General features: G+C 38.3%; 58 protein-coding genes and 1 tRNA gene (2 of these 59 only partly in view). 26 read left to right on the top strand and 33 right to left on the bottom strand.

The window, feature by feature from the left end; translation table 11 throughout:
• The 4 genes from argC to tnpA form a co-directional block, all read left to right on the top strand.
• A protein-coding gene (gene argC / locus ACYVJ6_RS07880) for an N-acetyl-gamma-glutamyl-phosphate reductase (protein WP_460693506.1) crosses the window boundary here: on the top strand, positions 1-249 show its end. 750 nt of this gene lie to the left of the window's left edge; 249 of the gene's 999 nt are visible here — the last part of the coding sequence; its start codon lies beyond the left edge, outside the window; its stop codon occupies positions 247-249.
• 55 nt (positions 250-304) lie between these two features.
• Entirely contained in the window at positions 305-1,447 is a 1,143-nt protein-coding gene (locus ACYVJ6_RS07875) for an aspartate aminotransferase family protein (RefSeq protein ID WP_460693505.1), read from the top strand.
• An 8-nt stretch (positions 1,448-1,455) separates the two neighbouring features.
• A complete protein-coding gene (locus ACYVJ6_RS07870; RefSeq protein ID WP_460693504.1) occupies positions 1,456-2,403 on the top strand; it encodes a Rossmann-fold NAD(P)-binding domain-containing protein in 948 nt (315 codons plus the stop codon).
• 247 nt (positions 2,404-2,650) lie between these two features.
• A complete protein-coding gene (tnpA, locus tag ACYVJ6_RS07865) occupies positions 2,651-3,112 on the top strand; it encodes an IS200/IS605 family transposase (RefSeq protein ID WP_460693503.1) in 462 nt (153 codons plus the stop codon).
• A gap of 7 nt (positions 3,113-3,119) precedes the next feature.
• Here tnpA and ACYVJ6_RS07860 read toward each other — a convergent pair whose 3' ends face one another.
• Positions 3,120-4,415 carry an NAD(P)/FAD-dependent oxidoreductase gene (locus ACYVJ6_RS07860; RefSeq protein ID WP_460693502.1) on the bottom strand — a complete coding sequence of 432 codons (1,296 nt, stop codon included), beginning with the start codon at positions 4,413-4,415 and terminating at the stop codon, positions 3,120-3,122.
• Positions 4,416-4,592: 177 nt separating this feature from the next.
• Between ACYVJ6_RS07860 and argB the strand changes: the two genes are divergently transcribed.
• On the top strand, positions 4,593-5,390 hold the full coding sequence (gene argB, locus ACYVJ6_RS07855; RefSeq protein WP_460694619.1) for an acetylglutamate kinase: 798 nt from the start codon (positions 4,593-4,595) through the stop codon (positions 5,388-5,390).
• Positions 5,387-6,196, top strand: a complete 810-nt coding sequence (proC, locus tag ACYVJ6_RS07850; protein WP_460693501.1) for a pyrroline-5-carboxylate reductase — start codon at positions 5,387-5,389, stop codon at positions 6,194-6,196. The genes argB and proC overlap by 4 nt, the downstream gene beginning before the upstream one ends.
• A gap of 57 nt (positions 6,197-6,253) precedes the next feature.
• Here the strand turns inward: proC and gpmA are convergent, their stop codons facing one another.
• A complete protein-coding gene (gene gpmA, locus ACYVJ6_RS07845; protein ID WP_460693500.1) occupies positions 6,254-6,943 on the bottom strand; it encodes a 2,3-diphosphoglycerate-dependent phosphoglycerate mutase in 690 nt (229 codons plus the stop codon).
• Positions 6,944-7,006: 63 nt separating this feature from the next.
• Between gpmA and ACYVJ6_RS07840 the strand changes: the two genes are divergently transcribed.
• Positions 7,007-7,387 (top strand): SRPBCC domain-containing protein, encoded by a 381-nt coding sequence (locus ACYVJ6_RS07840; protein ID WP_460693499.1) that lies wholly within the window; start codon positions 7,007-7,009, stop codon positions 7,385-7,387.
• A gap of 71 nt (positions 7,388-7,458) precedes the next feature.
• Here the strand turns inward: ACYVJ6_RS07840 and ACYVJ6_RS07835 are convergent, their stop codons facing one another.
• From ACYVJ6_RS07835 to ACYVJ6_RS07825, 3 genes are all read right to left on the bottom strand, one after another.
• Positions 7,459-8,862 carry an OmpA family protein gene (locus ACYVJ6_RS07835; protein WP_460693498.1) on the bottom strand — a complete coding sequence of 468 codons (1,404 nt, stop codon included), beginning with the start codon at positions 8,860-8,862 and terminating at the stop codon, positions 7,459-7,461.
• 320 nt (positions 8,863-9,182) lie between these two features.
• Entirely contained in the window at positions 9,183-10,499 is a 1,317-nt protein-coding gene (locus ACYVJ6_RS07830; RefSeq protein WP_460693497.1) for an OmpA family protein, read from the bottom strand.
• A 73-nt stretch (positions 10,500-10,572) separates the two neighbouring features.
• Positions 10,573-10,995 carry an OsmC family protein gene (locus tag ACYVJ6_RS07825; RefSeq protein WP_460693496.1) on the bottom strand — a complete coding sequence of 141 codons (423 nt, stop codon included), beginning with the start codon at positions 10,993-10,995 and terminating at the stop codon, positions 10,573-10,575.
• A 108-nt stretch (positions 10,996-11,103) separates the two neighbouring features.
• On the opposite strand from ACYVJ6_RS07825, the gene ACYVJ6_RS07820 reads away from it, so the two are divergent.
• Both ACYVJ6_RS07820 and ACYVJ6_RS07815 read left to right on the top strand, forming a co-directional pair.
• The gene (locus ACYVJ6_RS07820; RefSeq protein ID WP_460693495.1) at positions 11,104-11,592 is read left to right on the top strand and encodes a hypothetical protein; all 489 of its coding nucleotides are present in this window, start codon (positions 11,104-11,106) and stop codon (positions 11,590-11,592) included.
• A 52-nt stretch (positions 11,593-11,644) separates the two neighbouring features.
• A complete protein-coding gene (locus ACYVJ6_RS07815) occupies positions 11,645-12,883 on the top strand; it encodes a nucleoside recognition domain-containing protein (protein ID WP_460693494.1) in 1,239 nt (412 codons plus the stop codon).
• Positions 12,884-13,124: 241 nt separating this feature from the next.
• Here the strand turns inward: ACYVJ6_RS07815 and ACYVJ6_RS07810 are convergent, their stop codons facing one another.
• The 4 genes from ACYVJ6_RS07810 to ACYVJ6_RS07795 form a co-directional block, all read right to left on the bottom strand.
• Positions 13,125-16,529 carry an efflux RND transporter permease subunit gene (locus tag ACYVJ6_RS07810; protein ID WP_460693493.1) on the bottom strand — a complete coding sequence of 1,135 codons (3,405 nt, stop codon included), beginning with the start codon at positions 16,527-16,529 and terminating at the stop codon, positions 13,125-13,127.
• A 32-nt stretch (positions 16,530-16,561) separates the two neighbouring features.
• Positions 16,562-17,656 carry an efflux RND transporter periplasmic adaptor subunit gene (locus ACYVJ6_RS07805; RefSeq protein WP_460693492.1) on the bottom strand — a complete coding sequence of 365 codons (1,095 nt, stop codon included), beginning with the start codon at positions 17,654-17,656 and terminating at the stop codon, positions 16,562-16,564.
• Positions 17,657-17,680: 24 nt separating this feature from the next.
• Positions 17,681-19,027, bottom strand: a complete 1,347-nt coding sequence (locus tag ACYVJ6_RS07800; protein WP_460693491.1) for a TolC family protein — start codon at positions 19,025-19,027, stop codon at positions 17,681-17,683.
• A 101-nt stretch (positions 19,028-19,128) separates the two neighbouring features.
• Positions 19,129-19,740, bottom strand: coding sequence for a TetR/AcrR family transcriptional regulator (locus ACYVJ6_RS07795; protein ID WP_460693490.1), 612 nt, complete (start codon positions 19,738-19,740; stop codon positions 19,129-19,131).
• 138 nt (positions 19,741-19,878) lie between these two features.
• On the opposite strand from ACYVJ6_RS07795, the gene purB reads away from it, so the two are divergent.
• The gene (gene purB, locus ACYVJ6_RS07790; protein ID WP_460693489.1) at positions 19,879-21,222 is read left to right on the top strand and encodes an adenylosuccinate lyase; all 1,344 of its coding nucleotides are present in this window, start codon (positions 19,879-19,881) and stop codon (positions 21,220-21,222) included.
• Positions 21,223-21,323: 101 nt separating this feature from the next.
• Complete coding sequence (locus tag ACYVJ6_RS07785) at positions 21,324-21,875, top strand: NifU family protein (RefSeq protein WP_460693488.1); 552 nt, start codon at positions 21,324-21,326, stop codon at positions 21,873-21,875.
• Positions 21,876-21,935: 60 nt separating this feature from the next.
• Here ACYVJ6_RS07785 and ACYVJ6_RS07780 read toward each other — a convergent pair whose 3' ends face one another.
• From ACYVJ6_RS07780 to ppk1, 7 genes are all read right to left on the bottom strand, one after another.
• Positions 21,936-22,733 (bottom strand): inositol monophosphatase family protein, encoded by a 798-nt coding sequence (locus ACYVJ6_RS07780; protein WP_460693487.1) that lies wholly within the window; start codon positions 22,731-22,733, stop codon positions 21,936-21,938.
• 8 nt (positions 22,734-22,741) lie between these two features.
• Positions 22,742-23,227, bottom strand: coding sequence for a GtrA family protein (locus tag ACYVJ6_RS07775; RefSeq protein ID WP_460693486.1), 486 nt, complete (start codon positions 23,225-23,227; stop codon positions 22,742-22,744).
• Positions 23,220-24,389: a prolipoprotein diacylglyceryl transferase gene (locus tag ACYVJ6_RS07770; protein WP_460693485.1), complete on the bottom strand. Its 1,170-nt coding sequence runs from the start codon at positions 24,387-24,389 to the stop codon at positions 23,220-23,222. The genes ACYVJ6_RS07775 and ACYVJ6_RS07770 overlap by 8 nt, the downstream gene beginning before the upstream one ends.
• 30 nt (positions 24,390-24,419) lie before the next feature.
• Entirely contained in the window at positions 24,420-25,739 is a 1,320-nt protein-coding gene (gene mtaB, locus ACYVJ6_RS07765) for a tRNA (N(6)-L-threonylcarbamoyladenosine(37)-C(2))-methylthiotransferase MtaB (protein WP_460693484.1), read from the bottom strand.
• Positions 25,740-25,823: 84 nt separating this feature from the next.
• Positions 25,824-26,387: a UbiX family flavin prenyltransferase gene (locus tag ACYVJ6_RS07760; protein WP_460693483.1), complete on the bottom strand. Its 564-nt coding sequence runs from the start codon at positions 26,385-26,387 to the stop codon at positions 25,824-25,826.
• A gap of 294 nt (positions 26,388-26,681) precedes the next feature.
• Entirely contained in the window at positions 26,682-27,566 is an 885-nt protein-coding gene (locus ACYVJ6_RS07755) for a Ppx/GppA phosphatase family protein (RefSeq protein ID WP_460693482.1), read from the bottom strand.
• Position 27,567: 1 nt separating this feature from the next.
• Complete coding sequence (gene ppk1, locus ACYVJ6_RS07750) at positions 27,568-29,616, bottom strand: polyphosphate kinase 1 (protein ID WP_460693481.1); 2,049 nt, start codon at positions 29,614-29,616, stop codon at positions 27,568-27,570.
• A 409-nt stretch (positions 29,617-30,025) separates the two neighbouring features.
• On the opposite strand from ppk1, the gene ACYVJ6_RS07745 reads away from it, so the two are divergent.
• Complete coding sequence (locus tag ACYVJ6_RS07745; protein WP_460693480.1) at positions 30,026-30,520, top strand: YajQ family cyclic di-GMP-binding protein; 495 nt, start codon at positions 30,026-30,028, stop codon at positions 30,518-30,520.
• 294 nt (positions 30,521-30,814) lie between these two features.
• Here the strand turns inward: ACYVJ6_RS07745 and ACYVJ6_RS07740 are convergent, their stop codons facing one another.
• Positions 30,815-31,252, bottom strand: coding sequence for an Hsp20/alpha crystallin family protein (locus tag ACYVJ6_RS07740; protein ID WP_460693479.1), 438 nt, complete (start codon positions 31,250-31,252; stop codon positions 30,815-30,817).
• A gap of 132 nt (positions 31,253-31,384) precedes the next feature.
• Here ACYVJ6_RS07740 and ACYVJ6_RS07735 point away from each other — a divergent pair, with 132 nt between their 5' ends.
• Positions 31,385-31,840, top strand: coding sequence for an acyl-CoA thioesterase (locus tag ACYVJ6_RS07735; protein WP_460693478.1), 456 nt, complete (start codon positions 31,385-31,387; stop codon positions 31,838-31,840).
• A 127-nt stretch (positions 31,841-31,967) separates the two neighbouring features.
• On the opposite strand, the gene ACYVJ6_RS07730 is transcribed toward ACYVJ6_RS07735, so the two are convergent.
• The 5 genes from ACYVJ6_RS07730 to kdsA form a co-directional block, all read right to left on the bottom strand.
• Positions 31,968-32,660 (bottom strand): SIMPL domain-containing protein, encoded by a 693-nt coding sequence (locus ACYVJ6_RS07730; protein WP_460693477.1) that lies wholly within the window; start codon positions 32,658-32,660, stop codon positions 31,968-31,970.
• 73 nt (positions 32,661-32,733) lie between these two features.
• Positions 32,734-33,423 (bottom strand): class I SAM-dependent methyltransferase, encoded by a 690-nt coding sequence (locus ACYVJ6_RS07725; RefSeq protein WP_460693476.1) that lies wholly within the window; start codon positions 33,421-33,423, stop codon positions 32,734-32,736.
• Position 33,424: 1 nt separating this feature from the next.
• Entirely contained in the window at positions 33,425-33,940 is a 516-nt protein-coding gene (locus tag ACYVJ6_RS07720) for an SHOCT domain-containing protein (RefSeq protein ID WP_460693475.1), read from the bottom strand.
• Between the two features lie 27 nt (positions 33,941-33,967).
• Entirely contained in the window at positions 33,968-34,903 is a 936-nt protein-coding gene (locus ACYVJ6_RS07715) for a KpsF/GutQ family sugar-phosphate isomerase (protein ID WP_460693474.1), read from the bottom strand.
• Between the two features lie 109 nt (positions 34,904-35,012).
• Positions 35,013-35,786 carry a 3-deoxy-8-phosphooctulonate synthase gene (gene kdsA, locus ACYVJ6_RS07710; RefSeq protein ID WP_460693473.1) on the bottom strand — a complete coding sequence of 258 codons (774 nt, stop codon included), beginning with the start codon at positions 35,784-35,786 and terminating at the stop codon, positions 35,013-35,015.
• Positions 35,787-35,852: 66 nt separating this feature from the next.
• Here kdsA and hscB point away from each other — a divergent pair, with 66 nt between their 5' ends.
• Both hscB and ACYVJ6_RS07700 read left to right on the top strand, forming a co-directional pair.
• Positions 35,853-36,380 carry a Fe-S protein assembly co-chaperone HscB gene (gene hscB / locus ACYVJ6_RS07705; protein WP_460693472.1) on the top strand — a complete coding sequence of 176 codons (528 nt, stop codon included), beginning with the start codon at positions 35,853-35,855 and terminating at the stop codon, positions 36,378-36,380.
• Positions 36,381-36,412: 32 nt separating this feature from the next.
• Positions 36,413-36,492, top strand: a tRNA-Leu gene (locus tag ACYVJ6_RS07700).
• A gap of 434 nt (positions 36,493-36,926) precedes the next feature.
• Here the strand turns inward: ACYVJ6_RS07700 and ACYVJ6_RS07695 are convergent.
• On the bottom strand, positions 36,927-37,289 hold the full coding sequence (locus ACYVJ6_RS07695) for a VOC family protein (protein ID WP_460693471.1): 363 nt from the start codon (positions 37,287-37,289) through the stop codon (positions 36,927-36,929).
• A 107-nt stretch (positions 37,290-37,396) separates the two neighbouring features.
• On the opposite strand from ACYVJ6_RS07695, the gene ACYVJ6_RS07690 reads away from it, so the two are divergent.
• Entirely contained in the window at positions 37,397-38,944 is a 1,548-nt protein-coding gene (locus ACYVJ6_RS07690) for a carboxylesterase/lipase family protein (RefSeq protein WP_460693470.1), read from the top strand.
• Between the two features lie 84 nt (positions 38,945-39,028).
• Here the strand turns inward: ACYVJ6_RS07690 and ACYVJ6_RS07685 are convergent, their stop codons facing one another.
• Positions 39,029-39,670: a class I SAM-dependent methyltransferase gene (locus ACYVJ6_RS07685; RefSeq protein WP_460693469.1), complete on the bottom strand. Its 642-nt coding sequence runs from the start codon at positions 39,668-39,670 to the stop codon at positions 39,029-39,031.
• Between the two features lie 153 nt (positions 39,671-39,823).
• Between ACYVJ6_RS07685 and ACYVJ6_RS07680 the strand changes: the two genes are divergently transcribed.
• Together ACYVJ6_RS07680 and ACYVJ6_RS07675 are read left to right on the top strand one after the other, a co-directional pair.
• Entirely contained in the window at positions 39,824-40,807 is a 984-nt protein-coding gene (locus tag ACYVJ6_RS07680) for a hypothetical protein (protein WP_460693468.1), read from the top strand.
• Between the two features lie 73 nt (positions 40,808-40,880).
• Entirely contained in the window at positions 40,881-41,798 is a 918-nt protein-coding gene (locus ACYVJ6_RS07675; protein WP_460693467.1) for an EamA family transporter, read from the top strand.
• 48 nt (positions 41,799-41,846) lie between these two features.
• Here the strand turns inward: ACYVJ6_RS07675 and ACYVJ6_RS07670 are convergent, their stop codons facing one another.
• Positions 41,847-42,674 (bottom strand): SMP-30/gluconolactonase/LRE family protein, encoded by an 828-nt coding sequence (locus ACYVJ6_RS07670; RefSeq protein WP_460693466.1) that lies wholly within the window; start codon positions 42,672-42,674, stop codon positions 41,847-41,849.
• Between the two features lie 353 nt (positions 42,675-43,027).
• Here ACYVJ6_RS07670 and ACYVJ6_RS07665 point away from each other — a divergent pair, with 353 nt between their 5' ends.
• From ACYVJ6_RS07665 to ACYVJ6_RS07655, 3 genes are all read left to right on the top strand, one after another.
• Complete coding sequence (locus ACYVJ6_RS07665; protein WP_460693465.1) at positions 43,028-43,300, top strand: hypothetical protein; 273 nt, start codon at positions 43,028-43,030, stop codon at positions 43,298-43,300.
• Between the two features lie 71 nt (positions 43,301-43,371).
• On the top strand, positions 43,372-44,070 hold the full coding sequence (locus ACYVJ6_RS07660; RefSeq protein ID WP_460693464.1) for a DUF2490 domain-containing protein: 699 nt from the start codon (positions 43,372-43,374) through the stop codon (positions 44,068-44,070).
• A 266-nt stretch (positions 44,071-44,336) separates the two neighbouring features.
• Positions 44,337-45,089, top strand: a complete 753-nt coding sequence (locus ACYVJ6_RS07655; protein ID WP_460693463.1) for a PAS domain S-box protein — start codon at positions 44,337-44,339, stop codon at positions 45,087-45,089.
• Here ACYVJ6_RS07655 and ACYVJ6_RS07650 read toward each other — a convergent pair whose 3' ends face one another.
• Positions 45,090-46,061: a GlxA family transcriptional regulator gene (locus tag ACYVJ6_RS07650; RefSeq protein WP_460693462.1), complete on the bottom strand. Its 972-nt coding sequence runs from the start codon at positions 46,059-46,061 to the stop codon at positions 45,090-45,092.
• A 126-nt stretch (positions 46,062-46,187) separates the two neighbouring features.
• Here ACYVJ6_RS07650 and ACYVJ6_RS07645 point away from each other — a divergent pair, with 126 nt between their 5' ends.
• Together ACYVJ6_RS07645 and ACYVJ6_RS07640 are read left to right on the top strand one after the other, a co-directional pair.
• Positions 46,188-46,700 (top strand): DinB family protein, encoded by a 513-nt coding sequence (locus ACYVJ6_RS07645; protein WP_460693461.1) that lies wholly within the window; start codon positions 46,188-46,190, stop codon positions 46,698-46,700.
• Between the two features lie 2 nt (positions 46,701-46,702).
• Positions 46,703-47,122 (top strand): VOC family protein, encoded by a 420-nt coding sequence (locus ACYVJ6_RS07640; RefSeq protein WP_460693460.1) that lies wholly within the window; start codon positions 46,703-46,705, stop codon positions 47,120-47,122.
• 48 nt (positions 47,123-47,170) lie between these two features.
• Here the strand turns inward: ACYVJ6_RS07640 and ACYVJ6_RS07635 are convergent, their stop codons facing one another.
• The 7 genes from ACYVJ6_RS07635 to ACYVJ6_RS07605 all read right to left on the bottom strand — a co-directional run bounded on the left by ACYVJ6_RS07635 (position 47,171) and on the right by ACYVJ6_RS07605 (position 53,886).
• Positions 47,171-48,025 (bottom strand): alpha/beta hydrolase, encoded by an 855-nt coding sequence (locus ACYVJ6_RS07635; RefSeq protein WP_460693459.1) that lies wholly within the window; start codon positions 48,023-48,025, stop codon positions 47,171-47,173.
• Between the two features lie 38 nt (positions 48,026-48,063).
• Complete coding sequence (locus ACYVJ6_RS07630; protein WP_460693458.1) at positions 48,064-49,248, bottom strand: endo-1,4-beta-xylanase; 1,185 nt, start codon at positions 49,246-49,248, stop codon at positions 48,064-48,066.
• A gap of 69 nt (positions 49,249-49,317) precedes the next feature.
• Complete coding sequence (locus ACYVJ6_RS07625; RefSeq protein ID WP_460693457.1) at positions 49,318-50,535, bottom strand: endo-1,4-beta-xylanase; 1,218 nt, start codon at positions 50,533-50,535, stop codon at positions 49,318-49,320.
• Positions 50,536-50,637: 102 nt separating this feature from the next.
• Entirely contained in the window at positions 50,638-51,243 is a 606-nt protein-coding gene (locus ACYVJ6_RS07620; RefSeq protein WP_460693456.1) for a TMEM175 family protein, read from the bottom strand.
• A gap of 2 nt (positions 51,244-51,245) precedes the next feature.
• A complete protein-coding gene (locus tag ACYVJ6_RS07615) occupies positions 51,246-52,040 on the bottom strand; it encodes an NIPSNAP family protein (protein WP_460693455.1) in 795 nt (264 codons plus the stop codon).
• Between the two features lie 20 nt (positions 52,041-52,060).
• Positions 52,061-52,915, bottom strand: a complete 855-nt coding sequence (locus ACYVJ6_RS07610) for an ABC transporter permease (protein ID WP_460693454.1) — start codon at positions 52,913-52,915, stop codon at positions 52,061-52,063.
• Positions 52,915-53,886 (bottom strand): ABC transporter substrate-binding protein, encoded by a 972-nt coding sequence (locus ACYVJ6_RS07605; protein WP_460693453.1) that lies wholly within the window; start codon positions 53,884-53,886, stop codon positions 52,915-52,917. Before ACYVJ6_RS07605 ends, ACYVJ6_RS07610 begins: the two co-directional genes overlap by 1 nt.
• 38 nt (positions 53,887-53,924) lie before the next feature.
• On the opposite strand from ACYVJ6_RS07605, the gene ACYVJ6_RS07600 reads away from it, so the two are divergent.
• The 3 genes in view from ACYVJ6_RS07600 to ACYVJ6_RS07590 are tightly spaced (at most 40 nt apart) and all read left to right on the top strand, a layout consistent with a single transcriptional unit that may run on beyond the window.
• Positions 53,925-55,079 (top strand): methionine aminotransferase, encoded by a 1,155-nt coding sequence (locus ACYVJ6_RS07600; RefSeq protein WP_460693452.1) that lies wholly within the window; start codon positions 53,925-53,927, stop codon positions 55,077-55,079.
• A 40-nt stretch (positions 55,080-55,119) separates the two neighbouring features.
• The gene (locus ACYVJ6_RS07595) at positions 55,120-55,899 is read left to right on the top strand and encodes an amidohydrolase (protein WP_460693451.1); all 780 of its coding nucleotides are present in this window, start codon (positions 55,120-55,122) and stop codon (positions 55,897-55,899) included.
• Positions 55,900-55,932: 33 nt separating this feature from the next.
• Positions 55,933-57,543: the 5' portion of a GH92 family glycosyl hydrolase gene (locus ACYVJ6_RS07590; protein WP_460693450.1), read on the top strand. Its footprint extends 945 nt past the window's final position; 1,611 of the gene's 2,556 nt are visible here — the first part of the coding sequence; it begins with the start codon at positions 55,933-55,935; the stop codon falls past the right edge of the window.

The raw sequence follows: 57,543 nt of genomic DNA, 5'->3' as shown, positions 1-57,543 counted from the left end.
AAGCTATATCAGGATTATTATGCAGGTCATCCGTTTACCCATGTGACAGATCGTAATATCGATTTAAAACAAGTGGTAAATACCAATAAAGTATTTTTACAAGTTAAAAAATATGATAATAAATTATTTATTATCAGTATATTAGATAATTTACTTAAAGGCGCGTCTGGCCAGGCGGTTCAAAATATGAACTTGCTATTTGGCCTTGATGAACGCGCAGGATTACGATTGAAGGCGACCGGATTTTAATCCGACAGCCACCACCAACGTAACCCAATTATTTAAGTATTTAAAATTTAACACAATGAAATTATTTGATGTATACCCAATTAACCCCATTAATATTGTAAGTGGTAAAGGCAGCTTGGTTTATGATGACAAAGGAATCGAATATTTGGACCTCTACGGCGGTCATGCAGTAATATCTATAGGCCATACCCACCCCCATTATGTAAAAAGATTAGAAGATCAGTTACATAAACTGGGCTTTTATTCTAACTCTATTGAGATACCCTTACAAGTTGAATTGGCCGCAAAACTGGGTAAAGTGAGCGGTAAAGAAGATTATCAACTATTCCTGGTTAACTCAGGTGCGGAAGCGGTGGAGAATGCTTTAAAACTCGCTTCATTTTATAATGGCAAAAAGAAAGCTATTGCATTTACAGGTGCTTTTCATGGCCGTACATCTTTAGCGGTTTCGGTTACGGATAATCCTAAAATAGTTGCTCCTATTAATGAGACTGACGATATTATCAGAGTTACCTGGAAGGATGAAGCTGCTTTAGAACACGCTTTTGCTAACAATGAAGTTTCAGCCGTAATTATTGAGGGTATACAAGGCGTTGGCGGTATACAGGTTGCACCAGAAAGTTTCCTACAAAAAATAAGGTCGCTTTGCGATAAATATAACGCGGTATATATAGCCGATGGTGTACAATGCGGTTACGGTCGTACCGGAAAATTCTACGCGCATGATTTTGCGGGTGTTGATGCTGATATATATACCATGGCTAAGGGCATGGGTAACGGCTTCCCTATTGGCGCTATTAGTATCTCGCCTAAAATACAACCTGCTTATGGAATGTTAGGCACTACTTTCGGTGGTAACCATTTAGCTTGCGCCGCGGCTTTAGCGGTGTTAGAGGTTATTGAGCAAGATAACCTGATGCAAAATGCTGCTGAGGTTGGCCAATATTTAATTGACGAATTAAATAAATTTAAAGAGGTTACCGAAGTACGCGGCCGTGGTTTAATGATCGGTATTGATCTGCCTGCCGAGTTTGCGCATGCAAAAAAAGACCTGCTGTTTAAACACCATATATTTACCGGCGAGGCTAAACCAAACGTCATCAGGTTATTGCCTGCATTAAATTTAACCAAGGCGCATGCCGACCAATTTTTAGAAGCATTTACCCAAGTATTAAAGCCGGCTGCGGTTTTATCATAACTACTACTATGAAAAAATTTACTTCTGTAAACGACGTAACCGATCTGAAAGCTATTGTTGCCGAGGCATTGGAGTTAAAGAAAAATCCGTATGCTCATCAGCATTTGGGTAAAAACAAAACTTTAGGGCTTGTTTTCTTAAACCCAAGTTTACGTACCCGTATGAGTACCCAAAAGGCAGCCCTTAACCTGGGCATGAATGCCATGGTGTTGAATATCGATAAAGAAGGATGGGCTTTAGAGCTTCGTGACGGCGTTATCATGAATGGCACCACTGTAGAGCACATCCGCGAAGCTGCGGCTGTTATGGGCGAGTATTTGGATATTATTGGGGTTCGCTCCTTCCCGGGATTGAAGGACCGGGAGGAAGATTATACCGAAGTAATATTTAACAAGTTTGTGGAGTATTGTGGCATACCAATAGTTAGTTTAGAATCAGCTACCCGTCATCCGCTGCAAAGTTTGGCAGACTTAATTACTATTGAAGAGTTAAAAACCAAGCCGCGCCCTAAAGTAGTTTTAACCTGGGCGCCGCATATTAAGCCGTTACCACAAGCCGTACCCAACTCGTTTAGCGAGTGGATGTGTAAGGCTGATGTTGATTTTACCATCACGCACCCAAAAGGATACGAGTTAAGTACTGACTTTACACAAGGCGCAACAATTACCCATAACCAGGATGAGGCTTTGGCTGACGCGGATTTTATCTACGTAAAAAATTGGTCGGCTTATGAGCCTTACGGACAGATTTTTGAAGGTAATGAGGATTGGATGCTAACCAAAGAGAAGTTAAAGATCACCAACGATGTTAAGGTAATGCATTGCTTGCCTGTGCGGCGCAATTTGGAGCTTTCTGCCGAAGTTTTAGATGGGCCGAGTTCTGTTGTGGTTCATGAAGCTGGTAATCGCGTATGGGCCGCGCAAGTGGTTTTAAAACGGATGTTGGAGAATCTATAACTACTGTATATATAGGTTTTGCTCCTATGGAGCAAAAGAATATACATGTTTTTTTGTTACCGACATTGGGCTCCGAATGGAGCCTTTTATTTTGAAACCCATCTGGGAAAGTATCAAATATTGTTACGCCAGTGAAATTCTTAATTATCTTTAATCACAAACAAGTTGCCCCATCGGGGTAAAATGTCGGTAGCAAAAAAATGTAATTATATTTATATGCGCCGTAGGTGCATAAGATCAATAGCGAATGCCTAACACCTATACCCAAATTCATATTCAATGCGTGTTTGCTGTAAAATTCCGGCAATCAACAATACAAGAATCTTGGAAAGAAAGATTACACCAATACATAACAGGTATTCTTCAAAATCAAGGTCATAAAATGATTGCCATTAATAGTGTGCCCGATCATGTACATATTTTCTTCGGATTCCGACCTAACCAATCATTGTCAGACTTAATGCGAATACTAAAAAGCGACTCATCTGAATGGATTAATAAACAACAATTTTTGCCCTCATTATTTAGATGGCAGGAAGGCTATGGTGCCTTCTCCTATTCGCGGTCGCAAATAAGTAATGTTGTCAACTATATTGAAAATCAGGAAGACCATCATCGAAAGAAAACTTTTTTGGAAGAATACAAACAGTTTTTAGAACAGTTTGAAATAGAGTTTGATGAACGGTATATATTTAAAGAATTAGAATAGTCTTTGATTACTTTTCCGGTTCAACCGTTCTGGTTTTGCGGTTAAAGCTTCGGATGATCAAACGGTTATCGCTATTTTTCGTAAAGTAATTGATGGCCCATGTCAAAAACACCGATGCTTTATTGGCAAAGCCGGCTAACGACATAATGTGTACCAATCCCCATAGTAACCAGGCAAAAAATCCCTGGAAGTGCAGTTTGCCAATATCAGCCACCGCTTTATTACGGCCTATGGTAGCCATTGTTCCCTTATCATGATATTTAAACGGCTCGGTAGGCTCATTATTTATCAGGTGTATTAAGTTTTTGGCCAGATGTTTACCTTGCTGCATAGCTGCGGGTGCCACACCGGGGTGTCCGTTAGGATATTCTTCGCTGATCACAGCGGCAACATCGCCTATAGCAAATACATTTTGATAACCTTTTACCCGGTTTATTTCATCAGTTTGTATGCGTGAGCCACGTACAAAAGTAGCATTAGTCATTCCTTCAGGATATTCGCCTATTACCCCTGCCGCCCAAAATACGTTTCGGGTTTTAATGGTCATGCCATCATCAATCTTTAAGGTTAAGCCATCATAGCTTTCAACGTGTACACTATTGTAGATCATTACATCGCTGCCCGATAAAAACTGCTTTGCCTTAATTGATGCACCGGATGACATAGCGGCTAATAACCTGTCCTTGCCTTCAACCAGGTAAACTTTCATATCATATTTGCTTAACCCATGATAATCCTTATCTAAAATCAAATGTCGCATTTCGGCTAAAGCGCCGGATAATTCAACACCTGTGGGTCCGCCGCCTACTACCACAAAGGTCATTAGGGCATTCTTTTCGTCTTTATCAGAGGTAACCAGCGCCTTTTCTAAATGTTGCAGTATAAGCCCCCGCAGGTTTAACGCTTCGGGCATATTTTTCATGGGCATTACATTGTCTTCCAGTTCTTTATTCCCAAAAAAGTTGGTATCTGACCCGGTAGCTACCACCAGGTAATCATAATGTATTTCGCCAATATCGGTAGTAACTGTATTTTTTTCAGCATTTATAGTTTCTACATAAGCCAGGTTGAATTTAATGTTATTTTGATACGTAAATATGCGGCGTATTGGAAACACAATCGAATCAGCAGCTATCGCTCCTATAGCTACCTGGTACAACAGCGGCTGAAAAGTATGATAGTTATGCTTATCCAGCATTAATATATCAACAGGAGCATTTTTTAATTTTTTTGCTAATTGTAGGCCGGCAAAACCGCCGCCAATAATTACTACGCGGGGCCTGCTACTTTTTTGTTGATCCATGGATATATAATAAACTTGATAGCTGTAAATTAATCATTAGTACAGATAGTAACAGTTTTATTTATAACTGATTTACTGTAAAAGTGTTTTATGCCATCATTTTTTGGATTACATAGTTTAAACCATAATTCATCAGGATTTACTTATTTTAGCATCCAAATTATTTTATACTACAGCATGACACCCCTCCATATTATAAAAATAGGCGGCAACGTAATTGATAACTCCGAGCACCTGCATCATTTTTTAAAGGATTTTACGGCATTAGATGGGTATAAAATACTGGTACATGGTGGTGGTAAAGTAGCAACCCAGCTATCAGAGACCTTAGGCATTGAACCTAAATTGGTTGACGGGCGAAGGATAACAGATATTGAAACTTTAAAGGTGGTTACCATGGTTTATGGTGGTTTGATCAATAAAAATATCGTGGCCCAGCTTCAACGATATGGCACAAATGCGATTGGTTTAACCGGTGCGGACGGTAATTTCATACGCGCCAAAAAACGCCCGGTAAAAACTATTGATTACGGCTTTGTAGGTGATATAGATGAAAAATCTATCAACCCCAAAAATCTGGACAATTTACTTAAAGCGGGCTTCACTCCTGTTTTTTGTGCATTAACACACGACGGGGAAGGCCAGCTATTAAATACTAATGCTGATACCATTGCATCGGCTTTAGCCGTATCTTTATCCAAATTATACCATACCACTTTGATATATTGCTTTGAAAAGCGCGGTGTATTGCAGGATATTGACGATGATGATTCTATCATCAGAGAACTGGACCCGGTACGGTATGAGGAATTAAAAACAAAGCAAATAATTCACAGCGGTATGTTGCCTAAGCTGGAAAATGCTTTTACCGCTATATCATGCGGCGTTAAAGCAGTGGTAATAGGCCGGTCGGACGAATTAGGAGAATTAAAAAATAATAAGCCATTTGGCACACGATTAAGTAATAGTATATGAGCGCACAACAACATATTGCCATTTTAGGCAGCGGTAACATGGGTTTAGCATTAGCTAAAGGCTTGGTAAAAGCGGGTATTTATACACCCCAACAAATAACACTAACCCGCAGAAGCTTACCGCCATTGGCAGAACACGCTGCTAATGGTTATAATACTACTACAGATAATGCTAAAGCCGTATCCGGTGCAACTATTGTAGTTTTGGCAGTGTTGCCACAGCAATTAAATAAGCTATTGGCCGAAATAAAGCCGAGCATTAACCCTGCAAAACAGTTGTTGATATCGGTTATATCAGGTGTTAATTGTGTGGATATACGCCAGCAATTGGCTTTAGATGTGCAGGTTGTACGTGCTATGCCTAATACGGCTATAGCCATTGGCGAATCAATGACCTGCATAGCTACTGATACGGGATCAGAAGAGAATGTAAATTTGGTAAAATCAATGTTTGATACGGTTGGTGTAACTATACAAATAAATGAGGACCTGATGACTGCTGCTACTGCTCTTTGTGCCTGTGGTGTGGCATTCTTTTTACGAGCTGTACGTGCTGCTTCACAAGGTGGTACCGAAATTGGTTTCCACGCACATGATGCCTTGCAAATGGCCGCGCAAACCGCTAAAGGCGCTGCTGATCTGTTGTTAAAATTAGCGTCTCATCCGGAGAGAGAAATTGATAAGGTAACATCGCCAAAAGGCTGTACAATAGCAGGTTTAAACGAAATGGAACATAACGGTTTCAGCTCGGCTATGATAAAAGGCATTAAACTATCTGCTGAAAAAGCAGGCGAATTATATAAATAGAGCTACAAGCAGAAAGCTAAGAGGTTAAGCTCTGGTCTTTTTGCTTTAGCTTTCTGCTTACTCCAGGTAATAATGATTAATCCTATTCAAGTTATCATCCAACTCATATACCCATGGGGTAGCGGTAGGTATTTCCAGCTGCATAATTTCATCGTCAGAAAGATTATCCATATACTTTATTAGTGCCCGCAGGCTATTACCATGTGCACAAATAATTAAACGCTCTTTTTTTTGCAGGGCCGGGATAATTGTTTCGTTCCAAAAAGGTAACACCCTTTCTATAGTTCGGGTAAGATTCTCTGTAAGGGGCAACTCCTCTTCAGTTAAATCACTATATAAAGGATTAAAACCAGGATAACGTTTATCACCCTTGCTTATAGCCGGTGGATATTCGCCTGGGCTCCTGCGCCACTTTTGTACTTGTTCTGAGCCGTATTTAGCTATAACCTCGTCCTTGTTTAAACCTTGCAGCGCACCGTAAAAGCGTTCATTTAAACGCCATGTTTGCTGTATGGGTATGTGTAGTTGCCCCATTTCTTCCAACACAATATGCAGTGTTTTCACACTACGCTGTAATACAGACGAGTATCCTGCATCAAAAATATAACCTTTGCTTTTTAAAAGCTGCCCGGCATGTTTGGCCTGTTCATACCCTTCGGGTGAAAGGTCGACATCCGTCCAGCCCGTAAATCGGTTTTCACGGTTCCACACACTTTCCCCATGTCGCATTAATACTAATTTTAACATCTACTGTTTTAACACTAAAACTTATGATGAGTTTTTAATTTGATAAATGTTTAAATTGCGCCTGTGAAAGATTTTAAAAAATATTACGCCATCCCGGCTACCCCGGCAGAAGTTTATATGGCGCTAACCAACCCGGTTACCATGGAACTTTGGACTGGCGAAGAGGCAGAAATGTCAACCTTATCAGGATCTGAATTTTCTATGTGGGAAGGCAGTATTATCGGCAAAAACCTGGAGTTTGAACAGGATAAAAAAATCGTACAGCAATGGTATTTTGATGGGCAGACTGAAGAATCAATAGTTACCATTAAACTACATGCTGATAAAGCAGGTACATCTGTTGAGTTAAGACATACTAATATTCCGGATACTGACTATGATGATATGGTAGATGGCTGGAACAATAACTATTTTGGCGCCCTGGCAGATTTTTACGAGGGATAACAACTACTATATATGTAAAAAGCTCCGTGAAGTAATATCACGGAGCTTTTTTATTGTTATTTATTTGGGTTCTAGAATAAAGTAAACTCTACCCTACGGTTTTGTTGACGGCCAGCTGCAGTTTTATTAGTTGCAATTGGTTGCGTTTCGCCATAACCGGTAGCTTCAATACGTGATGCGTTTGCACCTTTACCTACTAAGTAAGTTTTAACAGATTCTGCACGGTCTTTAGATAGTTTTAAGTTAGCATCGTTTGAACCAACATTATCAGTATGTCCGGCTAATTTTAAGCTAAAGTTTTTCTCTATTAATAGTGCTGCAACCCTATCTAAACTTGGGAATGAACGTGGACGTAAAGTTGATTTACCAAAATCAAACTCTAAGTTTTTAATGGCTTCGTTTACAATCTTTCTATCTTGTTCTGTTACAATTACCCTAACATCCGGTCTTTGAACAGGAGCTACAGGAAGTGGACAGCCTGAACCATCAACTTTTGTACCTGATGGTGTTGCCGGACATTTATCGAAGAAATCAGGAACTCCGTCACCATCGCTATCAGCGCTAAATTTAGCCATGTTGGCATTGGTTGCATTTAAATCAGCTCTTAATTTATCGTTAGCGGCTTTTTGTGCAGCAAGTTCTGCTTTTTGTGCATCTATTGCCATTTGTAGTCTTTGCTCATCCATTAAGTATTCATTCCGTAATGAATTAACAGGGTTATGTGTAGCTAATTGTGGTTTTGATTTTGCACCTAAAGCAAACTCTAAACCAATGTGCCCATATGAAAATCTATCATTGTTTGATGCATAATTATATCCATCAAGGTTATCAGAGTTAACAAAAGCTACCTTGTAACCTAAATCAATGTTTACGCCTTTAGCTACGTTTAATTTAAAACCGGCACCTACAGGTACAAACAATTCGCTCACACCATGATCGTTACCCGATTTGAAATATATAGGCGGATTGCCATCACCCGGAGTTAAATATGGTGTATAGCCCATTATACCAACACCTGCAGTAAAGTAGGGTTGTATGCTGGTAGTTTTATAATGCCAGTTGATGTTTGACAGGTTAAAATGACCGCTCAAACTAACTGCATATTGCACTGATGTACTAACTTTGCTGTAGGCACTACTATTAAATGGCGCTCCACGCATGGCTGAATTAGCCGCTTCAATTTTACCACCTAAGTAATCAACTTGTAAACCAAAAGATGGCAATATTTGCTTTTTGATATAAGCACCATAACCCAATTGAGCTTGTGGTGTCATAAAATCCTGGCGACTGTTATTTTGTAAAGGTGTGTAGGTACTCAGTATACCAGCATTAACACCTATTGACCAGGTACGGAAGGCGGCATCGCCTGAAAAAGGTTGTACATAATTTGCATCCGGTGCTGTCTGTGCAAATGCGCAGGTTCCCAGCAATATTCCGGTTAAAGAGAAAGCGGCTTGTTTTAAAATTGTTTTCATGGTATGAGTTTTTATGTTGACTGCTTATATTTTATATAAACATTACATAGGTTAGGCAACATTAATGCCATTAACCAAACTGTACCAAATAAACTACAATTGAATATAGTAAAATGCTATGCAAAACGCTTTAAATCAATTATTTAACTACTATTTAAATAATTAGCAAATGCTGTTTTTGTTGACCTGTTATATATGAAATTAATGCGTTTAATAATATACAATATTGTATTAATAATGATTATTTATACATTTAATATGATATATTTCATAAATAAAAAGCCGCTTAAAAGCGGCTTCAATTATCATATTTGGGTTAATTATTTTAATGTGAATTCTACACGGCGGTTCTGTTGCCGACCTTCGGGAGTGCTATTAGTTGCAATAGGTTGTTCACGGCCATAACCTATTGCTTCAATTTTTGAAGGATTAACACCCCGGCCTATGAGGTAAGTTTTTATAGCCTCTGCCCTATCTTGTGAAAATTTTAAATTTACATCCGTTGGACCCACATTGTCAGTATGGCCCTCTAATTTAAGGCTGAAACCTTTTTCAATAAGTAATTGGGCCAAGATGTTCAAACTGGGGAATGAAGATGGCCTTAATTTAATGCTGTTAAAATCAAACTCTAAATTATCTACAGCTTCTTTAACTACTTTTTTATCATCTTCGGTTACGTATACTATTTTCTCTTCTGCCTTAGGTAACACCAGCGGGCAGCCGGAACCATCAACTTTAGTACCTGATGGTGTTGCAGGACATTTATCATAAAAATCAGCTACCCCATCATTATCGGTATCTGTAGTTATTTTATTGTAGTTATTTGTAAGATCGGTTTTTAATCTTTCATTAATAATCTTTTGGGTCATCAATTCTTTTTGCAAAGATTGTCCCTGTAGTAAATATTCGGTACGCATAGAAGCTACCGGGTTATGTGTAGCCAATTGTTGTTTATCGCGCGATCCTAAAGCAATTTCAATCCCAAAGCGCGGGTAATAAAACCTATCGCGTACATTACCCAAAACTAAGCCATCAAAATTATCGGCACTTACAAAGTTTACTACGCAACTTAAATCAAGGTTTACACCTTTGGCTACCTTTACCTTTAAACCCGCTGCCAGTGGTATAAAATAGGATTGTATTGGTGCCTGACTGTAGCGTGTAGTAACCGGTGGTATAGCCAAATCTGTCAATGATGGCTCGTAAGCCATCATGCCTACACCGGCACTTATGTACGGGTATATCAAACCTGTTCTGTTACGCCAGTTTATATTGGCCAGTATCAAATTAACACTTAACGATGCCGACCAATTGATTTTGGTTGTATATTGTGAATACTGATTATTGAGTGAATTTTCTGCATTAACTTTACCGGCCATAAAATCGGCTTGTATCCCTAATGTAGATAGTATTTGTTTTTTTATAAAACCACCATAACCATATTGGTAACTTGGTGTAGCGTAATCATCGGCAAATGGCATTGTAAACCCACCATTTATACCAACAGACCATGTACGAAAATTGCTGATATTTGAAAATGGTTCAACATAGGCCGAATCCAGTTCCTGGGCAAATACACCCAAGCTTAACAATACTGCAGGAATTACTAAAAGCGTCTTTTTAAAAAAGGATGGCATGTACTGTATTTATTGCGATGCCTAATTTAACATACTTCAACAGAAACACAAGTATATATTTATAAACAATTAGTTATTCATGTGTAAAAACTTCCCATTTAATATGGGCACCGGCTTGCTCTAATGTTGCCGCTACAGAGCAGTATTTACCAACAGATAATTCAACTGCCTTTACCGCCTTATCATGGTTTACATTTCCGTATAAATGAAATTCGATAGCTATTTCTTTCCATAATGATGGTTCAACCCCTGCTTCCCTCTCACCATTAACTATCATTTTGTAGTCACGCACTTCCTGGCGTTGCTTTTTTAATATACCAATAACATCAATAGCCGAACATCCTGCTAATCCTACCAACAACAATTGCATTGGGCGCGCACCATAATTTTGACCACCGTTATTGGGGTTGGTATCCATTTTAATAATGTGGCCATTTTCATCCTTGGCATCAAAGCCGTAGTCGCCGTTTACACGTGAAAGTTCAATTTTAGGCATAGTAGTTTATATCATGTAACAATACAGCTAAGTTAATGCATTTGCTGTTTTAAAATTGTGGTCACCCTAACATTTATGTAATTTTAGTAACATTCAATTGTAAAAAATATGAAAAAAGCCATCTTCTTGCTAACAATCATTTGCACATCAATGGCATGTTTTGCGCAAAGTAAGCTTTTGTCATACGAGGATGTGAAATTTTTGATCAGGAATGATCTTAACCAGGCAGATACCTTTTTATTAGCCAAAGGCTATACGCTTAAATCTAAAAATGTAAAGAAAAAATATAGCGAATATACTATGCCGCGCGGGGGCCGTACTTTTATTAATGTAAATTTAAGAATGGATGGCAGACGTATGTTTCTTGAAATAGAAACCACGGATGTAACTCAATATAACCTGATCTATAATTCTATTTTACAATACCCCCATAAGTTTAGCCTTACGGGGGCCGATATAGAAACCTATACAATCAAAGATTTATTCACCGCATATATAGTAGTTAACGAAGTTGTTCCTTACAGCCCGATAATTAAAAACTACAGCATACAGATAGTGCCCGATAAAAACGCGGTAGCCGACAGGGACCTTAATTAATATTACTGCATTTTATAAAAAACATTTATCTTCAAAGTCTTAATATTACTCCATGGCTCTGAATTATATCTGGATATTGTTTTTTGTTATCGCTTTTGTAATTGGCTTAGTAAAACTGATGTTTTTTGGTGATACCGAAATATTTAAGCTGATGGTTGAAGGGTTGTTTGATTCAACCAAATCATCAGTAATGGATATTGCGCTACCCCTGGTTGGTATTATGGCTTTTTGGTTAGGTATTATGAAAATTGGCGAAAAGGCTGGAGCTATAAATTTTCTTTCGCGCATTGTTGGGCCTTTCTTTAATCGTTTATTTCCCGAAGTTCCTAAAAACCATCCGGCAGTTGGTCAAATGATGATGAACTTTTCGGCCAATTTATTAGGATTAGATAATGCGGCAACCCCACTGGGCTTAAAAGCAATGAATGGATTGCAAGAGTTAAATAAGGATAAAGAAACAGCATCAAACGCACAGATCATGTTTATGGTGTTACATGCATCCGGGTTAACTATATTACCTATCAATATTATTGCACAACGCGCCATTTATAACTCGCAAGACCCTACAGATATTTTTTTACCGTGTATTATTGCAACTTATGTAGCCACCCTTGTGGGTTTATTAGTAGTTGCATTTAAACAAAGAATAAACCTTATTGACAGAGTAGTTTTAACCTGGCTTTTAGGATTAACTGCCGGCATCGCGTTATTGGTGTGGTATTTTACCGCTTACTTAAGCAAAGAGCAAATAAGCGAGTTTTCAAAAGTATTTAGTAATGTTACCCTATTAGCAATACCGGTGCTTTTTATTTTAGGAGGTGCCAGAAAAAAGATCAATGTATTTGAAGCATTTATTGATGGTGCTAAAGAAGGTTTTGAGGTATCAATCAAAATTATCCCTTACCTGGTGGGTTTGCTGGCCGCCGTGAGTTTATTCAGAACAAGCGGCGCATTAACATTTTTAGGCGATGGTTTTAAATGGATATTCAGCCACTTTAATATGGATACCCGTTTTACTGATGTGTTGCCTATAGCTTTTTTAAGGCCCTTAAGCGGATCAGGAGCGCGTGCATTAATGCTGGATAATTTAAAAGTTTTTGGTGTGGATAGCTTTGTGGGGCATTTATCAAGCGTTTTGTACGGTTCGGCTGATACAACATTTTATATAGCAGCCCTCTATTTTGGTGCAGTTAATATTAAAAAAACACGTTATACTATACCAGCAATGTTAATTGCCGATGCCGCAGGTATTATAACCGCTATATCAATGGCTTATTTATTCTTTGGATAGACCAAAAAAAATCAGGCCGACAATAATTACCGGCCTGATTAATCACTCTAAAACAATCACCTCTTAACTTCAGAAGTATCTTTTATAATATATAAATTATAGTCGTTTTATAATATTCAAAGGTACTATTAACTTAATAGATGTTGCAACTTGTTTTAGCTTTTTTACAAGGAAGTGACATCATAAAAAGGGCCACATCATTTAAGATGCAGCCCAATGTTTAAATTATATTTTGTTAGAATTATGAAGCTATTTCAGCCGGCTTTACACCTTTTCCTTTGTTCATTTTAGCTTTAATATTATAGCGTATCAAGTACAAACAAGGTACTAATATTAAGGTAATGATGGTTGCGAAACCTAAACCAAATATCATTGTCCATGATAATGGGCCCCAAAACGCTACGTTATCGCCACCAAAGTGAATATGTGGTTTAAACTCAGTAAATAAGCCCACAAAGTCAATATTAAAACCAACTGCTAACGGTATTAAACCCAATATGGCGGCAGTAGCAGTTAATACAACAGGTGTCATACGTGTGCGGCCCGCTTCAACAACGGCATCATGTATGCTTGCCCCTTGCTCCATCAGTAAATCAGTAAACTCTACCAGTAATATACCGTTACGTACCACCACCCCGGCAAGTGCAATAATACCTACACCAGTCATTACAATGGTAATGGTCATACCAAATATACTTACCCCCAGGAATACGCCAATAATACTGAACAATATCTCGCTCAAAATGATCAGGGTTTTACCTATCGAATTGAATTGTACCATCAGTATGATCAAAATAATACCAAATGAAGCTCCCAATGCACCTAACAAGAAATTCATTGCCTCTTGCTGATCTTCCTGTCCACCACCCATTTTAATACTCACCATATCCGGTTTTTTAAACTGATTTATAGCACGTTGTATATTAGCATTTACTTCGTTAGCGTTAAACGGCTTAATAACGTTCGAGCTTAAAGTAAGTACACGCCTTTGCTGCTTGTGTTTAATATTACTATAGGTATTGGTGTATCTTATATCGGTAAAGGCCGATATTGGTACCTGGCGTATAGCACCACCTGTAGCCATGTCACGGTAAGTTATTTTTAAGTTACGTATTTGGTCAAGGTTGGTACGCTGGTCTTCCTGCGCACGTACATTTATTTCGTAGTTATCTTCGCGGGTGTTTCTAAAATCAGTTGCCTTAAAACCATATATGGCGGTAAACAATGCCTGGCTAATTTGAGCACTATTAATACCCTCACGATTAGCACGCTCCCGGTCAATATCAAATACTATCTCAGGCTTATCGTTCTTAACATCAGAGCTTAACTCTTCAATTCCGGCTATGTTTTGTTTATCCAGGTATCGCTTTAAATTTTCGGCAGTTTTAGTTAATGTGTCCAGGTTATCTGCAGCTAACTCAATACTAATATCTTTTTGAGTTGGCGGGCCACCCCCTTCCTGGTCAATGGTAATTTTAGCACCCGGATAACCTGTTACAGCTTTACGAATGCGAGCCAATATCTCTTTGGTATCTTTTCCCTCGCGTTTACCATATTCCACAAACGCAACCGTAATTTTTCCTTTGTTAGGATAGTTACCTTGATCCTCATCTTGTGGATCAGTCACGCTTACTGTAACGTTTGATATGATAGAAGATATAATATCCTTGTCCGGTTCTACCACTTTAGCTACACGTTGCTCTAATTCCTTAGTAACCTCGTTTGTATAAGACTGATCAGTACCCGTAGGTAAGGTGATGTACACGTACACAAAGTTAGGGTCTGCCTGTGGGAAGAACTCTACTTTTGGCGCACGAACGATCATGAATACTATACTGAAGATGAATAGACCAATAGTACCAAAAAAGACTGTCCAGGGACGCTGCACAGCACGCTCTATCCAGCGGGCATACCATGACTGAAATCTTGGCCACGCATTTTTCTGAAATTTATCAATCACCTGTAATAATACAAAGTGGTTCAATAAATATAAAGCTGCAGCAAGCACTACAAAGTTACCTACGCCAAAGTTTATCAAATAACCTACTACAGCTGCAATAGCTAAATAGATCATTACGCGCCTCACCTTTTTATCAAATTTAGGGTTAGCATGTTCCCCATCATGATGTGGTTTCATAAAATCAACCGCGAATACCGGGTTAATAATATAGGCTACCAATAATGATGCTAATAAGGTTATTATCAAAGTTATTGGCAGGAAGAACATAAACTTACCAATAAGGCTATTCCAAAACGCCAGTGGTATAAATGGTGCCAAAGTAGTCATGGTGCCTGAGAATACCGGTAAAAACACCTCTCCTGCCGCTATTTTAGCTGCTTGCTTAATTGGCATTGCCCCGTTGTTAAATATACGGTGCGTATTTTCAATTACCACAATAGCATCATCCACCACAATACCCAACGCGAGCAGGAACGAGAACAATACGATCATGTTAAGCGTAAATCCAATAACCGGCATTACCAGGAATGCTATAAAACATGATAGCGGTACCGAAAGTGCAACAAACAAGGCGTTGGTAGTACCCATGAAAAACATCAGGATAATAGTTACCAATATAAAACCTATAATAATGGTATTCACCAAATCGGTAATGGTAACACGGGTTTTATCTGATTGGTCTCCGGTTACAATAATATCCAGTGCTTTCGGAAAATCTGTTTTTTTCTTCTCCGCAATCAATTCATTGATCTTGTTTGAAGCTTCAATCAAGTTCTCGCCGGCACGTTTACTAACAGCTAACGTAATTACATTTTTAAACTCGTTATCATTAGTATTCTTTAAACGGGCATAACTTTCCTGTTCATGAAAACTGTCTTTAACTTCTGCAATATCACGCAAATAAATGGCTTGTCCCTTTGGGTTACGAATAACCATAGCGGCTACTTCATCGGCATTTTTAAAATCCTGTTTAATATCAATGGCACGTTGTATTCCATCAATTCTGTAATTACCTGCCGATGTTATAATATTTTCATAACCTATTGCATTGGTAATGTCCGAAAAACTTACCTGCGCAGCAGTCATTTTATTAAGATCAACATTAACCTGTATCTCCGGTTTCAGTGCTCCCACTTCTTCTACCTTTGAAATTTCTTTCATGCTCTCAATCTCATCCTTCAAGTTATCTGCATATTCCTTTAACTTTTTCAGATCAAAATCGCCCGATATGTTTACATACAGGATAGGCAGATCGGCAACGTTGATGTCAGATATAGTTGACTCTTTCAGGTTGTTATCGCCTTGAGGCAGGTCGGGCCTTGCTTTATCAACAGCTTCCTTCACATCAACCTTAGCATCCTTTATCAATATATTACCATTAAACTCGCAGGTAATAATAGATACGTTTTGGTAAGAGTTTGAAGTAACTTTTTTAAGCCCTTTTAATGATTTTAGTTTTTTCTCTATCTGGCGGGTAACCAATATCTCGATATTTTGAGGCGATTGCCCGGCATACATAGTTGTAATAAATACTTTAGATTGCGCTATATCCGGGAAATTCTCCTTAGGCAAATTATTATAGCTTACCAATCCGAGTATGGTAATTAAAAATACCATTACATATACAGCGGTCTTGTTTTCAATAGCCCAGCTGGATGGTTTAAATTCTTTTTCAAGATCTTTCATTAGATCAAATATTTATAATGAGGTAAATAACCTTATTGTGAAACCTTTACTTTATCGCCCTCTTCAACATCACCCGCGCCTTCAACTATAACCTGATCGCCATCATTTAAGCCTGATGTAACCTCAACTTTACCTGTTGATGTATTACCCTGCTGAATAACTTTACGTTTAGCCAGTCCATTCTCAATTACATAAACATAATTTCCAGCCTCTGAATTTTGAACAGCTTTAATAGGGATAGTAATAACATTACTTTTTGAATAGTTGGCAATTCGTAAAACTGCTGTCATATTAGGACGTAAATTTTTGCGTGTAGGTAATTTGATCTCTATAGGAAAACTACGCGATACAGGGTCAATTACCCTTGCCGCAAAAGTAATTTTAGTTACTAATGAATCGTTAGCATCCGGAATAAGTATTTTAACATTATTACCTTGCTTAACTGAACCTGCATAGGTTTCAGGCACATCAGCCTTTACTTTTAAAATATCGGCATTAACAATACGTATTCCTGTAGCACCCGGCATAGCCACCTGGCCCAATTTAAGGTCCATCTGGTCTATAGTTCCGCTAATTGGCGATTTTATACGATACATATCAGCTTGTTGCTGTAAAGCGGCAATTTGTTTTTGCGCGCTTTGCAAGTTGGTTTGGGCTTGTAAAAATTGTACCTCGGTACCAATTTTTTGATCCCAAAGATTTTTTTGACGCTCAAACAAAGTACGGGCTAAACCAGCCTGAATTTCTGCCTGCTGTATTTGTTGTTTTAATACACTGTTATCCAGTTGTACCAATACCTGGCCCTTGCTTACATGTTGTCCGGGCCTTGCATTAATAGAGGTAATAATACCTTGTGCCTGCGGATAGGCAATAACGTTGTCCTGAGCGTCAATTTTACCCTGCACATCAACATAGTTGGTAAAATTGCCAGCCTGGGCTACTACAACACCTACCTCGGTTGCTTTAACCGCATCCTTATCAGTAGTTTCTGATTCAAGTTTAGCTATCTTATCAGTTAACTCCGCTTGTTGTTTTTTAAGTTCAGCCAATTCAGCTGTTTTATCTTTTGGCTTATTTGAGCATGCTGCTAAAAGCAAAATAGCCGGTATAATTAATAATTTTTTCATGTTATGTATGATGTTGTGATTTGGTTATTTAATAATTCCGTATGCTTTATCAAGGTCAACCTTGCTAACTAAAGCTTGGTATAAACCCTGTATATATTTATTATCCGCATCCTGTAAGGCAGTTTGGGCTTGAGTAACTTCTATACTTGAGCCTACCCCCTGCTGATACTTAATGCGTGTAACTCTTAATACCTCTTGTGCTAATGCTTGGTTAGCTCTTTGGTTGTTAAGCGACCTTAGGCCGTTAGTATAAACTATCTTAGCCTGGCTAGCCTGTAAGTTCAAAGCATTTTTTAATTGAAACATGGTATTCTCGGCTTTTTGCACTGTAATAGCCGCTTGTTTTACCTGGTTGCTTCGCTGAAGACCGCTAAATATGGGTACATTTAAACTTAAACCAATGTATCCTACGGGGTAAGCGGTGTTATACAGGCTACCAAATGAGTTATTTTGGTACGAGTTTGCATAGCTGGCATTTAAAACAAGTTTAGGCAAATATGCTGCTTTCCGGCTTTTAAGATCAAACTCGCTTAATTTTTTTTGAGTTTCTAATAAGTTGTACTCAATACGGTTATGATAAAATGTAGTATCGGTATTTACTTCGGCTATCGGATCTAATTTTACATCCTGCAACCTGTCTTTTAAAACCAGGTTATTCTCAATTGGCATACCCATCTGGAATTTTAAAAGCTGGTAATTTAAAGCCAATAAATTCAAAGTATTCTCGCGGGTAGTAACCAAATCATTGTATTGAACCGTTAGCCTGTCCACATCAATCCTTTCTACAAAACCTTGTTTGTTTTGGGCCGTAGTTTGATCAACCAGTTGTTTTAACTGGGCAATATTAGCATCTAATAATTTGATCTGCTCACCATTAACCAATACCTGGTAATAAACTTTAGTTACAGTAACATTAGCATCAATTTTTGAACGGGTATAACTCAATTCAAACAATTGTTTATAAGTACCACGGCTCTGTAATCCCACCAGGTAATCTCCATCAAATAATATCTGGTTAAGGTTTACACCCAGGTTTGATTGATATTTAACACCAAATTTTACCGGAATAAATGTACCCGGCGCGCCAAAAAATTCGCCCGGTAATAACGATGTAGGTATTTTTAAATAATCCTGGAATGACCCGGTGGCGGCTATTTGTGGTAAACCACGGCCTACGGTTTCTTTTACCCGGTACTCTGCACTTTTTACATCCAAAGCCGCGTTAAGAACCGAATCGCGATGCTGGTAGGCATAATTAATACAGTCGGCAAGTGTAAAATTATATACCTGTCCGTCTGGTTGTGGTTGCTGTGCATAGCCGGTAAAAGCCATTGCACAAATTAAGAATAGTATAACTATTATGTTCTTCATTGTGATATATGGGTATTGTTTGTGATAATTATTAGTTAGTTCTGAAATTTATTTTCAAAATAAGTTAACTGTTATGACAACCTTATGTCAGTAGTGTTAAATTATTCCTCATTTATATTCTTGTATTTATTCAATAGCTTGTGCCCCTTAAGGGTACATATGCCAAATGTAAAATGCTCTAAAAACTGGTACTGCACGTGCCATGTACTAAACTCGGCAATCGGGAACATTTTGGTATCAAAACCAAGTTCTACCTGTGCTACACGCATCCGGGCCATTATTTTAACATCAATGTCAGCCCTGATGTAACCTTGATTTATACCTTCGGTTAAAAGCTCCTCCAACGTACGCACAATAACACCTGATTTAAAATCCTGAAACTGTTTCCACGCATCGGGATGATATTTTTGCATATCATGTATTACAATGGGGTTAATTCTTGAAAAGATATCTTCTGAACATTTCATCATATTGATCATCTTTTCTATCACATTGCCCGAGTGGTTAATGATATTGCACATGTCATCCTCATCCTGCCTCAGCTTTTTTGACACCAGGGCAATAACCAATTCGTTTTTATCTTTGAAAAACTGGTAAATGGTTTTTTTTGACATACCCAAATGTTTGGCTATATCGTCCATTGTTACGCTTTTAATACCTGCTTTTAAAAACAGGTCCTCGCCACCTTGTATTATTCTATCTATATGCGTCATTGTTTTTTTGATGGCGCAAAACTATGGAAACATTTTTAGATTTCAAAGTTTCCAATCAACATTACATCCACTTGACAAACCCCTATCACATTTATGCCAACAAATGAAAAATGTTACCTTTGCAGAAAATTCACAATCATGACACTTACACCTCTTTCTGCAATATCACCTATTGATGGCCGTTACCGTAATACAACCGCAACACTGGCCGCATATTTTTCTGAATATGCCCTGATCAAGTACCGGGTGTTTGTTGAGGTAGAGTATTTCATAGCTTTATACAAGCATCCTATTCCACAATTGCAGAATTTAGATGCAAATGTAGCAGAAAAGTTACGTGATATCTGCAATAATTTCGATGAAGCTGATGCAGAGAATATCAAGCAAATTGAGAAAACTACCAACCACGATGTTAAAGCCGTAGAGTATTTTATTAAACAAAAGTTTGATGAATTAGGGCTGCAAAAATATAAAGAATTTATACATTTTGGTTTAACATCGCAGGATATTAATAATACTACTATACCCTATACCTTTAAACTGGCTTTGAAGGAAGTATATTATCCGGCTTTTGACGAGTTATTAACTATATTAAAAAGCTATGCTACAGAATGGGCACATTTGCCCATGCTGGCACATACCCACGGTCAACCCGCATCGCCTACCCGTTTGGGTAAAGAAATAATGGTTTTTGTAGAACGGTTAGAAAACCAGGTAAAACAATTAAAGCAAATACCTAACTCGGCTAAGTTTGGCGGCGCTACCGGTAACTTTAACGCGCACCATTTGGCCTATCCGGAAATTGACTGGAAAGACTTTGGGAATAACTTTGTAAACAATATACTGGGCCTTAATCGTTCGCAGTTTACCACGCAGATAGAGCATTACGATAATTTTGCAGCGCAATGCGATGCTTTAAAACGTATTAATAATATTATTATCGATTTAGACAGGGATATGTGGACCTACATATCGATGAACTTCTTTAAACAAAAAATTAAAGCAGGAGAAATAGGTTCATCGGCTATGCCGCATAAAGTAAACCCGATAGATTTTGAAAACTCGGAAGGCAACCTGGGGATTGCTAATGCGTTATTTGAGCACTTGGCGGCTAAACTGCCTATATCAAGATTACAGCGTGATTTGACCGACTCTACCGTATTAAGGAATATTGGCGTACCTGTTGCACATACCTTAATAGCTTTAAAATCAACCGTAAAAGGTTTGAATAAGTTACTATTAAATACCGATGCTATCAACGCCAGCCTGGATGCTAACTGGGCGGTGGTTGCCGAGGCCATACAAACTATTTTACGCCGCGAAGGCTATCCAAACCCATACGAAGCATTAAAAGAGCTTACACGTACTAATGCGCATGTAAATGCTAATACTATTGCTGAGTTTGTAGAGACTTTACAAGTTGACGATAATATCAAACAGGAAATTAAGCAGATTACGCCGGCTAACTATACAGGCATATAGGTTTAACAATTGTTGATTTAAGGTCATAACAATTTAAACGTATAGCATTAATCAAAATCCTGCCTATTTTTGTCAAGAATAATTTTAAATAAGCTACATCAATGAATATCAACGTATATACCGAATCGACCCCAAACCCGGCAACTATGAAGTTTATAGTGAACAAGTTGCTGATAAACGGCAGTGTTGACTATCCAACTAAAGAAAGTGCTACGAACTCGCCTTTCGCACAAGAGTTGTTTAAGTTTTCATTTGTAAACGGTGTATTCTTCGCCAGCAACTTTGTTACCGTTACCAAATTTGACGGTGATAGCTGGGATGATATTACGCCGATACTAAAAGAATTTGTAAAAGGTGCGGTTGAGTCTGAAATAAAAGTTCAAATTGAAGAGCAGGAAGAAGCAGGCAACTTTGAAGGTACCGATACCGAAGTTAAAATACAGCAAATATTACATGATTACGTTCGCCCGGCTGTTGAGCAGGATGGCGGCGCTATAACCTACAAATCATTTGAAGAAGGTGTTGTAACTGTTGAGCTTCGTGGTTCATGCAGTGGTTGCCCATCATCAACCGTTACCTTAAAAGCCGGTATTGAGAACTTGCTTAAACGCATGGTTCCTGAAGTTACCGAGGTGGTATCGGAAGCTCTTTAAAGTGATTAGTGATTGGTTAATTAGAGATTAGTTTCAACTCTTCTAAAACTAATTAACTAATCACTGATTAACGAAATACTGAGCGATAGCTCCCAACATTTCCTCCGTCATCAACCCATTTGTAGCTAATAGTTCGCGGGTTTCTAACACTTCATCACCACCACTAAAATTCACCACCTGCCCTCCTGCTTGTTTTACAATTACAATACCGGCAGCGGCATCCCAGGCGTTCAAATTATATTCATAATAAGTATCAAAACGACCTGCAGCGGTATAAGCCAAGTCAACCGCGGCTGATCCTAAACGGCGCAGGCCATGGCAGTTTTGCATCAGGTGCGTAAATAACTTAATGTATTGCTCCTGTTTACCAAAATCATAATAAGGAAAGCCCGTAGCAATTAAGCTATTGCTGATTGTTGGACAATTACTTACTTTAATTTCTTGCCCATTTAAATAAGCAGGCGCACCCTTCCAGGCGTAAAAACATTCATCCTGGTTAATTTCATACACCACGCCCAAAACCAATTCGTCATACTCCTTTAAAGCAATACTTACCGAAAAAACGGGCAGGCCATGTATAAAATTGGTAGTGCCGTCTAAAGGGTCGATGATCCAGTTGTAGCGGTCGGCAATTTTATTTTTAGTTTGCTCTTCGGTAACAAAGCCAGCTTCGGGTAATATTTTCTCTAATCCGGCAACAATCATTTCCTCGGCAGTTTTATCTACGTAGGATACCATATCGTTTAACCCCTTGTATTCTATTTTAGCAGAGCTGAATGATTTTCTTTCCTGGCGGATAAAGTCGCCCGCCTTTTTAGATAATTCAATTACCTGGTTTGTTATTTGTTCAAGACCCATAAAATGTATTAAGTATGTTTAACTTCACCCGGCTCACGTTGCTGTTGATCCCTTAAAGCCAAACTAAATGAAAAGAATTTATGTATAAAAAAACTTGCAATAAACAAGCTTAAAGCCGCTAATGGACGTGCCACAGGCGGGTACATATTAAAGTAGTGTATAAAAAGTGCTATCATACCTAAATTGGCAAAAAAGCCAATTATAGCCACCGCCACAAACCTAAAAAATTGTTTATAGGCTGATGTTTGCGACTCGGTAAATACCAGGTATTTGGTTATTAAAAAATTAACTACTACCCCCATGCCATAAGATATGGTTAATGAAACTGTAGAGTTCCGAAAATCAGAATTAAAAAAATGATACTTTTTTTGGATGAGCAGATTATGATAGAGTAGATAGAAAATTGTCACGTCAACCAAAAAACCCATACCTGCAGATAATATAAACCGCACAACCTGGTTCTTTGCTATTTTTTTCAAAAACTTATTAGCCATGCCTAGCCTTAGTTTTTTGATGATTTAATCCGTTAACAATTAACGCAATACCACCTATAACTAAAATAAGTGATATCATTTCGGCTTGGGTAAAGCTGATGCCGGCTACATGATATTTGGTATTCACGCGTATTTTTTCAATTAAAAAACGCTCCACCCCATTTAATATTAGGTATATGCCAAACATTACGCCCGATAATTTTATACGATCTCTTATTGCCCATAAAAATAAGAACAACAATATACAAACTACTGATTCATAGAAAGATGTAGGATATACAGGTTGGTTTAACACATTACAAAAATTACCCACACAGCCTGGTATGAGATTACCCGGATCCTGGTTACTTACATTATGCGGAAAATCAAACGACCACATCCAATCAGGAGCCCAGCTTAACCAATCCGGTTTGGGTGCCAAATTAGGAATACCCCAATCTCCATCGCCCGACATTTGACAGCCTATACGGCCAACCGCGTAGGCTAACATCATACCCGGGCCGCCAATATCCAGCATATCTAATGGTTTTATGCCATGTTTATTAGCAATATATAGTACCGCGGCACCTCCACAAATCAATCCCCCATAAAAAGTAAAACCGCTGGTACCTATAAGCATACCAACCGGATCGGCCATAAGATCGTTCCAATTCTCTAAACCGTTAAATAGTTTGGCACCTACAAAACCCCAAACTGCCGCCCATATCAATAAATTACCCATTAATTCATGCGGATGCACGGTAATGGTTTTAGTAATTGGCTTAGCTAATCGTTGTTTTTTATTTTCGGCATAAGCCCAGTAGCCTAAAGCAGCTGCAAATAATATCCCCCCCAACCAATTACCGCGTGATGATAAAATAAATGCTTGCGGGTCATTGATCATGGCGCTATAATTTAACGCCATATCAACCAGTTTATAGCCTATTGCAAAACCAAATATGATATTTCCTGCCAGGTCAACGGTAGATATCGATTCGCCAACTACAATATCCTTTTTAAAAGGATGAACTATTTCTAATTTCTCTTTGCGTTTAAATTCCTGTGTAAAAGCCCAATAGCCCGCCATGAAAGCAAGCGCCACAAAAAACCCAAATGTTTGTATGGGTAAGGGGATGTGTAAACCGGTAAAATACTCGATAAGCGAGGTTATGTTTGGAAACATAGGTTATAATTGTTTGCAGCGAATATAACTTTAATGCGTTAATATTTCTTCGCTTTCGGTTATTTCAACATCACCGTCAGGTGAAATGTTTGTTAAGTAAACGGTTTTCAATTCGTTTACCAGTACCGGATCATACTTAGCTTTTACCTTTACATAGTTACGGGTAAAACCATGCATAAAACCCTCTTTAATATCCCCCTCAAATAATACTTCTTCGGTTTTATTTAGTTGGGTTTCGTAAAAAGCGCGGCGTTTTTTGTCAGATAATATATGGAGCATTTTACTGCGTTCTGCACGGGTTGAGCCGGGTACTACCCCACTCATTTCGGCAGCCAAAGTATTTTCGCGTTCCGAATAAGTGAATACATGTAGGTATGATATATCCAGATCGTTCAGGAAATTATAGGTGTCAATAAAGTCTTCACGAGTTTCGCCGGGGAAACCCACTATCACATCAACCCCTATACAGCAATTGGGCATCAACTCTTTTATTTTTGCTACGCGATTGGCATATAATTCTCTTTTATATCGGCGGCGCATCAAGCTCAATATCTTATCAGATCCTGATTGTAGCGGGATATGAAAATGCGGCACAAAACGTTTTGATGTCGCCACAAATTCAATAATTTCATCAGACAATAAATTAGGCTCAATGGATGAAATACGGAAACGGTCGATACCTTGTACTTCGTCTAAAGCTTTTACCAAATCAAAAAATTTGGTACTCCGTTGACCATCAATAATACCAAAATCACCAAGGTTAACGCCTGTTAACACAATTTCTTTTACACCCGACTCAGCAATTTGATGAGCTTGTGCAACCACATTTTCAATAGTATCACTACGGCTGTTGCCACGTGCTAATGGTATGGTACAAAACGTACAAGAATAATCGCAACCATCCTGAACTTTAAGAAAAGTACGGGTCCGGTCACCAAACGAATAGGAAGAAACAAATTCATTAGCTTCAGATACGGGTTGGTTGTATACTAATGCTTTAGGATTTTTAGTCAGATCGGATATGTAATCTACAATCTGGAATTTTTCTGCAGCGCCTAAAACCATATCAACACCTGGTATCTCGGCAATTTCTTTTGGTTTTAATTGCGCGTAGCAACCTACAATGGTTACATAAGCAGCAGGGGATATTTTCAGCGCTTCCTGAACTATTTTTTTACATTTCTTATCCGCATTCTCGGTTACCGAACAGGTGTTTATAACAAACACGTCAGGTGTATTAGTAAAATCAACCGTATCAAAACCGGCCTGGTTAAAAAGGCGGCCAATAGTTGATGTTTCTGAATAATTCAGCTTACAACCCAGCGTATAAAAAGCAACTTTTTTATTCATTTGAAGCTGCAAAGATAACTTTTTAAGATTAGTTGTTAAAAATTAAAGATTTGTTGACCTGCTTATTACACTAATCTTTATCACTTAATCTTCATTCCAACGGTAGCTGTCATTCTCCAACCCTATCAAATCAATAACCCTATTCACTACGGTCATGGCTACATCTTCAATGGTTTGTGGTTTGCTATAATAGGATGGTACTGCCGGGCAAATTATACCTCCCGCCTCTGTAACGGTTGCCATATTACGGATATGGATCAGATTAAGTGGTGTATCACGCGCTACCAATATTAGTTTGCGTCGTTCCTTTAAAATAACATCGGCAGCGCGGCAAATCAAGTCATCAGATGTACCAGCAGCTATACGGCCCAATGTACCCATGGAGCATGGAATAATCACCATGGTATCAAACTTTGCCGAGCCTGAGGCAAAAGGTGCCATAAAATCATTCTTAGCGTAAAATTTATAAGGGTAATTATTGTAATCAGTATTATCTAATTCAAACTCCCAAACTTGTTTGGCATTGTCAGACATTACAATACCCACCTCGGCTACCTGGCTGTTTAATTGCTGTAGTTTTTTTAATAGTAATTGAGCGTATATGGCACCACTGGCACCGGTTATGGCTACAACAATTTTCTTTTTCATATATAACATCGTATTGACTCACCCGGTCTTTGCTTCGCTCGACCACCCTCTCTTCGCCTTTGGCGTAAAGAGGAAATTTTCTACAACCCTCTTTACCGCTTGCGGAAGAGAGGGTCGACCAGCGAAGCATAGTCGGGGTGATTAAGCAACAAACATCGCCATAAAAAGTTAGCCGCACAAAAAAGGGTCGAATACTAAGTACCCGACCCTACATCTACCTATGAAAAACATGCTCCTTTTGAGAGCAATACAAAGATAATAAGTTTTTTAAATATTATCAAAAAATTAATATTGTTAACTCGCTGATGAATTATTCTCTATCAGGGTTTGTATAATACCATCAACCATACCCACACTTGGCACATACATTTGCTTGATGCCTCCCCATTTCATTACCGAAAGGTATATCTCGCAAGCCGGTATAATAACGTCTGCCCTATCCTGGTTTAATCCAAGCACATTAATACGATCTTTCAATGAGAAAGAATTAAGGTAAGTGTATAATGATTTAAGTTTAGAAAATGACATTGGTGCTTTATCTTTCTCATCAGCCAGTTTATATAATTTGTTGATGTTGCCACCTGTACCAATACCCGATATACCTTTAAAATTGCGGGTATGTTCGCGTAAAAAATCATGCATATCGTTCCAGGTTTCTTCGGTATCCTGATTATCCAATATGCGTATTGTGCCCAGGTTAAAAGACTTGGATGCTACTAACTCTCCTGCTGAAAACAATGATAATTCTGTACTACCACCACCCACATCAACGTACAGGTAGGTTTTACTTTTATCAATAGCCTGATCGGCATGACTGGCGTAAATGATCTTAGCTTCCTTTTGCCCGTGGATGATCTCCAGGTTGATGTTTGCTTCTTCAATAATACGCTTTACAACAGCCTCTCCATTTTTAGCCTCGCGCATGGCTGATGTTGCATACGCCAAATATTCAGTTACCTTATAAACATCCATTAAACTACGAAAAGCATGCATGGTTTTTACCAGGTCATCGGCCTTTTTATCAGAGATATGCTGCTGCAAAAAAGCGTCGTCGCCCAAACGCAAAGGCACACGTATCAACGTATTCTTTTTAAAGGATACCGATTCGTTATTCTCAATAATATCTGCAATAAGTAACCTTACTGCGTTTGATCCGATGTCAATTGCTGCGTATTTCAAGTTAGTATTGTTTATTTTTCAGGTAATTGTATATATCTATTTGTGCCCTAACTGGTATATCCGACCGGGTTTTATGGTATTTGTTGCTATTTAGGTTGTTAATTTCGCGAGCTTTAGTATTATCGCTCAATTGAATGTTGATGATGTCCCGTACTTCTTGTTTTAATTTTTCGTCATATACCGGAAACCCAACCTCCACGCGCGAATCGATATTTCGGGTCATAAAATCAGCTGAAGTAAGATATATTAATTCATTGCCACCATTACAATAAATATGCACACGGGCATGCTCAAGATACTTATCTACTATACTTATAACTTCTATATTTTCGCTATAATCCTTTATTCCGGGCACCAAACCACACATACCCCTAATGATCAGTTGTATTTTCACGCCGGCGTTACTTGCATGGTATAATTTGATTATTAACTGCTCATCAGCCAGGCTATTCATTTTTAATACCATATAGGCGGGTTTTCCTGCCTTGGCATTTTTAATCTCGTTATCTACCAGTTTATATATAGTCGGACGCGAATCAATTGGCGATACAATTAAATTTCTTAAACCTTTTGGCAGCGTGTTTTTATTTAATGATTTAAATATAACCTGTAAATCATCGGTTATTTTTTTATTGCTGGTAAGTAAGGTATGATCGGCATATATCATAGCCGTTTTCTCATTATAGTTACCGGTAGATAGACAGGCATAGTAATTTAGCTTTTGTTTCTCTATACGGCTCACCAAACATATTTTGGCGTGTACCTTGTAACCCTCTATGCCATGTAATACCTTTACTCCTTCTTCCTCCAGCTTTTGCGTCCAGATAATATTATTTTGTTCATCAAAACGGGCACGCAGTTCAACCAAACAAGTAACTTTTTTACCGTTTTTTGCTGCGTTGATCAACGCATGCATTATTCTTGAATTTTCGGCCAGACGATAAACTGCAATGCTGATCTCTTTTACTTTTGGGTCAATAGCTGCCTCTCGTAAAAAATGAATCACATAATCATAAGATTGATATGGCGTATTGATTAGGTAATCGCGCTTGGCTAACATCCCCATCAAACTTTTTCCGAACGATAAATCACCAACAGGTAAGGGCAAATACTTAGGATACTCCAACTCGGGTTTACCCACGTTGGGAAAAGCGATAAAATCCTTAAAATTATGGTAACGGTTGCCGGGTATCAAGCTTTCGCCATGCAGACCCATTTTGGTTACCAAATGCTTCAGCATATCCATAGGCATATCAGCATCATACAATAAACGCATAGGCTTGCCTTTACGGCGCTTTTGCAGGCTCTTAGACAGCGAATCAATAAACTTTCCACTTACTTCCTTGTCCAGGTCCAATTCTGCGTCACGTGTAAGCTGTATGGAAAATGCTTCAATACTATCATGCTCAAATATGAAAAAGATATCTTCCAGATTGTACCTAATAACATCATCCAATAAAGTAATAAACTTTAAGTTATTGGTTTCGGGCAGCACAATAAACCGCGAAAGGTTATCGGGTATTTCTATTAATGCATACCTTACCTTTTTATTACTGGTTAGCTTTACAAAAAAGTAAACGGCACGGTCTCGTAATTCGGGCAAAAGCATGCTGCTGTCCAGCATAATAGGCACCAGGGTTGCCAATAGCTTTTCGCGGAAATAGTTTTTAACGAAAGTACCGCGGGCCACATTAAGCTGCTTGTCATTCAATAAAAATATCTTCTCTTCGGCAAGTTGTTTTATAATGATATTCTCGTACAAATTATTAAACTTCCGCTCCTGCTTTACTACAATATTTTTTATCTGGTTTAATATCTTTTTTGGGTTATAACCTAATATCTCTTTTGATCTCTCATTCAAATTAGCCAGTCGGCTTAAAGTGGCAACCCTAACCCGGTAAAACTCATCAAGGTTGGATGAAAATATAGCCAGGAACCTGATACGTTCAATTAACGGCACCGTTGGGTCGGCGGCTTCCTGTAAAACACGGTCGTTAAAGTACAACCAGCTTATCTCGCGATTAATTAAAGGTATCCGTTTAATATCCATAGATTTCCGGCTTACTCAGCCGATAAATGCAAATCTGCTCATTTATTTGTTAAGTTAATATTAAGTAATTGTGATGGCTAATGTTTTGTAATGTTAAATAAGTTATTGTTCAACTCATCCTTTCATCGCCATACTTAACATGATACCGGCAAATTAAATGATAAGTGGGTTAACACAACTTAACACATTTTCGCAAATTATTTTCATATAGTATTGATTATCAATTATTTAATAAAATAATAACTAAAAATGTGTTAACCATATTTTTAATTAATTTTTGCTTATAAATTAATGCCGTACCGTGCAGAATATATTGTGCAGGCTTGATAAAGAACCGGATTAGTATTTCGCATTTTAAACTTTATAAATAAGATGATTACATTAAGTTTGTAAACCAAAATATAAACATATGCCAACTTTTGATATTGTAAGCAAAATAGACGGACAAACGTTAGATAATGCCATTAACACCGCTAAAAAGGAAATTTTGAACCGTTATGATTTTAATGATTCTAAAAGCACTGTCGACCTTGATAAAAAAAGCAATACCATTACTATTGTTACCGAGAATGATATGCGACTGAAAGCTATTCAGGACTCCATCATCAGCCGTATGGTAAAACAAAACCTTGACCCAAAAGCGCTTGATCTGGATCAAAACCAAGTAGCGGCATCGGGTAATATGATACGTAAAGAGTTGAAGATAAAGGAAGGGATTGATAAAGAGGCCGCAAAAAAAATAGTTAAAGCCATAAAAGATAGCGGGCTTAAAGTACAACCTTCCATAATGGATGACCAGGTGCGTGTACAAGCTAAAAAGATAGATGACCTGCAAGCTGTTATCGCCTTATGTCGTAAAGGTGATTTTGGCCAGCCTTTGCAATATATTAATATGAGGGATTAGCCCCACCCAAACCCTCCCCGGAAGGGAGGGCTTATTAAAAGTCTCCCCTTCCGGGGGAGTCCCGATAGCTATCGGGATAGAGGGGGCAAAAAAAGAGCCGCCTCCCCTAAAGGAAGCGACTCCATCTCAAACCTAAACCAACTTTATTATGAAAACAGTCTTTATGCTTTTTCAAGTAACAGGTTGGTGCTGCTACTAAGCAATATTTTAAATTATCCGGTAACATCCGGACTTCCCATCCTACAAACTTCTTTGCCCTGCCGCCCATTGGAGACCCGGACTTACCCGAATAAATTATTTTATAGTGATCTCTCTGGTTACAATTTTAGCTTCTTCCTTTTTAGCGATGGTTAGTTTTAAAATACCATCGGTATAGTCAGCTTCAATTTTGTTTTGATCGGCACTTTGAGGTAAGGTGAATGACCTGGTGAATGAGCTATAGCTGTACTCGCGTTTGCTGTATTTCTTATTCTCATTTACTTCTTCATCTTTTTTCTCAGCGGATACAGTTAATACGTTTTTTTCTAAGTTGATCTTAAAGTCTTCTTTTTTCAGGCCCGGCACTGCTAATTCTACCTCAAACTCATTTTCAGTTTCGGCAATATTTACTGCAGGTGTACGTATGGCAAACTTGTCACTTAAAACCGAATCGTTCAATAAATTATATACGTCGCTAAAAAATGGGTTAACTACATGGTTCTTGTGTCCGTTGTTGAATTTTACTAAAGTCATTTTTATATTCCTCCTAAGTTTTGTTTTTTCTTTTGTTTAACTTCGCAAGTAGTTAATCAACTGCTATACCAACAGTAAATTAGCTGATATTTCAAGACAATTTGTCTACTTAAACAAAAAACACAAGACATTATGGCGCTTTTAGCCGAAAAAATATCAGATTATAAGTATAAAACACCCATATCTATTCGATTTTCGGATATAGATGCTGTAGGCCATGTTAATAATGCTATTTATTTAACCTATTTTGAAATGGCCCGTTTTAGTTACTGGCGGGATGTAACGGACTGGAACTTTAGCGAAAATGGTATAATTGTCGGACGTGCCGAAGTTCAATATTTAAAACCGGTAATGTTACATGATAAAATATCATGCGGGGTACGTATTGTACGTATAGGCAACAGTAGCTTTGATGTTATGCACATTTTAATACGAGATACCGCTAATGGCGAAGAAATAGTTACCGTCGGTAAAACGGTCTGCGTAAGCTATGATTACTCGGTTAACAAACCAGTACGAATACCCCCTCATGCACGTGATAAAATGATAGCGTACGATGAGCCGAGGTTGATATTGAATACAAACTAAAATACTTGTCATTTCGACGAGGTACGAGGAGAACTATCTCTTGAGCGGAGCGAAAAAATCTATGCACCCGTTCATATATCAAGTGTATAGATTTCTCTCTTCGTTCGAAATGACAAGTATGTGGAAATTACTTGCCCCCTATTTCAAACACCGCGTTTATCTGGAAGCTTAGTTTGATTTTTTTAAAGTCGATATCAGATTCTGCAACATCGCTCGCCATAGCACCTTTGGCCATATACATTACATTACGGGGCGAAGGGAAACTGCTATTATCGCTTTCCATGATGTGCAACACCGGGCCTAACTTTTCGCCCAAACCGGTTACCAGGTAATTAGCTTTTTCGCGGGCAGATAACAGAGCCTTTAACTTCAACTCATTTTTAAGCTGATTGATCTTTGAATAGTCATAACTATCAATATTGGTGCTTTGTATGCCCTTAGGATCCAATTTACTGATGATCTGGTTAAACTTATTCAGATCGGCAAAGCGGATACCATATTGTTTACTGGCTAAAAAATCAGGATTTTTCTTTTTCTCATACTCATAGTTGTATGATGATAAATTATTAACCGTAAAATCTGTTTTGGCAATACCGGCTTCGTTAACAGCTTTTTCCAATTGGTTTTCTAATTGGCTAATAGTTACTTTAGTTTTACCATTAATGTACTCCTTTAAGGAAATAGAAACGTTTATAATATCGGGCGTAACTTCCTGTTCAGACAGGCCTACAACCTCAATTTTTCTGCGTGTATCAATGCTTTGTGCAAATGCGCCATATGATAATGTAATAAAGGCGGCAAGAATAAATAGCTTTTTCATATATATGTGTTTTTTAAATAGACCTACGGTTTGTACGTAAGTTTAATATTTAACCCCGATGTAACAGAATTGTTTATAAAGATTGAGTTAAACGGACAAGATATTGGTCATATTCATCTTCCAATAAAACGTCAACGTCAAAACCAACCTCAGCAGCTATTAGGGCAAGTGTTTGTTCATCAATATACAACCATTTAAACCATTCGGTTTTAAGCTGTTTATATTGGTATTGATAGGCTATTTCGCCGTAATATTTATCGCTCGGCAGGTTGCCCTCGTATAAATAATTAATATCCGACGAATCAAATAAGATTTGTCCGCCAGGATTTAATAAAGATTTAAAATGCGTAAGCAGCGTTTTCAACCCATTCAGATCACCGGCTAAACCAATACCATTCATTAGCAATAGCAGCGTATCAAATTTCCCTGGGCGGTAAGTATATATATCTACTTCAAAAGCTTTTTTTACACCTCGCTCCTGCATTACACGAACGGCTATCGGCGAAATATCAATTGCGGTAACATCTATATCTCTATCCTGTAGCAAAAGGGCATGACTGCCAGCTCCTGCGCCAATATCCAATACCTTTCCTTTACATTCGCTTAAAGCAAATAATTCCAGGTCGGGCATATCATCGGCATCCCTGAAAAAAGTATCGACAGGCATTTCTTCTTTAGGGCCATATTGATTATGTATCCAAAGTTTGGAGGGATTTAGTTTGTGGTAATGGTCAAATATAGCCCCACCCAATACATCAACCATATTATTGTGATAGCAGTTTTTTCTTTTGAGCGTTGAATTCTTCGGTAGTTATAGCATTATCGTCAAGCAGCTTTTTAAGTTTAAGCAATTCATCAGCTACACTGCCGGTTCCGGTATTTACAGGATTGGTTTTGGTAGCACACGGAGTTACTTCACAGGCAGATATAGCTTCCTCTATCCAAATATCATAAGTAACTATACCACGAACCTTAACATTAAAAACAACTTTTTCTGATCCTGATAGCTGAGCGCTCTTCTTAATCTTGCGGATGATAACATTAGTATTTGCAAAATCTTTACGAGCACTTAAGGAATTACTATTACGTGTTGGAAGTGCAAATAATGGCGGACTAGCCTGTACATATTTAAAATTACCATCGGGCATGGAGCCTAATGCTACTCTTACCGTATCGCCAATTTTATAGGTTTTGGCATTAGATGCAGTATAAGTTTCCATATCCTGCGAAAAACCAATAAATGGAAAAAGGCAAAGTAGTACCAATAATTGATTTTTCATGGGTGGATATTTTGATAAAGATAACTATTAAGAGTTATATATCTGGTAAACACCAACCAAACTACGGTTGTTTACAGAGCCTACCAGCACATTAGTAATTTTCTTTTCCATCATTAACTGCTCAACCTGGCTGATGTATTCGTCGGCATCAATTATTATAGGATTAGCAGTCATCATATCGGCAACTGTTAGTTTGGCAGTGTCCGGGTTACGCAATAAGGCACGCCTCAGATCGCCGTCGGTTATTATACCATCTACTTTATCCTTACTGCCGATGATCACCATACCTAATTTACCTTCCGACATCCGTAGCAACACATCAGTAAAAGAAGCATCAATACCAATAAATGGCAGGTTATCTACCCGCATCAGGTCCTTTACCCTGGTTAGCAATTTACGGCCTAAACTACCACCGGGATGAAAGCGTGCGAAATCTTCTTCCTGGAACTGGCGGGTTTCCATTAGTGCTATGGCCAAGGCATCACCCATGACTAACGCTGCCGTAGTTGATGAGGTTGGGGCTAATGCCAGCGGGCAAGCCTCGCGGGTAATATTAATATTTAAATGATGATCACTATTTTTAGCTATAGTTGAATTAGGATTACCTGTTAAACTGATTATCAAATTCTTATTCCATTTTAAAAACGGAACAACTTTTAATACCTCATCTGTTTCGCCCGAGTATGATATTAATATCACCGGGTCCTTCTCACCTACTATTCCTAAGTCGCCATGAAAGGCATCGCCGGGGTGCAGAAAGAAACTTGGGGTACCGGTACTTGATAAAGTAGCCGCTATTTTTTTACCAATAAGCCCAGACTTACCTATACCGATAACAATTACTTTTCCCTTGTTGGCCAGTATAGCCTGTACAACAGCGGTAAAGGTATCGTCAAGCAAACCAGCCACCTGCTGCAACGACTCTATCTCAATATTAAAAACCCTTTTAGCTATGTCTTTCATGGCCTCTCCCCAGCCCTCTCCAAAGGAGAAGGGGCTTTTTATGTTTTTTTATAATATTTATTTAATAGCAACTATAATAAGTCTCCCCTTTGGGGAGATTTAGAGGGGTCTATATCAAAGGCACCATAACCTTTTTCAGATCCTGCAATTTAACCATATTTGGCCCGTCGCTTAGCGCGTTATCCGGATCAGGGTGTATTTCCATAAAGTAACCATCGGCACCAAAAGCTTTAGCCGCTAATGCCATCATAGGCACAAAGGTACGGTCGCCACCTGTTTTACCACCTGCCCCACCCGGGCGCTGTACCGAATGGGTACAATCCATGCAAACCGGGTAACCCAGTTTCTTCATATCATATATATTTCTAAAATCAACCGCTAAGTTGTTATAGCCATACATGTTACCGCGTTCGGTTAATATTACCTGCTCATTACCGGCTTCTATTACTTTTTGCGCCGGGTAAAACATATCCTGTCCTGATAAGAACTGCGCTTTTTTAACATTTACTATTTTACCCGTTTTAGCGGCCGCTACCAGCAGATCTGTCTGGCGGCATAAAAAGGCTGGTATCTGTAAAATATCTACCACCTGGGCCGCTATTTGGGCCTGAAATGGCTCGTGTATATCAGTAGTGACCGGTAAATTAAATTTATCCTTTACATTTTGCAACATCTCCATCCCCTTTTCAATACCCGGGCCACGGTACGAGTGTATAGATGTGCGGTTAGCTTTATCAAATGATGATTTGAATATTACCGGCACATTAAATTTTTGTCCTGCTTCGGCAACTTGCTCGGCAACCTGGTATAATAGTTCCTGGCTCTCCATTACACAAGGGCCCAATATAAAAAACGGCTTTTGCCGTATTTGGTCAAATAGCATATTAGTGGTTATTTTAAGCAAAGATAATTTTTTATTGTTATGGCTTATAACGTATAACTTTGCACCATGATCAACTATTTCGATTTTTACCAGATACCCGAATCGTTTAACCCGGATGCCGCCCTGCTTAAAAAGAAGTTTTATGCTTTAAGCAAGGAGTACCACCCCGATTTTTATGCTAATGAGGATGATGCTAAACAGCAGGAAATACTGGAACTATCTACCATCAACAATAAAGCCTACCAGGCCCTATCTGACCCTAATAAACGGCTGGAATATATTTTAAAACTTCATGATTTGGTAAATGATGGTGCAAAACCACAATTACCGGCAGATTTTTTAATGGAGATGATGGATATTAACGAGAGGCTGATGGAAGTAGATAACAAAGATGAATTAGCCCATGTTACTGCCGAAGTGCTTGCCATTGAAGATGATATCAATACCGAACTGGATGCATTGACAAAAGATTATGATGGTTTGAATGATACCGCAAAGGAAAACAGGTTAAATGATATTGCAAATATTTACTTCAGGCAAAAATACCTATTGCGAATTAAAGAGAGTTTAAATACATTTGCAGCCCGCTTCTAAAGAAACTAATCCACTCTTTAGGTTAAAAGCAAGCCCAGCTGGCGGAATTGGTAGACGCGCTGGTCTCAAACACCTGTGGGAAACCGTGCCGGTTCGACTCCGGCGCTGGGTACAAAAACCGTTTTTAGAGTAATCTAAAGCGGTTTTTGTTTTTTTACATACACAAGGAAAAATCACTTCCATACACTATCATAACCAATAATGCATTCTTTTTTAATAACATCCGGCAATTCAGAATCAGGTCTAAATTCAATCCTTCGATTGCTGCCAGGAAAAAATTCACTTAAGTGATTTCTGATATTGCTGTTTTTTTGGTTGATCTCTCTCGGAGCACTTTTGTTAAACCATTTCGAATACTTCGCTTGGACCTTATTCAATATTTTTTCAAACCTGTCTTCCTTGTTAACGAAGCTTTCGCCAAATAAACTAATCCTTTCTGCACCTCCCAACATGATACTAATACGTCATAGTTAATGTATTAGTTACGGATTATACAATTAATTGGTAACGGGTTTATAATCCCGGAGTAATGCTAAATAAAACCCTTTACCATTGCTGAATTCTTATACCTAACTGAGAATCCATTAAAGCAAATTCTTTAGCACCCCAAGGCCTAAGCGTAACTACTTTCAGGTTTGGATGTAAAAATTTGGGGTGTGTTGTAGATACCTTATCATATACTTCCTGTATATTGTTGGTTACTAACCTCAATTCCGGGTTATGCTCCTTAGCTAATTGTGCATCTTCAAAAAGGTATAGCTGCAGATCACCTTTTTCAAGTAAGAAAAAGGGCATGCCGGCATTTGGTTCACTATGCGTCACCGCAAACTCCAGGCAGTCCACAAAAAGCTTTAATGCCTCATTTACATCCTCATAAAAGATACTGGGTACTAACTTGGTAAAGTTCATATCATTGTTATTTAAGCAATAGATAATATAACTGATTGCAAGATTGCAAACATTTTTATCAAATACTAATTGAAAATATTAGTTTTGATAAGCTAACTATAATCCTTATGAAACCTTTTATTTTACTCTGCGCTTTGGTATTGGCCAAAGCAGTAGTTATTGCCCAGCCTGCACCTGTTAAGGTAGCCGAAGGCCTGTTGCAGGGAACTGCCGAAAACGGATTAACCATTTACAAAGGCATACCCTTTGCCGCGCCGCCTGTTGGCGAGTTACGCTGGCGCGCCCCGCAACCTGCTGCAAAATGGACAGGTGTGCGTAATGCTGATAAATTTGCACCGGGCCCCATACAAGGCGGTAACATCCCTTCAGGCAAAAGCGAAGATTGTTTGTACCTGAATGTATGGTCGCCGGCTACGGCAGCAAATGAAAAATTGCCGGTATTGGTATGGATATATGGTGGCGGCTTTAATGCCGGTGCCACATCCGAAAGTAATTACAATGGTGCTAATTTGGCCAAAAAAGGCGTCATACTGGTATCCGTGGCCTATCGTGTGGGCCAGTTAGGCTTTTTAGCGCACCCCGATTTAAGTAAAGAAGATCCTAATCATGTATCAGGCAATTATGGCCTGCTGGATATGATTGCCGGGTTGAAATGGATAAAACAAAATATAGCGGCTTTTGGCGGCGATCCTAATAAGGTAACCATATTTGGCGAATCGGCGGGCGGGATTGCAGTAAGTCAGCTTTGTGCATCACCATTGGCTAAAGGACTGTTTAGCGGTGCAATATCCGAAAGCGGAGGCTCATTTGGGCCGCCAAGGGTTACTACCTTCCCCGGCGAAAACATGAAACGCCTGGCTGATGCAGAAGCTGCCGGAGAAGCCTATGCTAAAGGCGCGGGTTTTAATTCCATAGCTGATCTTAGAAAAGTTGATGCCGATAAATTACCTGCTGCACGCGGTTTGGCATGGCCAATTATTGATGGCTATGTGATTCCCGATGATCAATACAAATTATACGAAGCCGGTAAATACAACGAAACACCAATTTTAGTGGGTTATAATTCTGATGAAGGCGCAAGCTTCTCGCCGCCAAAAACTGTTGAAGATTATGTTACCGGCGCAAAAGGCAGATACGGTAAGTTTGCTGATGATTTAATCAAGGCTTATCCGGCTGATAACGGTATTGTTGGTAAAACAGCCCGCGATTTAGCCCGCGATGCAGCCTTTGGCTGGCAAACCTGGGCATGGGCAAACTTACAAGCCAATAAAGGCAAAGCCAAAGTGTTTTACTATTATTTTGATCAGCATCCTGACTATCCTGCGGGCTCTCCTCGTGCAGGATCAGGTTCGCCGCATGGACAAGAGGTGGCTTATGTTTTTGGCGTGCTTAACCCTGCAAATCCTCAAATAACTAAAACAGACTTAGAGATATCTGACCAAATGGGCACCTATTGGACCAACTTTGCCAAATATGGCGATCCAAATGGCGCAGGAGTAACTAAGTGGCCGGAGTTTACCAAAAACAATCCTGCAGTAATGTATTTTAACCAAAAAGCTTATGCCGGTCCTGTGCCGAGCGAATCTTCGCTAAAAGTATTGGATGGGTATTTTAAATGGAGACGATCACCCGAAGGTGCTGTCTGGGCTAAATAACTCTACTTAGTTTGATTAAGTAAACATAAAGCCCGTTGGTTTTTCCAACGGGCTTTATTGCTTTAACAGGGTGTATAAGTGTTTTTACTTTTTATGACAAACTAAAACGTGATAATCAAACAAGAATCTTTTCTCAAAGCGTACTTCGTTTACAACTTCAAACCCGTGTTTTTTAAACATGTTTCTATAATCTGCCAGGTCATATTGATGCGGATGAAGAATATCCATTTGGATTGCACGAAAAAGATATTTGAAAAATTGGTGATTATGGGTATCGATTGAAATAACCAATTCGCCACCTGGCTTAAGGCAAGAGGCAATTTTATTCATACAGGTATCAAGATCACTAACATGATTTATGGCATTAATACAGAACACGGTATCATATATTTTTCTCGCCATAAAATCCTCAAAGGCTACAGGAAAAAATGAAACGGAAGGATATTTCTCTTTTTTAAAATGCTGTAGCTTTTCCTGGTAATGATCTATAAGTGGATCAACGGCATCAACTTTCATATTATCCAGGTTGATGAATATACCGGCAGGTCCGCATCCGGCATCAAGAATAGCACTTCCCGGCTTAGGAGAAAAGTCTATCTGAGCAAGAAAGTTATTCCAATAATTGGTTTTCCATTTTAAATAATCGTCAGCAGGTTTGGTTTTTAGATAATTTTGCCACCAGCGAATTTCCGCGTACTGGGCAATCTTCCATCGAAATTTGCTCATTTCGGCAAAAGTACATAATTTAACACATGTTTTCCCCAAATCTAAATCATAGCGCCATATTGATTAAACCAGCTAAATTCTGCAGGCGTTTTAGTAGTGATATATTTTCAGGTCAAGTAAATAGGATATCTAATTAAAAACTTCAGTAATAATTTGACATCCAAATATCGAAATTATTTAGGCTGGGCTATTAAGCTTATTATCATCATCCTAACAGCTATTTTTCTTTATACAAAATTAAGTGACAATAAAAATTTAGGTAATTTTTTGCTCACTATCCGTCAATTAAATCAATCTACAGTTATTCTTACCATTATCCTTCTAACCGCATTAATGGCGACCAACTGGGTAAGCGAGGCTTATAAATGGATGATTATGATCTGCTATGTCGAGCCAATCAGTCTTTGGAATTCTTTTCATACCATCATATGTGGCCTTACCGTGGGTATTTTAACGCCCAACCGTATTGGAGAATATAGTACACGGATAATGTTCCTATCTCCTCGTAAAAGGTTAATTGGTGTAATTATAATCGGGGTTGGAGCATTTGCCCAATTAATAGCGGTAACACTTATGGCAGGTATTGCAATTCCTATATTCATTTACTATTACAAACCGGAATATATTACATGGAATTACATTATAATTTCTACTTCAATAATTTATTGTACTATATTGATCTCAGCATATTTTAACATTAAGTATGTTGACCTATTAATAAACAAAATCCACTTTCTTAAAAAGTACCGCCGTCTTTTCACTGTTCTTTCAACCTATAAAAAAACGTTCCTGCTGCGCATACTTTGTATATGCTTTGGGAGGCTTTTTATATTGATAATCCAATATTACTTGTTAATACATTTACTGATTTCGTCAATAACTTTCTCACAGGTAATGCTCATGATTGCAGTTATGATCGCTTTTCAAACCGTAATACCCACAATTGATATATTGGACGTTGGGGTACGTGGAGCCACGGCTGCTTACCTCTTCGGGTTCATTACCGATAATGATGTGGCAATCGTTGCTTCAACGACGGCCATTTGGTTTATTAACTTGATTGTTCCGGCTATTATAGGGCTGGTTATGATTGCCCGGCTTCCTCAGGATAATAAGGCCAACTGGCTTAAAGTTTAAACTTTAAGCTTTTACGCTGACGTGATATTATGTAATAATAAATTACTGAATTTTACCCCCCAGTAAATAACAAATGAGCACAAACAAACTGACCAAATACTACATAGCGGCCATAACCGCATTTGCTATGTGGGGATTTTTTAGTTTGGTTTTAAAACCACTGCATCATTATCCATCATTAGATATTTTATTTTACCGGGTGTTCCTTTGCGCCTTATTAATGCTATTGATCACCTTCACGGCGAAGAGACATGTTTTACAACAAAACATACAGGTATTTAAATCATTACCTCAAAAGCAAAAAAGACGCATTGCACTTATCAATATCGGCAGCGGACTTTTACTAACAGGCAACTGGTTCCTTTTTATTTTTGTAATGAACCATATTAGTGTAAAGGTAGCATCATTGGCCTATTTGGTTTGCCCTATAATCACAACCATAATTGCATATTTTTTATTAAAGGAAAAACTAACCAAACAGCAATGGGCAGCAATAGGCATAAGTGTTGTTGGCTGCCTGATGCTTTCATTTAATCATATAATTGATTTGGTTTTCAGCCTTATTGTTGGCGCATCGTATGCTCTATATTTAGTTATTCAACGAAAAAATACGGGTTTAGATAAATTTTTGATACTTACTTTCCACATTGTATTCTCTGCAGTATTGCTTTTACCTTTTTATCCTTTTTTTAGCGGGAATTTGCCCACCAGTATGAAGTTTTATACTTACATAAGTATAATAGCTGTGTTTTTTACCATTGTACCATTGTTTTTAAACTTGTATGCACTAAAGGGGCTTACCTCGTCTATCACTGGTATGCTTATTAATATTAACCCTATTATTGGGTTTATACTTGCTATAACAGTTTACCATGAAAAAGTAGACCTTATACAAACGTCAGCTTATACTATTATCTTTTTTTCGGTGATTGTTTTTAATATTCGCCTTACAGATAAAAAGATAACCACAATGGTTGCTTTGGATAAATAGCAAAGCCCTCCTGAATTAACAGGAAGGCTTTGTAGTGGTTAAAGCTAATTAATCTAACTTATAAGCCTCAATTGAATTAGCCGAGAATGTGGGTATGTAAACAATTTTAGTTTTTGGGTCATAGCCAATATCAGCAGTTTTGCGGTTTTTGGTAGTATGCGTATCTAACAATACCTCCTTAGTACCATCGGCTTTTACATAATATAACCATCCGGCCCAGGCGGTAACTAAAAAGTCGCCGTTGCCAATTGGTTCAATGCCATCGCCACCACTTTCAAGTGTAGCAAATTTTGTTAGGTTTTTGGCAGCATCAGCAACCATCATGGCGTTACCGGTTAAAATATACAGCCTATCTCCTATTGCTTTTATACCATTAATTCCTCTTAAACCTTCCAGGTATAAAGTAGGCACATCTTTTTCTATTTTAAATACCCGTGCATTTTGCGAGTCGGTTGCATAAATTACACCTTTACTGTCAATTGTAACATCATTTAAGCCAACTGCATCAGCAATGGTTATTTTATGATCGATTTTATTTTTGCTGATGCTAATTACAACTACATCTTTTATATCGGCTACATATAACCAGTCGCCATTTACGGCCAAACCTTTAGGTGCATCCAAACCGGTTATCCATTTCGGGTTTTTTATCTTACCATCCATAGTTAATGTACCTATAGCTCCATTACCATCTTTGATCCATGGCTGGCCATTAATTTGCGAAGTATATATCACGCCATTATAAGGCAATACAGATTCAGGAACCAAGAGAGTAGAATCACTCTCCCATAGTTTGGTTAATTTATGCTGCGCCTGCGTAGTTGTATTTGCCAATAATACAGTTACGCATAAAAATAATTTAATAAGTGTTTTCATAGGTTTAATATTGATTTATAGAGTTAACTTGATAAGCTGAACAAAATTACAGATTATTAACTATTTAAACCTTACATTAAACAGGGTTACTATGTTTATTAAATTAATTTATGATTTTTTGTCCAGTTTGGCTTTAGATAATCGTCATGGGGTTTTAACAATTAAACTTTAACAAGATGAAAGATTTTTTATTCGTATTCAGAAATGATTACAAAAGGTGAGTATTATTTGAACAAGGGATTGCATGGTAATGATCTATCAAAATATCACCTGGAGGCGGGTATTGCATACTGCATACCATCCCGGTTGATACCCCTGAAAAATGGGAAAATATATTACAATTATACAATCACTTGTTACAAACAGAATATTCGCCTATTGCCGCATTAAACCGTACTTATGCTTTATCAAGAGCCAATGGTAAAGCTGAGGCCATAATTGAGGCAGAAAAACTAAACCTTTTCAATAACCATTTATATCACAGCTTATTAGGTGAGCTGTATTTGGATATGGATAATAAACAAGCAGCCGTTCATTTTAATAATGCCTTATTATTGGCAAAGTCGGCGGCAGATAAAGCACTTATAGCTAATAAACTATTAACCTGTAAAAAAGGCACTACATAACCAACCACAATTGCATTCTTTTAAATTATCTTGCTATTATTGCGCATATCCAAGTATTTCTAAATATAATTATGCAACGTTTTTTTTATATTATATCCTTTTTTATCCTATCTCCCGTTTTATTATTTGCTCAAAGTACAGAACACTCTGCCTGGCTTTCCATGTTAAACTCTACTAAAATCAACAATCATTGGGGCTTACAATTTGATGTAATGTTCAGGTCGGCTGATGAGGTGAAGTATGTACGTAATTTCTTATTCAGGTCTGCTATAGCCTATACTTTCGATAAAAAAAATAATTTTTCTTTGGGCCATACTGTATATGAAACTAACAGCGGCCCCGCACCCTCCACTTCGCTTACTGAACATCGTATCAATGAACAATATGTTCATAATGAAGCTATCAAAGCCATAGCTATTACTAACCGTTTCAGGTTAGAACAACGCTTTATTGAAAAAACACCCACAACAAGTGTATTTTCGCAGCGTTTCAGGTACTTTTTAAAATTTGTGATACCATTAGCTAAACAAGAATCAACCTTTAAAAAAGGACCCTTTGTATCTGTACAGGATGAAATATTTTTAAATGTGCAAAATAAAGGCTTAATAAATCGCAGCTTATTTGACCAAAACAGATTATATGGTGGTATAGGTCAGCGCTTTAGTTCAAAGCTGGATATCGAAGTAGGCTATATGAACCTTTTTCAAAAACGCACGTCAGTTGATGTGCGAAATAATATAATACAACTCGCACTTTTTACCCGGTTTTAATTATTTAGCAAAGGATAACATAGCAACTGTCTATGCCAACAGCACTTGATATGCTTAAATTAAGTTTTATTTATGGCATAGTTAATAAAAGGAGCTTTCCTGATGTTTTTAGCAAAAATTATCTTTAACCTAACAAAATTACAACTACATTTAGGGAAATTGCGTATAATTATTTATAAACGCATAATAACCAATTGTATAACTCAGTATCAAAACGGCTTCGTATACCAGTATATTTTTTAATAACAGGTATATTATGGGGATTAATGAGTGATCCGTTGATCACTTTGTTTTTTGCCTATTTAGGCCCGGCGCGCCTGGATCTGTTTCGAAGTTTAAATAACTTTGCTTTTGTTATCGCTATAGCAGTTATTTTATATATCGAAATTGGCAACCAACAAAAAAAACTATCCCAATCAGAAGAACAATACCGTGAGCTATTTGAGTCAAATCCTAACCCCATGTGGATTTATAATATTGAAACTTATGGTTTTATTAAAGTAAATGATGCTACTTTAGCTAAATACGGCTATACACGCAATGAGTTTTTGAAACTAACCGTATTTGATATCCGCCCGGAGCGCGATCATACTAAACTGAAAAGTTTTATTTCCGGAGAGAAGGGTGATATTAAAAATTGGGGGGTATGGGAGCATTTAAAATCAAACGGGCAAAGTATTATGGTGACTATTACATCACATGCTATGGTGTTTGAAAATAAAAATTGCAGGGTAGTTATGGCTACTGATGTTACGGAATTATTAGAGAAAGAACAAAAGTTGCAGGAAGCTAATCGAAAAATAAAAAGCAGCAACGAAGTATTGTTAAATGTAGCCTGGTCAAATTCACATGAATTGAGAAAACCGCTTTGCTCAATGCTCAGTTTAGTTGATTTGCTAAAAGAAACAACTGATGAACAGGAAAGATCAGAATATATCCGCCTTTTACAACAATGCACCAAAGAAATGGATGAGATCACCCAGAAAAATAATAGAGAATTAAATGCGATAGATGTATAATTAGTTTGCCTGGAACTTTTCGCGATATTCAGACGGGGTCATCCCAACTGTTTTTCTAAACACTTTTCTAAAAGCTTTAGGGTCATTATAACCCGAATTATAAATTACTTCCATCATTTGCTGGCTTGTTTGTTCAAGTAATTTTTTAGCGGCCTCAATACGGGTTTGCTGTAAGTATTCAATAGGTGTAATACCGGTTACGTGTTTAAACCTACGCACTATATTTCTTCTGCTTGACGGGATATCTTTAATGATCTCTTCAATAGTTTCAGCATCATTATAACGACTTTCTATTTGCTGTTGGGCCTTTGCTACCAATTCGTCATGATGGTTACGTATGGGTTGAAAAGTACTAAAGTAAGATTGATTGTCCCTATCCATATCGATAGCAAATACTTTAGCGGCTCTTATGGCTATATCTCGCCCGCAATGCAACTCAATCAAATGCAATAATAAATGGAACGTTGAAGTTGACCCGCCACTGGTATACAACCTACCATCTTCGGTTAAAGTTTTATCTGATCTAAGTTTCACATCCGGGAAAGCTGCCGCAAAGCCATTACAGGCATCAACATGGGTAGTAGCTGTTTTTCCGTTTAACAACCCGGTAGACGCTAATAAAAAGGCCCCGGTGCAAAAAGTTGCTATATGTGCGCCTTGATGATATTGCTGTATTAGCCAGGGTATATACACCTGGTTTTCGCTAATGGTATTTTTAATATCATCCGTATTAAAAGATGGTACCAATATTAATTCCTTTTTATTAGCGTCATTAATAGGTTCAGCCGGATAATTCATCATACTATCCATTTGCTCAAACCTATCGCTTTGATCATATAAAAGAGATAGGTTAAATGGTTCAGGCTGTACGGCTTTACGGTAAAACTTATTTACTGTATCAAACACATCCAAAATAGCGGCTATGCTTAACAACCGGTAATGCTTGGGTAACAACAGGCCCACTTTTATCATAGAGTTATGTTTATTTGTTTATAAGTAAACATAAATATTTTTTGTCTTAAATGCCCCCTAAGAATGACATTTTCACACATTATAAATTATTGCATCAGCTACTACCTTTAATTAAAATTAACAACTATGAAAAAAGCAGAGCTAATAGCTGACATTGACCAAACTATTAATTGGCTAATTAAAATAATCAACCCGGATAATTATAATGATGCTCCTTATGAAGGATGTTGGACAACCGGGCAGGTGGTTGAACACATATGCCTGGTTGGAGACGGCTTTCATTATTTATTGAACGGAGAAACAGAAGCAACAAACAGGCCGGTAGATAAACACGTAACACGAATAAAAACCATGTTTTTAGACTTTGAACAGAAAAGTGTTGCGGCTCCTAACGTCACTCCTGCTTTAAGTAAATATGATTTAAACAAGCATCTGGCTAAATTGGAAACTATTAAATCGGCAATAATTAATGATGTTGAAATTTTAGACATGACCAAAACTTGCCGTAGTTTTGAAATACCAACATTTGGTTATTTTACCCGATTAGAAGCTGTATATTTTTTTCTATTTCACACTAAAAGGCATATTCATCAAATACAAAACATAGTTAATCAATTAAATAAATCATTAATAAACTAATCATGGCACAAATTAATCCGTATTTAAACTTTCCGGGCAATACCGAGGAGGCTTTCAACTTTTACAAATCAATTTTTGGTGGCGATTTTGCAATGATACAACGCTTTGGCGACACACCCGAAGCAGGCACCATTGCGGAAGAAGATAAAAACAAGTTAATGCACATAGCTTTACCAATAGGTAGCAGTGTTTTAATGGCTACCGATGCTGTTGGCGATATGTGTACAACGCTTAAGCCCGGCAATAGTATTTCTCTGTCTTTTCATGCTGACAGTAAACAGCAGGCTGATAGTGTATTTAACGGCCTTTCAGTTGGGGGTACTATAAAAATGCCTATGGACAACACCTTTTGGGGCTCCTATTTTGGTATGGTTGACGACAAGTTTGGCATACAATGGATGATTAGCTTTGATAAAATGTAATAGGAAAACTTATAGAGACACAAAATATTGTGTCTCTATAAGCATATTTTATTGTTTGCCTAATACATTAACCTTTAACCATGCTTCGGCATATTTTGGCCAAGCTTCGGCTGCAGGATTACCTGCACGCATACCATAACCATGGCCACCTTTTGGTACTAAATGAAACTCGACTGGTGCCTTAGCTTTCTGCAACGCCAAAGCATATGTTGTCGAGCTTCCGCCACTACCATCATCGGCTGCCTGGAAAACAAAGGTGGTTGGGGTGTTGGCATCCATTTTACTTAATTGAGGAGTTAATGATCTGCCGGGCCCATCATTCAGGTAGCCCGGATAGATTATCATAGCAAATGCAGGTTTGATAGATAGCTTATCCAGATCATCTACTGCAGGATAAGCATTGTTTTCATACTGGGTGCTTAACTTTGCTGCCATATCCGCCCCTGCCGAGAAACCAATAACACCTAATTTATCCGGATCAATTTGCCATTTAGCGGCATTGCTTTTAATTACACGCATTGCGCGCTCCAGGTCTTGCAATGCCCCTAAACGCTTATTGGGTGTACGATACTCTAATACAAATGCGGTATAACCCATTTTATTAAACCATTGTGCTATTTCTGAACCTTCCTTGTCTGTTGCCAAAGTTTCATATCCGCCACCGGGACAAATAACTACCGAATAGCCATTATTTAAGGATGCTTGCGGTTGAAACGCCAAAATAGCCGGGTTGGTTACATTGGTAGTACGCTTAACATTCCCTGACTGATTATTGGATAAAACCGGTTCATGCTTTGCCTCTGTTTCGCCCGGCACAGCTCCCGGCCATAAGTATGTTTTGGTTTGCGCATTACTACTTAATGCCAAAATTAACAATACAGCAAAGACCAGGATAAACTTCATAATAACACAGGTTAGTTGGCTTATAGGTTATGATTTAACTAATTATTAACAACCGCCCAATAAGCTTTTTTACGTTGTCCGCTAACGTCAAACAATAGTGGATATGCTTTAAGCATTATTGGTGGGCTAGGAATTGGGTCGCCTGCCGAGCCACCGCCACGACTGTCTAACCAACTCCCCCTATCACTCACATTCCAAAACGTAACCGAATTAATATGTTTTTTGTATTGTCTGAAAATATCAAACACCATTTTGTACTTGGCAATTTGGTTAGCCTCTGCTTCGGGTGTATACCCCGGGTCAACCAATGGCTTTCCCGGAATGATCTCTGCGGGCTTAGCATGTACCGTAATATCCAATTCGGTAAACTGTACGTCCAGGCCCAATGATATTACTTGATCCAAGGCTGTCCGTATCTGATCAGCAGACGGCCTGCCTACTGTCCAATGTGCCTGGAAGCCTACACCATCAATTGGTACCTTATCGGCTTTTAGTTTTTTTAGTAATTTAAAAATTTTTTCACGTTTATCCGGGCGCTCACTATTAAACTCGTTATAGTACAGTTTAGCACTGGGATCTGCTTCATGGGCAAACCTAAAAGCGGCTTCTATATATTCGGGCCCGTTAAATATCTCCAGCCATTTGGTATCGCGGTACATTTTATTGGGATCGGGGCCATCTTCAATAGCCTCGTTAACCACATCCCATGCATACATTTTACCTTTATACCGGTTCATAACAGTAAAAATATGCGTTTTTAAACGCTGTAATAGCAACTCCTTACTGGCTGGCTTTCCATCAGGGCCGGTAAACATCCATTCGGCACCCTGCTTATGCCACAGTAAATTATGGCCGCGTATCTTAATATGGTGTCTTTCGGCAAAGGCAACAATATCATCAGCATTTTTCCAGTTCCATCTGTTTTCTTCGGGATGGATAACGCCTACCTTCATATCATTCTCTGCAGTTACACTATTAAACTCCCTAATAATTAAGGCCGAATCGGTTCTTATTGATCTTGAACCAACTGCTACTCCCACCAGGAAATCATCTTTAAAATAATCTTTCAGACCTTTGCTCAAATCAGCTTGTGGTGTAGTATTGGGTACGGATGAAACAGTTGCAGTTTGTTTAGGTGTACATTGCACTAAAGCCGACAATGTTGCTAAAGCTATGACAACAGCTATTTGTCTTCTGCAAACGTTAAATGAATACTTCTTCATAATTACAATTGGTTAAAAAAAGCCTCCCGAAAAAATTCGGGAGGCTTTTTTGAGTACTATTATTTAAGATTATTTATTAACTACGGCCCAATATGCTTTTTTACGGTTTCCGTCAACATCAAACAATAATGGATAAGCTTTACGCGGTATACGTCCAGCGGTTGCTGTTGCTGCACCTCCACCCTGGGCGCGACCATCTAACCAGCTTGATCTGTCAGTAACGTTCCAAAAAGTTACGCTGCTAATATGTTTTTTGTATTCTTTCATCACATCAAACATTTTTTTGTATTGCGCAACTTGCAGTGCTTCCAATTCTGCAGTATAACCCGGATCAACCGGAGTAGTCGTGGCGCCTGCGGCCGGTATAATCGCACCTGCCGGGTCTAAGGCTGCCGGCACACGGATATCAATATCTAACTCTGTAAACTGCACATCTAAACCCAATGATATGATCTCATCTAAAGCAGTACGCAATTGCTGAACTGTTGGATTGTTAACTTTCCAGTGTGCCTGGAAACCCACACCATCTATAGGTACACCTTTATCCTTTAAATTTTTAACCAGCTTATATATTTTACGATGTTTGGTATCACTTTCGCTGCTGTAATCGTTATAGTATAATTTAGCTTTAGGGTCAGCTTCATGTGCGTAACGGAAAGCAGCTTCGATAAACTCGGGGCTTTTAAATAGGTTCCACCATGGGCTGTTGGTACGATAAATCACGGTTGAATCCGCACCATCTTGTACAGCTTCATTCACTACATCCCATGCATAGATTTGTCCTTTGTAACGCCCCACAACTGCATGAATATGGTCTCTTAAACGTTGAAGTACCAATTCTTTGCTTGATGGTTTACCATCAGGCGCAGTAAAAAACCACCTTGCATCCTGGCTGTGCCATAATAAATTATGACCACGTACAGCGATGTTATGCCTTTTGGCAAAAGCCATAATGGCATCGGCATTTTCCCATCTCCAGGTATTTTCTGACGGGTGTAAAACACCCGGCTTCATATCATTTTCAGGTGTTACGCTGTTAAACTCTTTTATGATCAATGCCGAGTCGCGGCTAAGTGATTGCATTGCTACAGCTACACCAACTTTAAAGTATGGGCTTAGATAATCTTTTAAGCCTTTATTAGGATCATTTATAGGTGTTGTATTCGGCACTGCAGATATAGACGCACTTTGCTTAGGCGTACATTGCGTGTAAGAGGTTACGGTAACAAACGCTGCCGCAATAAGGGCAAAGTTCCGCCTGCGGTTTTTAAGTAAATATGTCTTCATGTTATTTGGTTATTGGTTTTAGAGTGAATAAAATTAGTAATAATTAGATATTATATTCCAGTAGCTATTGTCACTTTTTTGTTTGATAAGGCAGGTGCGATACTATTCATGTTTATCTGTTGCCACTACTTTTTCAATTCTTTTATCGGGCATAAACCAAATACAGGCAACTGTAACATATAAAGCAAAGCTGATCCAGGTATTAACCCATGCCATGGCTATAGCAGTTAAGTATATAATTATTGATATTTTACCTTTCCAGTCTTTACCTAATGCATGTGCTAATAAGGATTCAGAACCTTCGTGCTTTACCAATGTTATCACCAATATCGTGTAAGCTATGGCATTCATTAATAGCACAAAGCCATACATTGCTACAGGTGCCGGAGACTGAAAATCGGTCTCGCCCATCCATGCTGTCACAAATGGGACCATCGAAAGCCAAAAAAGCAAGTGCATATTGGCCCATAATATTCCACCGTTTATGGATTTTATAATATGCATAGTATGGTGGTGGTTATTCCAGTATATACCTACATATATAAAACTCAAAACATAGTTAACAAACACATGAAAAGTAGGCGCTAAATCGGCCAAATCATGACCCTGAGGAGTTTTTAACTCCAATACCATAATAGTGATTATAATGGCTATTACACCATCACTAAATGCCTCTAAGCGTCCTTTGCCTATGTGCACGTTACTCATGTTTAAAAATCAGAATAGCTTGTAGGGTGTAAAAATGTTTGATCGTTCTTTTGCACGTTACCTTTGTATTCAGGCTTAGCAGATAACTCTTTCCAATCAGGATGTGCAAAAAATGCTTTCCAGTGGTCGTCCCTGTCTTGCTGGCTATTGTAAGTGGTTAAATACATTAAATTAGGCATGCGGCTACCCGCTATAACTTGTGCATAAAACACACCATTTGCATTTATTTTATTAAAAATAGCTACTTCATGGTCAAACATTTCAACTTTGTTGGCATGTAATTTTTCGGTACCACTTTCATAACTGCGTAATTCATAAAAACGATCAGTTTTGTTAGCGGTTAGTTTTGGCAATTCTACAGTAGGCGCTACCCCAAATGCCCGTAGTAATATAGTTTCTATGCGTACATAAGGTAAATTAGCAACCGGAGCATCCAGGTAATCTTTTCCGTTAGCCAGGTATTGTTGGTCTTTTAACAATTTAGCCGGGGTACTTTCCAGTTCGTCCATGCTTTTAAATGGTGTAAAAACATAAATTTTGTGGTCAGTGGTATCCGCATCAGTTATCGGTTTAAAAACCCCAATATTTTTGATACCTAACTTATGCAATGCCGGCAGATAAGCGTTTTGCAAAAAGCCCTCAACCGTGGCAACTTGTTTAGCGTTTTTAAGGTGATATACCTTAATTTGATAATAATACCTGTCGGCTGCGTTAGCTTTTATAGTCACACAGAAACACAACACAAATACCACAACACCCATCAAAGGGTTAATATAGTTTTTCAAAGATGATCTCATAAATTTTATAATTACTTGGTTTATTTTATTCTCGGTAAACTTACGATGATTAATACAAAAACTGCAGTAACTAATTTCAATAAATTTGCATCAACCCCTATACTTAAGGTAACAGCCAGTACCATTTGAAAGATAATTGCACCCATAAGCACTAAAGCAAGGCTCAACCAAATGGACGTAATATTAAACCAGCTAATAAAAGTTTCGGCAATAATAACCGATCCCAGCCCTCCTATTACAATACCAATACCCATATTAATATCCGCAAAACCTTGCAATTGGGTAATTAGATAACCGCTAACCGCTGTTAATGCGTTTGCCAGAGCCAGGCCGATGATTTTCATACGATCGGTATTTACCCCTAATGCCCGCACCATAGTTTCGCTGTTACCCGTAGCACGCATAGCAATGCCGAAATCTGTTTTCAATAAATAACCAATCAGCAAAGTTATTATCAGCACAAAAAAAACAAGGATAATGAGCGTGTTTTGATTGGGATTTTCAATCAAATTTACAGCCGTAAATATGGATGAGGTATTGATCAACGGAAGATCAGATCTACCCATTACCGTTAAATTAACCGAGTAAAGCGCCGTCATTACCAATATACCTGCCAACAAGGGGTTAACCTTCAGCTTAGTATGGATCAACCCCGTTATCGCTCCCGATATGCCACCGGAGATGATCGCTGCGGGCAAAATAATATAGCCCGGCAAATGATGAATGAGCATTACTGCCGTAATCGCAGCACCCAGGGTATAACTGCCATCCGTAGTAATATCCGGGATGTTAAATATTTTCATGGATATATAAATACCTAACGCAAGTCCCGAAAAGCACAATCCCTGTAATAAAGCGGTGAGGTAAAAGTCCATTATTTTACAGCTTCAAAGTTTGGCGGAATGGTGATATTATACTTTTTAACAGCCTCTGCATTATATACCCGCTTCCTGATTTTCACCATTTCGGGTTTCAATCCGTCAGTTTTATTTGTTTTTAAGTATTGTGCGGCCTGTTCACCAGCCTGGTATCCCCATTGATAAATATCAGCACCAAAAGCAGCTACTGCGCCTCTTTGTACTAAACCGGCCTCACTGGTAAATATGGGTACATTTTTTTGGTTGCAGTTTTTCAGGATAGTTTCAAAAGCGGCAAATACGGTATTATCCGGGTTGGCAAAAAATGCATCAATGTTTTTGTTTAACAAAGCCAGCGTTACTAATTGTGCTTCGGCGGACGAATTTAAGGGTAAAGCTATCAAGGTAATATTTAATTGGTTAGCCAAACCCTTTATCCGCTCCATAGCATCTGCTGATTGTGGTTCCGATTGATTATATATCATTCCGATAACCAATTTGCCATTTTTAGGCTTAATAAGTTTAGGAATAATTGAAAATGAAGTATCGATATAATTCAAATCCTCAACCGCGCCAAATAAGTTAGCGGGCGCTTTACCGTGGGCATCAAGCACGTTCATTCGCTCGGGCGTTGGCGATACCATTTCAAAAATGGGGATAGTTTTAGTTTTTTGCACTGCCGTAACCGATGATAGCGTTGTACAGGTAGCCAATAGGTCAACAGGTACACTTATAAAATAATTCACTATTTGTGTTAACGTGGGTATGCTACCCTGGGCATTTCGATATTCGATTTTTAGGGTATTTTGCTCTTCGCTGAAACCATTTTTCTTTAAAGCATCCGCAAACCCGGTACGTGCCTGTGCTATGGTAGCGTCCTCAAAAGCGTCAACAAAACCTACAATCGGCACATCATTTTTAGTTTTTGTATTGCATGATGTAAGTATGATTAGTAAAGTAGCAGCAATTAAAGGTTTTATCAGCTTCATGCTACTAAGTTATATATTTCGCTTAATTTTAACCCAACATGACTTCTATAATATCAAAACTACCACAACTCGGCACTACAATATTTACCACCATGTCGGCTTTGGCGGCCGAAGTTGGTGCAATAAATCTTTCACAGGGCTTTCCTGATTATGAATGTTCACCTGTTTTAATTGAACTGATCAATCAGGCCATGAAAGATGGCCATAATCAGTATGCGCCAATGGCGGGCGTAATGGCATTGCGCGAACAAGTGGCTAACAAGGTGGAAAAATTGCATAACAGCAAATACGATCCCGATACAGAAATAACTATTACAGCCGGTGGAACACAAGCTGTTTTTACTGTAATTAGCACCCTCATACATCCTAATGATGAGGTAATTATATTTGAACCGGCATTTGACTGCTACTCACCTGCCATTAAGCTAATGGGTGGTATTGTAAAATCGCTGGAGTTGGCACCGCCCGATTACCGCATTGATTGGGATATGGTTAAAAAGTTGATCACCAATCGTACCAAACTAATCATTATTAATTCGCCCCATAACCCCACGGCTACCATTTTGCATGAGGATGATATTGAACAGTTGAGCGCGATAGTTAAAAACCAGGATATATTTATTTTAAGCGATGAGGTTTATGAGCATTTGATATATGATGGCGAAACGCACCGCAGTATGGCACGCTATCCCGAATTAAAGGAACGCAGTTTTATCGTAGCATCATTTGGAAAGCTATTTCATGCAACCGGATGGAAGGTTGGCTACTGCCTTGCTCCTGATTATTTAATGGCTGAATTTAGAAAAATACACCAATACCTGGTTTTTAGCGTTAATTCTCCAATGCAGTATGCTATGGCAAAGTATTTAGAGGATGAAAGTACTTACATGGACCTGCCTGCATTTTTTCAGCAAAAACGAGATTATTTTCGTGAAGGATTAGCACAAACACAATTTGATTTACTACCTTGCTATGGTTCTTACTTTCAATGTGTTAAATACCAAAACCTAAGCGATGAAAGTGATATTGATTTTGCTTTGAGATTGACCCGAGAGGCCAAAGTTGCCGTTATACCAACCTCTGTTTTTTATACGCAGGCAACAGATCATCAGGTATTACGTTTATGTTTTGCGAAGAAGAAAGAAACATTAGATACCGCGATTGAGCGATTAAGCAAACTTAAACCTTTGTAATAATAATACGTATTAGTTAAACTGCCGAACTTACCGAATTATGGATAATTTAAAAATCACCCTTTATCAAGGATACCTTTTTTGGGAAAAAATTGATAAAAATTTGCAAAATATAGCGTTGCGATTATCTGCAATACGTGAAAAAACCGATTTGATCATTTTACCCGAAATGTTTAATACCGGTTTTACTATGAATGCAGAAAAATTGGGTGAACCCATGAATGGTAAAACCATGCAGTGGATGCAAAAAATAGCTATGCAGTATAATTGTGTAGTTACCGGCAGTTTGATCATCACCGACAAGGGAAAACATTATAATCGATTAATTTGGATGCTTCCTGATGGCAACTTTAAGCATTACGATAAAAGGCACTTATTTGGACTGGGTAAGGAAGATGATACCTATACAGCAGGTAAGAAAAAGCTGATAGTAGAACTTAAAGGCTGGAAAATTTGTCCGGTTATATGTTATGATCTGCGTTTCCCGGTGTGGCTGCGTAATGTTAATCAAACTTATGATCTGTTAATAGTTGTAGCTAACTGGCCCGAACGCCGTTCATTAGCCTGGCGTACACTGATACCGGCACGTGCTGTTGAAAACCAATGTTATGTAATTGGTGTTAACCGGGTTGGTCATGATGGCAATGAGATATATCATTCAGGTGATTCCACTTGTATTGACCCTAATGGCAACGTAGTATATTATAAACGCGATGAAGATGATGTATATACCTTCCCTATTATGGCCGATGAGATTGCTTACGCAAGGCGCGCCTTTCCGTTTTTAAAGGATGCCGATCAATTTGAACTCAAAGATTAATCAGCTAACTTGCTCCAATCTATTAATGAAGTGATGAAAAATTTGAGGGGCGTTTTTATAATTGTTTTCTTTTTTGCTTTTTCTTTTGACACATCGGCACAAAGAAAAAAAGACTATACCCAATTTGTTGATCCGTTTATAGGTACAGGTGGACACGGCCACACTTACCCCGGTGCGGTATTGCCTTTTGGAATGATGCAACTTAGTCCTGACACCCGCTTAACCGGTTGGGATGGCTGTTCAGGATATCATTATACGGATAGTGTGGTTTACGGCTTCTCGCACACCCACTTAAGTGGAACAGGCATATCAGATTACGGCGATATATTGTTTATGCCTACTACCGGCGAACCTAAATTTAAAAATACGGAATACAGTTCGGGCTTTTCCAAAAAAAATGAAGATGCTTCACCGGGTTATTATAAAACCCATTTAGATAAATATAATATTGATGCTGAGCTGACAGCTACAACGCGCGTTGGTGTGCATCATTACACATATCTAAACAATCAGCAAGCTAATATTATTGTTGACCTGCAACACCGTGACCAGGTGATTGAATCATGGATAGAGGTTATTAATGATCACGAAGTACGCGGTATGCGCCGTTCAAAAGCATGGGCGAAAGATCAGTATATTTATTTCTACGCTAAATTTTCTAAACCATTTAAAAGTCATATAATAGCTATTGATGATATAGCTCAATCGGGCAAAAGTAAAGCTGATGGTAAAAACATTAAGCTGGCTTTGCAATTTGGTTCTCCCGGCGAGGTGATAGCTAAAGTGGGTATATCTTCAGTAAGTGCTGAGGGAGCTTTAAAGAATTTAGATAAAGAAGTACCCGGATTTGATTTTAAACAAGTAGCTAAAAACGCTAAAGCCGCCTGGAATATTGAATTATCAAAAATTGAAGTTGAAGGTGGTGCGCCTGATGCCGGCGACCAGGCGTTAATGGATCTGCCTTATAATTATAATCCTTTAGCTACCCAACCAAGAGCTACTAAAAAAGGAAAAGGTCCCGATCAAAATAAACTCAAGCTGATTACTTTTTATACTGCCTTATATCATTGTATGCTGGCGCCTAATATTTATAATGATGTTGATGGCCAATACCGCGGATTAGATCAAAAGATACATTCCGCGCAGGGATTTAATTATTATACGGTTTTTTCTTTGTGGGATACATTTCGGGCAGAACACCCCTTATTAATGTTAATTGACCGTAAACGCACGGCGGATTTCATTAAATCGTTTTTAGCGATGAACGAACAGGCTGGCACATTGCCAGTATGGCCATTAGCCAGCGATGAAACATTTTGCATGATAGGTAACCATTCCATCCCGGTTATTGTGGATGCCTATGCAAAAGGGATACGCGATTTTAATGCTGAAGAAGCCTTTGCTGCCATGAAAATTGCTGCTAACCGCAGCCAGTTTAGCTTTGATAAATACGCTAAAAATGGTTTTGTACCGATTGATGAACCTGAATCGGTATCCAAAACACTTGAATATGCTTATGATGATTGGTGCATAGCCCAAATGGCCAAAATGTTAGGCAAACAATTGGATTATAGCATTTATATACAACGCGCCCAAAACTGGAAGAATGTATACAACGGCCAAAACGGGTTTATGCAGGCCCGA

The organism is Mucilaginibacter puniceus (assembly GCF_054783175.1).
Note: the sequence above shows the minus strand (reverse complement) of the source record. Positions and strands in the feature narration are given on the sequence as shown.

What these genes read in the sequence shown, in the direction of transcription:
- ACYVJ6_RS07875 (WP_460693505.1), top strand. Translation starts at nt 305, where the DNA reads ATGAAATTATTTGATGTATACCCAATTAACCCCATTAATATTGTAAGT.
- ACYVJ6_RS07870 (WP_460693504.1), top strand. Translation starts at nt 1,456, where the DNA reads ATGAAAAAATTTACTTCTGTAAACGACGTAACCGATCTGAAAGCTATT.
- tnpA (WP_460693503.1), top strand. Translation starts at nt 2,651, where the DNA reads ATGCCTAACACCTATACCCAAATTCATATTCAATGCGTGTTTGCTGTA.
- ACYVJ6_RS07860 (WP_460693502.1), bottom strand. Translation starts at nt 4,415, where the DNA reads ATGGATCAACAAAAAAGTAGCAGGCCCCGCGTAGTAATTATTGGCGGC.
- argB (WP_460694619.1), top strand. Translation starts at nt 4,593, where the DNA reads ATGACACCCCTCCATATTATAAAAATAGGCGGCAACGTAATTGATAAC.
- proC (WP_460693501.1), top strand. Translation starts at nt 5,387, where the DNA reads ATGAGCGCACAACAACATATTGCCATTTTAGGCAGCGGTAACATGGGT.
- gpmA (WP_460693500.1), bottom strand. Translation starts at nt 6,943, where the DNA reads ATGTTAAAATTAGTATTAATGCGACATGGGGAAAGTGTGTGGAACCGT.
- ACYVJ6_RS07835 (WP_460693498.1), bottom strand. Translation starts at nt 8,862, where the DNA reads ATGAAAACAATTTTAAAACAAGCCGCTTTCTCTTTAACCGGAATATTG.
- ACYVJ6_RS07830 (WP_460693497.1), bottom strand. Translation starts at nt 10,499, where the DNA reads ATGCCATCCTTTTTTAAAAAGACGCTTTTAGTAATTCCTGCAGTATTG.
- ACYVJ6_RS07825 (WP_460693496.1), bottom strand. Translation starts at nt 10,995, where the DNA reads ATGCCTAAAATTGAACTTTCACGTGTAAACGGCGACTACGGCTTTGAT.
- ACYVJ6_RS07820 (WP_460693495.1), top strand. Translation starts at nt 11,104, where the DNA reads ATGAAAAAAGCCATCTTCTTGCTAACAATCATTTGCACATCAATGGCA.
- ACYVJ6_RS07815 (WP_460693494.1), top strand. Translation starts at nt 11,645, where the DNA reads ATGGCTCTGAATTATATCTGGATATTGTTTTTTGTTATCGCTTTTGTA.
- ACYVJ6_RS07810 (WP_460693493.1), bottom strand. Translation starts at nt 16,529, where the DNA reads ATGAAAGATCTTGAAAAAGAATTTAAACCATCCAGCTGGGCTATTGAA.
- ACYVJ6_RS07805 (WP_460693492.1), bottom strand. Translation starts at nt 17,656, where the DNA reads ATGAAAAAATTATTAATTATACCGGCTATTTTGCTTTTAGCAGCATGC.
- ACYVJ6_RS07800 (WP_460693491.1), bottom strand. Translation starts at nt 19,027, where the DNA reads ATGAAGAACATAATAGTTATACTATTCTTAATTTGTGCAATGGCTTTT.
- ACYVJ6_RS07795 (WP_460693490.1), bottom strand. Translation starts at nt 19,740, where the DNA reads ATGACGCATATAGATAGAATAATACAAGGTGGCGAGGACCTGTTTTTA.
- purB (WP_460693489.1), top strand. Translation starts at nt 19,879, where the DNA reads ATGACACTTACACCTCTTTCTGCAATATCACCTATTGATGGCCGTTAC.
- ACYVJ6_RS07785 (WP_460693488.1), top strand. Translation starts at nt 21,324, where the DNA reads ATGAATATCAACGTATATACCGAATCGACCCCAAACCCGGCAACTATG.
- ACYVJ6_RS07780 (WP_460693487.1), bottom strand. Translation starts at nt 22,733, where the DNA reads ATGGGTCTTGAACAAATAACAAACCAGGTAATTGAATTATCTAAAAAG.
- ACYVJ6_RS07775 (WP_460693486.1), bottom strand. Translation starts at nt 23,227, where the DNA reads ATGGCTAATAAGTTTTTGAAAAAAATAGCAAAGAACCAGGTTGTGCGG.
- ACYVJ6_RS07770 (WP_460693485.1), bottom strand. Translation starts at nt 24,389, where the DNA reads ATGTTTCCAAACATAACCTCGCTTATCGAGTATTTTACCGGTTTACAC.
- mtaB (WP_460693484.1), bottom strand. Translation starts at nt 25,739, where the DNA reads ATGAATAAAAAAGTTGCTTTTTATACGCTGGGTTGTAAGCTGAATTAT.
- ACYVJ6_RS07760 (WP_460693483.1), bottom strand. Translation starts at nt 26,387, where the DNA reads ATGAAAAAGAAAATTGTTGTAGCCATAACCGGTGCCAGTGGTGCCATA.
- ppk1 (WP_460693481.1), bottom strand. Translation starts at nt 29,616, where the DNA reads ATGGATATTAAACGGATACCTTTAATTAATCGCGAGATAAGCTGGTTG.
- ACYVJ6_RS07745 (WP_460693480.1), top strand. Translation starts at nt 30,026, where the DNA reads ATGCCAACTTTTGATATTGTAAGCAAAATAGACGGACAAACGTTAGAT.
- ACYVJ6_RS07740 (WP_460693479.1), bottom strand. Translation starts at nt 31,252, where the DNA reads ATGACTTTAGTAAAATTCAACAACGGACACAAGAACCATGTAGTTAAC.
- ACYVJ6_RS07735 (WP_460693478.1), top strand. Translation starts at nt 31,385, where the DNA reads ATGGCGCTTTTAGCCGAAAAAATATCAGATTATAAGTATAAAACACCC.
- ACYVJ6_RS07730 (WP_460693477.1), bottom strand. Translation starts at nt 32,660, where the DNA reads ATGAAAAAGCTATTTATTCTTGCCGCCTTTATTACATTATCATATGGC.
- ACYVJ6_RS07725 (WP_460693476.1), bottom strand. Translation starts at nt 33,423, where the DNA reads ATGGTTGATGTATTGGGTGGGGCTATATTTGACCATTACCACAAACTA.
- ACYVJ6_RS07720 (WP_460693475.1), bottom strand. Translation starts at nt 33,940, where the DNA reads ATGAAAAATCAATTATTGGTACTACTTTGCCTTTTTCCATTTATTGGT.
- ACYVJ6_RS07715 (WP_460693474.1), bottom strand. Translation starts at nt 34,903, where the DNA reads ATGAAAGACATAGCTAAAAGGGTTTTTAATATTGAGATAGAGTCGTTG.
- kdsA (WP_460693473.1), bottom strand. Translation starts at nt 35,786, where the DNA reads ATGCTATTTGACCAAATACGGCAAAAGCCGTTTTTTATATTGGGCCCT.
- hscB (WP_460693472.1), top strand. Translation starts at nt 35,853, where the DNA reads ATGATCAACTATTTCGATTTTTACCAGATACCCGAATCGTTTAACCCG.
- ACYVJ6_RS07695 (WP_460693471.1), bottom strand. Translation starts at nt 37,289, where the DNA reads ATGAACTTTACCAAGTTAGTACCCAGTATCTTTTATGAGGATGTAAAT.
- ACYVJ6_RS07690 (WP_460693470.1), top strand. Translation starts at nt 37,397, where the DNA reads ATGAAACCTTTTATTTTACTCTGCGCTTTGGTATTGGCCAAAGCAGTA.
- ACYVJ6_RS07685 (WP_460693469.1), bottom strand. Translation starts at nt 39,670, where the DNA reads ATGAGCAAATTTCGATGGAAGATTGCCCAGTACGCGGAAATTCGCTGG.
- ACYVJ6_RS07675 (WP_460693467.1), top strand. Translation starts at nt 40,881, where the DNA reads ATGAGCACAAACAAACTGACCAAATACTACATAGCGGCCATAACCGCA.
- ACYVJ6_RS07670 (WP_460693466.1), bottom strand. Translation starts at nt 42,674, where the DNA reads ATGAAAACACTTATTAAATTATTTTTATGCGTAACTGTATTATTGGCA.
- ACYVJ6_RS07660 (WP_460693464.1), top strand. Translation starts at nt 43,372, where the DNA reads ATGCAACGTTTTTTTTATATTATATCCTTTTTTATCCTATCTCCCGTT.
- ACYVJ6_RS07655 (WP_460693463.1), top strand. Translation starts at nt 44,337, where the DNA reads ATGAGTGATCCGTTGATCACTTTGTTTTTTGCCTATTTAGGCCCGGCG.
- ACYVJ6_RS07650 (WP_460693462.1), bottom strand. Translation starts at nt 46,061, where the DNA reads ATGATAAAAGTGGGCCTGTTGTTACCCAAGCATTACCGGTTGTTAAGC.
- ACYVJ6_RS07645 (WP_460693461.1), top strand. Translation starts at nt 46,188, where the DNA reads ATGAAAAAAGCAGAGCTAATAGCTGACATTGACCAAACTATTAATTGG.
- ACYVJ6_RS07640 (WP_460693460.1), top strand. Translation starts at nt 46,703, where the DNA reads ATGGCACAAATTAATCCGTATTTAAACTTTCCGGGCAATACCGAGGAG.
- ACYVJ6_RS07635 (WP_460693459.1), bottom strand. Translation starts at nt 48,025, where the DNA reads ATGAAGTTTATCCTGGTCTTTGCTGTATTGTTAATTTTGGCATTAAGT.
- ACYVJ6_RS07630 (WP_460693458.1), bottom strand. Translation starts at nt 49,248, where the DNA reads ATGAAGAAGTATTCATTTAACGTTTGCAGAAGACAAATAGCTGTTGTC.
- ACYVJ6_RS07625 (WP_460693457.1), bottom strand. Translation starts at nt 50,535, where the DNA reads ATGAAGACATATTTACTTAAAAACCGCAGGCGGAACTTTGCCCTTATT.
- ACYVJ6_RS07620 (WP_460693456.1), bottom strand. Translation starts at nt 51,243, where the DNA reads ATGAGTAACGTGCACATAGGCAAAGGACGCTTAGAGGCATTTAGTGAT.
- ACYVJ6_RS07615 (WP_460693455.1), bottom strand. Translation starts at nt 52,040, where the DNA reads ATGAGATCATCTTTGAAAAACTATATTAACCCTTTGATGGGTGTTGTG.
- ACYVJ6_RS07610 (WP_460693454.1), bottom strand. Translation starts at nt 52,915, where the DNA reads ATGGACTTTTACCTCACCGCTTTATTACAGGGATTGTGCTTTTCGGGA.
- ACYVJ6_RS07605 (WP_460693453.1), bottom strand. Translation starts at nt 53,886, where the DNA reads ATGAAGCTGATAAAACCTTTAATTGCTGCTACTTTACTAATCATACTT.
- ACYVJ6_RS07600 (WP_460693452.1), top strand. Translation starts at nt 53,925, where the DNA reads ATGACTTCTATAATATCAAAACTACCACAACTCGGCACTACAATATTT.
- ACYVJ6_RS07595 (WP_460693451.1), top strand. Translation starts at nt 55,120, where the DNA reads ATGGATAATTTAAAAATCACCCTTTATCAAGGATACCTTTTTTGGGAA.